At 35.7% G+C, this 57,671-nt stretch carries 55 protein-coding genes and 1 tRNA gene (2 of these 56 cut by a window edge); 41 read left to right on the forward strand and 15 right to left on the reverse strand.

The features are described 5' to 3' along the window. The 7 genes from lat to C1631_RS01570 all read left to right on the forward strand — a co-directional run. Positions 1-939 carry the 3' portion of an L-lysine 6-transaminase gene (gene lat / locus C1631_RS01540; protein WP_109709973.1) on the forward strand. The gene continues 387 nt to the left of window position 1, outside the view, so 939 of the gene's 1,326 nt are visible here — the last part of the coding sequence; its start codon lies off the left edge, out of view; the stop codon is at positions 937-939. A 62-nt stretch (positions 940-1,001) separates the two neighbouring features. Beyond that, on the forward strand, positions 1,002-1,232 hold the full coding sequence (locus tag C1631_RS01545) for a DUF2007 domain-containing protein (protein ID WP_109709974.1): 231 nt from the start codon (positions 1,002-1,004) through the stop codon (positions 1,230-1,232). 208 nt (positions 1,233-1,440) lie between these two features. Continuing rightward, complete coding sequence (locus C1631_RS01550) at positions 1,441-1,953, forward strand: GNAT family N-acetyltransferase (RefSeq protein ID WP_109709976.1); 513 nt, start codon at positions 1,441-1,443, stop codon at positions 1,951-1,953. A 117-nt stretch (positions 1,954-2,070) separates the two neighbouring features. Continuing rightward, positions 2,071-2,526 (forward strand): P-loop NTPase family protein, encoded by a 456-nt coding sequence (locus C1631_RS01555; RefSeq protein WP_109709978.1) that lies wholly within the window; start codon positions 2,071-2,073, stop codon positions 2,524-2,526. A gap of 1 nt (position 2,527) precedes the next feature. Continuing rightward, complete coding sequence (locus C1631_RS01560; protein WP_109709979.1) at positions 2,528-3,715, forward strand: efflux RND transporter periplasmic adaptor subunit; 1,188 nt, start codon at positions 2,528-2,530, stop codon at positions 3,713-3,715. Further along, entirely contained in the window at positions 3,715-6,861 is a 3,147-nt protein-coding gene (locus tag C1631_RS01565; RefSeq protein WP_109709981.1) for an efflux RND transporter permease subunit, read from the forward strand. Before C1631_RS01560 ends, C1631_RS01565 begins: the two co-directional genes overlap by 1 nt. A gap of 79 nt (positions 6,862-6,940) precedes the next feature. Continuing rightward, positions 6,941-8,356 carry an efflux transporter outer membrane subunit gene (locus tag C1631_RS01570; RefSeq protein WP_109709982.1) on the forward strand — a complete coding sequence of 472 codons (1,416 nt, stop codon included), beginning with the start codon at positions 6,941-6,943 and terminating at the stop codon, positions 8,354-8,356. A 271-nt stretch (positions 8,357-8,627) separates the two neighbouring features. Here C1631_RS01570 and C1631_RS01575 read toward each other — a convergent pair whose 3' ends face one another. Then, positions 8,628-9,515, reverse strand: a complete 888-nt coding sequence (locus C1631_RS01575) for a C1 family peptidase (protein WP_165828216.1) — start codon at positions 9,513-9,515, stop codon at positions 8,628-8,630. A gap of 497 nt (positions 9,516-10,012) precedes the next feature. Here C1631_RS01575 and C1631_RS01580 point away from each other — a divergent pair, with 497 nt between their 5' ends. The 3 genes from C1631_RS01580 (at position 10,013) to C1631_RS23915 (ending at position 11,358) form a co-directional block, all read left to right on the forward strand. Then, positions 10,013-10,501, forward strand: coding sequence for a GNAT family N-acetyltransferase (locus tag C1631_RS01580; protein WP_109709986.1), 489 nt, complete (start codon positions 10,013-10,015; stop codon positions 10,499-10,501). Between the two features lies 1 nt (position 10,502). Beyond that, the gene (locus C1631_RS01585) at positions 10,503-10,982 is read left to right on the forward strand and encodes a winged helix DNA-binding protein (RefSeq protein WP_109709987.1); all 480 of its coding nucleotides are present in this window, start codon (positions 10,503-10,505) and stop codon (positions 10,980-10,982) included. Between the two features lie 223 nt (positions 10,983-11,205). After that, positions 11,206-11,358, forward strand: coding sequence for a hypothetical protein (locus tag C1631_RS23915; protein ID WP_165828217.1), 153 nt, complete (start codon positions 11,206-11,208; stop codon positions 11,356-11,358). A 114-nt stretch (positions 11,359-11,472) separates the two neighbouring features. Here the strand turns inward: C1631_RS23915 and C1631_RS01590 are convergent, their stop codons facing one another. From C1631_RS01590 to C1631_RS01600, 3 genes are all read right to left on the reverse strand, one after another. Next, on the reverse strand, positions 11,473-11,982 hold the full coding sequence (locus tag C1631_RS01590) for a hypothetical protein (protein WP_123966556.1): 510 nt from the start codon (positions 11,980-11,982) through the stop codon (positions 11,473-11,475). A 268-nt stretch (positions 11,983-12,250) separates the two neighbouring features. Continuing rightward, positions 12,251-12,958: a hypothetical protein gene (locus C1631_RS01595; protein ID WP_103249819.1), complete on the reverse strand. Its 708-nt coding sequence runs from the start codon at positions 12,956-12,958 to the stop codon at positions 12,251-12,253. 175 nt (positions 12,959-13,133) lie between these two features. Next, on the reverse strand, positions 13,134-15,743 hold the full coding sequence (locus C1631_RS01600) for a TonB-dependent receptor (RefSeq protein ID WP_109709989.1): 2,610 nt from the start codon (positions 15,741-15,743) through the stop codon (positions 13,134-13,136). Between the two features lie 398 nt (positions 15,744-16,141). Here C1631_RS01600 and C1631_RS01605 point away from each other — a divergent pair. From C1631_RS01605 to C1631_RS01625, 5 genes are all read left to right on the forward strand, one after another. Then, positions 16,142-16,215: transfer RNA gene (locus C1631_RS01605), tRNA-Ala, on the forward strand. A 376-nt stretch (positions 16,216-16,591) separates the two neighbouring features. Further along, positions 16,592-16,840, forward strand: coding sequence for a hypothetical protein (locus C1631_RS01610; protein ID WP_109709991.1), 249 nt, complete (start codon positions 16,592-16,594; stop codon positions 16,838-16,840). Positions 16,841-17,001: 161 nt separating this feature from the next. Beyond that, positions 17,002-17,541 (forward strand): hypothetical protein, encoded by a 540-nt coding sequence (locus C1631_RS01615; protein WP_109709993.1) that lies wholly within the window; start codon positions 17,002-17,004, stop codon positions 17,539-17,541. A 77-nt stretch (positions 17,542-17,618) separates the two neighbouring features. Next, the gene (locus C1631_RS01620) at positions 17,619-18,416 is read left to right on the forward strand and encodes a putative phage abortive infection protein (RefSeq protein ID WP_109709995.1); all 798 of its coding nucleotides are present in this window, start codon (positions 17,619-17,621) and stop codon (positions 18,414-18,416) included. A 77-nt stretch (positions 18,417-18,493) separates the two neighbouring features. Continuing rightward, positions 18,494-19,042, forward strand: a complete 549-nt coding sequence (locus tag C1631_RS01625; protein WP_103249991.1) for a hypothetical protein — start codon at positions 18,494-18,496, stop codon at positions 19,040-19,042. Between the two features lie 29 nt (positions 19,043-19,071). Here the strand turns inward: C1631_RS01625 and C1631_RS01630 are convergent, their stop codons facing one another. Continuing rightward, on the reverse strand, positions 19,072-19,257 hold the full coding sequence (locus C1631_RS01630) for a hypothetical protein (protein WP_103249992.1): 186 nt from the start codon (positions 19,255-19,257) through the stop codon (positions 19,072-19,074). 515 nt (positions 19,258-19,772) lie between these two features. On the opposite strand from C1631_RS01630, the gene C1631_RS01635 reads away from it, so the two are divergent. Then, the gene (locus C1631_RS01635) at positions 19,773-20,153 is read left to right on the forward strand and encodes a hypothetical protein (protein WP_123966558.1); all 381 of its coding nucleotides are present in this window, start codon (positions 19,773-19,775) and stop codon (positions 20,151-20,153) included. A gap of 34 nt (positions 20,154-20,187) precedes the next feature. On the opposite strand, the gene C1631_RS24480 is transcribed toward C1631_RS01635, so the two are convergent. From C1631_RS24480 to C1631_RS23840, 6 genes are all read right to left on the reverse strand, one after another. Beyond that, complete coding sequence (locus C1631_RS24480) at positions 20,188-20,316, reverse strand: hypothetical protein (RefSeq protein WP_262510192.1); 129 nt, start codon at positions 20,314-20,316, stop codon at positions 20,188-20,190. Positions 20,317-20,486: 170 nt separating this feature from the next. After that, a complete protein-coding gene (locus tag C1631_RS01640; RefSeq protein WP_109709999.1) occupies positions 20,487-21,308 on the reverse strand; it encodes a trypsin-like peptidase domain-containing protein in 822 nt (273 codons plus the stop codon). 619 nt (positions 21,309-21,927) lie between these two features. After that, positions 21,928-22,089, reverse strand: a complete 162-nt coding sequence (locus tag C1631_RS23920; protein ID WP_165828218.1) for a hypothetical protein — start codon at positions 22,087-22,089, stop codon at positions 21,928-21,930. Between the two features lie 352 nt (positions 22,090-22,441). Further along, positions 22,442-23,290, reverse strand: coding sequence for a sialate O-acetylesterase (locus C1631_RS01650; RefSeq protein ID WP_103249413.1), 849 nt, complete (start codon positions 23,288-23,290; stop codon positions 22,442-22,444). A 4-nt stretch (positions 23,291-23,294) separates the two neighbouring features. Further along, complete coding sequence (locus C1631_RS01655) at positions 23,295-23,858, reverse strand: TetR/AcrR family transcriptional regulator (protein WP_103249412.1); 564 nt, start codon at positions 23,856-23,858, stop codon at positions 23,295-23,297. Positions 23,859-24,048: 190 nt separating this feature from the next. Further along, a complete protein-coding gene (locus C1631_RS23840; protein WP_123966560.1) occupies positions 24,049-24,228 on the reverse strand; it encodes a YodC family protein in 180 nt (59 codons plus the stop codon). A 191-nt stretch (positions 24,229-24,419) separates the two neighbouring features. On the opposite strand from C1631_RS23840, the gene C1631_RS01665 reads away from it, so the two are divergent. Beyond that, the gene (locus C1631_RS01665) at positions 24,420-24,791 is read left to right on the forward strand and encodes a DoxX family protein (protein ID WP_103249410.1); all 372 of its coding nucleotides are present in this window, start codon (positions 24,420-24,422) and stop codon (positions 24,789-24,791) included. A gap of 46 nt (positions 24,792-24,837) precedes the next feature. Here the strand turns inward: C1631_RS01665 and C1631_RS01670 are convergent, their stop codons facing one another. Continuing rightward, on the reverse strand, positions 24,838-25,203 hold the full coding sequence (locus C1631_RS01670) for a winged helix-turn-helix transcriptional regulator (protein WP_109710000.1): 366 nt from the start codon (positions 25,201-25,203) through the stop codon (positions 24,838-24,840). 266 nt (positions 25,204-25,469) lie between these two features. Further along, positions 25,470-26,153 carry a hypothetical protein gene (locus C1631_RS01675; protein WP_109710002.1) on the reverse strand — a complete coding sequence of 228 codons (684 nt, stop codon included), beginning with the start codon at positions 26,151-26,153 and terminating at the stop codon, positions 25,470-25,472. 393 nt (positions 26,154-26,546) lie between these two features. Here C1631_RS01675 and C1631_RS01680 point away from each other — a divergent pair, with 393 nt between their 5' ends. Further along, entirely contained in the window at positions 26,547-26,924 is a 378-nt protein-coding gene (locus C1631_RS01680; protein WP_103249901.1) for a hypothetical protein, read from the forward strand. Positions 26,925-26,959: 35 nt separating this feature from the next. Here the strand turns inward: C1631_RS01680 and C1631_RS01685 are convergent, their stop codons facing one another. Continuing rightward, entirely contained in the window at positions 26,960-27,592 is a 633-nt protein-coding gene (locus C1631_RS01685) for a hypothetical protein (protein WP_109710004.1), read from the reverse strand. Positions 27,593-27,744: 152 nt separating this feature from the next. Here C1631_RS01685 and C1631_RS01690 point away from each other — a divergent pair, with 152 nt between their 5' ends. The 3 genes from C1631_RS01690 to C1631_RS01700 all read left to right on the forward strand — a co-directional run bounded on the left by C1631_RS01690 (position 27,745) and on the right by C1631_RS01700 (position 29,149). Beyond that, entirely contained in the window at positions 27,745-28,317 is a 573-nt protein-coding gene (locus tag C1631_RS01690) for a C40 family peptidase (protein WP_109710006.1), read from the forward strand. 16 nt (positions 28,318-28,333) lie between these two features. Next, positions 28,334-28,660, forward strand: coding sequence for a LytR/AlgR family response regulator transcription factor (locus tag C1631_RS01695; protein WP_103250153.1), 327 nt, complete (start codon positions 28,334-28,336; stop codon positions 28,658-28,660). 108 nt (positions 28,661-28,768) lie between these two features. Beyond that, entirely contained in the window at positions 28,769-29,149 is a 381-nt protein-coding gene (locus tag C1631_RS01700) for a DUF2255 family protein (protein WP_165828219.1), read from the forward strand. 128 nt (positions 29,150-29,277) lie between these two features. Here the strand turns inward: C1631_RS01700 and C1631_RS01705 are convergent, their stop codons facing one another. Continuing rightward, positions 29,278-30,465, reverse strand: a complete 1,188-nt coding sequence (locus tag C1631_RS01705) for an MFS transporter (RefSeq protein WP_103249599.1) — start codon at positions 30,463-30,465, stop codon at positions 29,278-29,280. An 88-nt stretch (positions 30,466-30,553) separates the two neighbouring features. Here C1631_RS01705 and C1631_RS01710 point away from each other — a divergent pair, with 88 nt between their 5' ends. The 20 genes from C1631_RS01710 to C1631_RS01805 form a co-directional block, all read left to right on the forward strand. Then, positions 30,554-31,402 carry an AraC family transcriptional regulator gene (locus tag C1631_RS01710; protein WP_103249600.1) on the forward strand — a complete coding sequence of 283 codons (849 nt, stop codon included), beginning with the start codon at positions 30,554-30,556 and terminating at the stop codon, positions 31,400-31,402. Between the two features lie 230 nt (positions 31,403-31,632). After that, positions 31,633-32,244 (forward strand): methyltransferase family protein, encoded by a 612-nt coding sequence (locus C1631_RS01715; protein WP_109710010.1) that lies wholly within the window; start codon positions 31,633-31,635, stop codon positions 32,242-32,244. An 83-nt stretch (positions 32,245-32,327) separates the two neighbouring features. Then, positions 32,328-33,140 (forward strand): 2,3,4,5-tetrahydropyridine-2,6-dicarboxylate N-succinyltransferase, encoded by an 813-nt coding sequence (locus tag C1631_RS01720; protein ID WP_109710011.1) that lies wholly within the window; start codon positions 32,328-32,330, stop codon positions 33,138-33,140. Positions 33,141-33,170: 30 nt separating this feature from the next. After that, the gene (locus tag C1631_RS01725) at positions 33,171-34,340 is read left to right on the forward strand and encodes a glycosyltransferase family 87 protein (RefSeq protein WP_109710013.1); all 1,170 of its coding nucleotides are present in this window, start codon (positions 33,171-33,173) and stop codon (positions 34,338-34,340) included. A 3-nt stretch (positions 34,341-34,343) separates the two neighbouring features. Further along, complete coding sequence (locus C1631_RS01730) at positions 34,344-35,273, forward strand: glycosyltransferase family 2 protein (protein ID WP_109710015.1); 930 nt, start codon at positions 34,344-34,346, stop codon at positions 35,271-35,273. Continuing rightward, on the forward strand, positions 35,274-36,050 hold the full coding sequence (locus tag C1631_RS01735) for a polysaccharide deacetylase family protein (protein ID WP_109710017.1): 777 nt from the start codon (positions 35,274-35,276) through the stop codon (positions 36,048-36,050). Next, positions 36,047-37,144, forward strand: coding sequence for a glycosyltransferase family 4 protein (locus C1631_RS01740; protein WP_109710019.1), 1,098 nt, complete (start codon positions 36,047-36,049; stop codon positions 37,142-37,144). The genes C1631_RS01735 and C1631_RS01740 overlap by 4 nt, the downstream gene beginning before the upstream one ends. Before the next feature lie 248 nt (positions 37,145-37,392). Next, positions 37,393-38,250, forward strand: a complete 858-nt coding sequence (gene hisG, locus C1631_RS01745; protein WP_109710021.1) for an ATP phosphoribosyltransferase — start codon at positions 37,393-37,395, stop codon at positions 38,248-38,250. An 83-nt stretch (positions 38,251-38,333) separates the two neighbouring features. Further along, a complete protein-coding gene (gene hisD / locus C1631_RS01750) occupies positions 38,334-39,611 on the forward strand; it encodes a histidinol dehydrogenase (RefSeq protein ID WP_103249774.1) in 1,278 nt (425 codons plus the stop codon). Position 39,612: 1 nt separating this feature from the next. Further along, positions 39,613-40,644: a histidinol-phosphate transaminase gene (gene hisC / locus C1631_RS01755; RefSeq protein ID WP_109710022.1), complete on the forward strand. Its 1,032-nt coding sequence runs from the start codon at positions 39,613-39,615 to the stop codon at positions 40,642-40,644. 7 nt (positions 40,645-40,651) lie between these two features. Next, complete coding sequence (gene hisB / locus C1631_RS01760) at positions 40,652-41,746, forward strand: bifunctional histidinol-phosphatase/imidazoleglycerol-phosphate dehydratase HisB (RefSeq protein ID WP_109710024.1); 1,095 nt, start codon at positions 40,652-40,654, stop codon at positions 41,744-41,746. A gap of 2 nt (positions 41,747-41,748) precedes the next feature. After that, positions 41,749-42,327 carry an imidazole glycerol phosphate synthase subunit HisH gene (gene hisH, locus C1631_RS01765; protein WP_109710026.1) on the forward strand — a complete coding sequence of 193 codons (579 nt, stop codon included), beginning with the start codon at positions 41,749-41,751 and terminating at the stop codon, positions 42,325-42,327. Next, the gene (gene hisA / locus C1631_RS01770; RefSeq protein WP_109711415.1) at positions 42,327-43,049 is read left to right on the forward strand and encodes a 1-(5-phosphoribosyl)-5-[(5-phosphoribosylamino)methylideneamino]imidazole-4-carboxamide isomerase; all 723 of its coding nucleotides are present in this window, start codon (positions 42,327-42,329) and stop codon (positions 43,047-43,049) included. The genes hisH and hisA overlap by 1 nt, the downstream gene beginning before the upstream one ends. Then, entirely contained in the window at positions 43,042-43,794 is a 753-nt protein-coding gene (gene hisF, locus C1631_RS01775) for an imidazole glycerol phosphate synthase subunit HisF (RefSeq protein ID WP_109710028.1), read from the forward strand. The genes hisA and hisF overlap by 8 nt, the downstream gene beginning before the upstream one ends. Then, positions 43,791-44,378 carry a bifunctional phosphoribosyl-AMP cyclohydrolase/phosphoribosyl-ATP diphosphatase HisIE gene (hisIE, locus tag C1631_RS01780; RefSeq protein WP_109710030.1) on the forward strand — a complete coding sequence of 196 codons (588 nt, stop codon included), beginning with the start codon at positions 43,791-43,793 and terminating at the stop codon, positions 44,376-44,378. The genes hisF and hisIE overlap by 4 nt, the downstream gene beginning before the upstream one ends. Before the next feature lie 362 nt (positions 44,379-44,740). Continuing rightward, positions 44,741-44,893 (forward strand): hypothetical protein, encoded by a 153-nt coding sequence (locus C1631_RS23925; protein ID WP_165828220.1) that lies wholly within the window; start codon positions 44,741-44,743, stop codon positions 44,891-44,893. 91 nt (positions 44,894-44,984) lie between these two features. After that, entirely contained in the window at positions 44,985-51,899 is a 6,915-nt protein-coding gene (locus C1631_RS01790) for a hypothetical protein (RefSeq protein WP_109710032.1), read from the forward strand. A gap of 5 nt (positions 51,900-51,904) precedes the next feature. Continuing rightward, positions 51,905-56,587, forward strand: a complete 4,683-nt coding sequence (locus C1631_RS01795; RefSeq protein ID WP_123966562.1) for a hypothetical protein — start codon at positions 51,905-51,907, stop codon at positions 56,585-56,587. A 12-nt stretch (positions 56,588-56,599) separates the two neighbouring features. Continuing rightward, positions 56,600-57,178, forward strand: a complete 579-nt coding sequence (locus C1631_RS01800; protein ID WP_103249310.1) for a hypothetical protein — start codon at positions 56,600-56,602, stop codon at positions 57,176-57,178. 23 nt (positions 57,179-57,201) lie between these two features. Then, positions 57,202-57,671: the 5' portion of a hypothetical protein gene (locus C1631_RS01805; protein WP_109710036.1), read on the forward strand. 97 nt of this gene lie beyond the right edge of the window; the window shows 470 of its 567 coding nt (coding positions 1-470); it begins with the start codon at positions 57,202-57,204; its stop codon lies off the right edge, out of view.

The following is a 57,671-nucleotide window of genomic DNA, read 5'->3' on the forward strand; positions in this document are numbered from 1 at the left end:
GACTGGAAGACCCGCAAAAACTTTGAAAAAGGACTTCAGACTGAAGCTGGAATCTGTATTCACTTCAAACAAGCTTTCCATGGAAGAAGTGGTTATACTTTAAGTTTAACCAATACTTCAGATCCCAGAAAGTATCAATATTTCCCAATGTTTAACTGGCCAAGAATCTTAAATCCAAAATTAACTTTCCCAATTACAGAAGCAAATCTGGAGGAAACAATCAAAAATGAAAATCTGGCTTTAGTACAAATTGAAGAAGCTATTTTGATGAACCCTGATAAAGTGGCTTGTATCATCATTGAGCCGATTCAGGCAGAAGGAGGAGATAACCATTTCAGAGATGAATTCTTACTGGGATTGAGAAGAATCTGTGATGACAATGAAATCTTACTTATTTTCGACGAAGTTCAAACCGGTATCGGAATCACAGGAAAAATGTGGGCATTCCAGCATTTTACTGCAAAACCGGACATCATCTCCTTTGGTAAAAAAGCACAGGTTTGTGGAGTATTGGCCAATAAAGAGAAATTTGATCAAATTTCAAATAATGTTTTCAGAGAAAGCTCAAGGATCAACTCTACATTCGGAGGAAACTTTATCGATATGCTTCGTTTCCAGTTGGTAATGGAAGTAATTGAAAAAGAAAACCTTGTGGAAAATGCAAGAGTTGTAGGTGATTTCCTTTTGGAAAGCTTAAAAGGCCTTGCTGAAAAATATCCTGAGAAAATTTCTAATGCCAGAGGAAGAGGACTAATGTGTGCTGTAGATCTGCCATCAGCGGCACAAAGAAACCACTTAATGAATGAGTTATTCAATGATGGATTAATCATTTTGCCTTGTGGTGATCAGTCTTTACGCTTCAGACCACATTTGAATGTAACCCAGGAAGAAATTCAATTGGCACTGGATAAAATTGAAAATAACATTAATAAAATTTAAAACTAAAGATTTGTAATTATCCAAAAAACATTGTATATTTAGATACTCAAACAATATAGGATATGGAAAGAAGCACGAGAGTATCAGTTTTTGAAAGCGATAAACCTTCAGAAATTCAGTTGGTTAAATCTAAATTGGATGATGCACAAATTACAAATTCAGTTGAAAATAGTTATCTTACATTTACCACAACGCCAACGGCTACTTCTTTGAAAGTAATGGTAGATCTGGATGATGAGAAAAAAGCATTCGAAATAATTGATGCTTTTCTCCAACAAAATGAAAATCAATAAAACAATTTCATAATTTTAAATTTTACTACTTCGAACCGAAAATTAATTAAAATTAATTTTCGGTTTTTTGATTGGTAAAAATAACCGTTAAATTATTAAAGATTAAATAATTAAATGATTGAATAGATTTTCAAAGAAAAGTTTTAAGTTTATATTGGCGGCTTTTGCTTTAACCTTTGATGTTTTTTCAATCTAAATCTAACAGACAATGAATTCAGAAATTAAACTAAGAAAAGCGGAGATTGAAGATAGAGACATTATTTGGGAAATTCTTCAGCAATCAATTGAAAGGAGAAAGCAGGACGGAAGCACACAATGGCAAAATGGATATCCTAATTCCGGAACTGTAGAAAGTGACATTACTAAAGGGTTTGGTTATGTCCTTACGGTAGATGGAGAAATAGGGGTGTATGCAGCTTTAATTTTAAATGATGAGCCTGCTTACAGTAAAATAGAAGGAGCCTGGTTAAGTGATGGTGAATTTGTTGTTGTTCACAGAGTTGCAGTGGATGGAAAATTTGCCGGACAGGGGATGGTGAAAAAGTTGTTTGATCATATTGAGGATTTCACAAGGTCTCACGGGATTCAAAGCGTAAAAGTAGATACCAACCATGACAATATTGCCATGTTGAAAATTCTCGAAGGGAAAGGGTATTCCTATTGCGGAGAAGTACTTTTAAGAGACGGCATGAGGAAAGCTTTTGAAAAGATTATAATTTAAGCAAAAAGTTAAATCCATTTTAATTGAATTTTTAGAACAGCCTGTATTTATAAACTCTATCAGGTTTGTTCGTTTAGTTCTGAACTAATTTCTACTTTTGCTCAAAATTTTTATATTATGCACCAAAGTATAGAAATTGATGAAAAAATTTTTCAGGATGCCGTAAAATTCTATGGCTCCGTGTTTAGCTTACCCCCTTTAGCTTCAAAAATCTATTCCTACCTTCTTTTTGACTATGAGAAAGTAGGAATTACTTTTGATGAGTTTGTTGAAGTGCTTGCGGCGAGCAAAAGTTCTGTGTCTACAAGCATTTCACTGCTATTAAAGGCTCAGCTCATCGTAGATCATAATAAGATGGATGAGCGGAAACGCTATTTTTTTATCAATGACGAATACAAGAAAATTCGATTCGAAAAAATTGTCCAGAAGATGAAGGACGAATTAAAACTATTAGATGATTTAAACAATTTTAAAAAAAATAACGACGATGGTTACAATGAAAGAATAGACAATTACAAAACGCTCTTAAACAAAAACATACAAAATATTCAGGAATCTCTTAATAAACTATAAAATGAATAATAAGCTAGTTATACTTTCTATTGCAGCGTTTTCTTTAACTGCCTGCAAAAAAGAAGCTCCGAAACAAGATGGCGCCAAGCCATTTCCTGTTGTTTCTGTGGAGTCAAAAAATATAGTGGGATATCAGACTTTTCCAGCTACCATTCAGGGTAGGGTAAATAATGATGTCCGTGCAAAAATACAGGGATATATCACACAGTTATTAGTTGACGAAGGACAATATGTCACCAAAGGGCAACCATTATTCCGTCTGGAAACTAATATTCTTAATGAAAATGCCGCTGCATCCAAAGCAGGAATCGGAGCTGCTGAATCAACGATTGCTGCAGCGCAGGCTTCAGTAAATGCTGCCCAGCTTGAAGTGAACAAGCTTAAACCGCTGGTACAGAAAAATATCATCAGTAACGTACAGTTGCAAACGGCTCAGGCCAATTTGGCTCAGACTCAGGCTCAGCTGCAACAGGCACACGCAGCAAAAAGGCAGGCAGAAGCCAATTATAAAGGAGTAGAAGCTAATATTGAATATTCTATTATCCGTGCTCCTATTTCAGGGGTAGTCGGAAGACTTCCGTTAAAAGTCGGAAGTTTGGTGGGACCGTCTGATCAGACTCCTTTGACCACCATCTCTGATACTTCTCAGATCTTTGCCTACTTTGCAATGAATGAGAAAGAATATTTTAATTTCCTTGAAAAAGCTCCAGGTGCTTCGATGCCTGAGAAAATTAAAAATCTTCCAATGGTTGAACTTCAACTGGCGAATGGAAGTTTATATCCTGAAAAAGGAAGGATTGAGGCCATTACAGGTCAAATTGATCCTACAACCGGGACAGTACAATTCAGAGTTGGGTTCTCCAATGCTCAGAAACTGCTAAGCAACGGTAACAGCGGAACCATCAGATTCCCTCAACGGTATGATAATGTGCTTGTCGTTCCTGAAAGTGCGACGTATGAGCAACAAGGTATTGTGTATGTCTACAAAATAGAAAAAGGAGATACTGCAAGAAATGTTGTGGTTAATGTCATAGACAGAATCGACAATATGGCTCTTATCAAATCAGGAGTTGATAAAGGAGAAAGGGTTATTGCAGCTGGTATCGGAGGCTTGAAGCCAGGAACAGCCGTAAAACCGAAACCGATCAAAATGGATAGTCTTGTTCAATCAATAAAACCGAAATTCTAATGATAAAAAACTTTATTAACAGACCGGTTTTATCTACCGTAATCTCAATTTTGATTGTGATTCTCGGTATACTAGGGCTGATCTCGTTGCCGGTTACCCAGTATCCGGATATCGCACCACCTACCGTAAGTGTTTCTGCCAATTACACAGGAGCGAATGCAGAGACGGTGATGAAAAGTGTAGTAGTACCTTTGGAAGAACAGATCAATGGGGTAGAAGGAATGGATTATATCACTTCTTCTGCAGGAAATGACGGTTCTGCCCAGATCCAGGTGTTCTTCAAACAAGGGATTGATCCCGATATTGCTGCGGTAAACGTACAAAACCGTGTGGCCAGAGCTACACCACTTTTGCCGTCAGAAGTGACAAGATCGGGAGTTGTTACACAGAAACAGCAGACCAGTGCCTTGATGTATATGTCTTTCTATTCTGAAAATAAAGATCTTGATGACGTATATCTTCAAAACTTTTTGAATATCAACATTATTCCCAACCTGAAAAGGGTAAATGGTGTTGGGGATGCCAACGTTTTCGGAGGTAAAAACTACTCCATGAGAATCTGGCTGGATCCGGCAAAAATGGCTGCTTACAGTGTAACTCCTACAGATGTTACCAATGCCATCAACGAGCAGAGTAGAGAAGCTGCTGCTGGTTCTATTGGTCAGAACAGCGGAAGCTCTTTTGAATATATCATCAAGTATGTAGGTAAATTCAACGATAAAGAGCAGTACGACAATATCATTATTAAATCTCTTGCAAACGGGCAAAATCTGATGCTGAAAGATGTTGCCAAAGTAGAACTGGCAGGCCAGTCTTATACGGGAATCGGGGAGAATGGGAACAATCCTTCCATCAGTATGGGGATCTTCCAGACTCCGGGTTCCAACGCACAGGAGATTATTAAAAATATCAAAACATATCTGAAATCGGCGGAAAGTACTTTCCCTAAAGGAGTTAAATATACTTTTAACTTTGATACCAACGAATTCCTTGAAGCTTCTATTGAAAAGGTAGTACATACCCTTATCGAAGCCTTCATATTGGTATTTATTGTGGTATATATTTTCCTTCAGGATTTCAGATCCACTCTGATCCCTGCCATTGCGGTTCCGGTATCTATTGTAGGGGCGTTTTTCTTCCTGAATCTATTCGGATACTCATTAAACCTGTTAACATTATTTGCCTTGGTACTGGCGATTGGTATTGTAGTGGATGACGCGATTGTCGTCGTCGAGGCCGTACACGCCAAGATGGAGCATGGTATTTCTGATGCTAAGAAAGCAACGGTAGAAGCGATGGATGAGATTACAGGAGCTATTATTTCAATTACTTTGGTAATGGCAGCAGTATTTATTCCGGTTACTTTTATTACTGGTCCTACAGGGGTATTCTACCAACAGTTTGGGATTACGCTGATCATAGCAATCATCATTTCTGCAATTAACGCTTTAACGTTGAGTCCTGTGTTATGTTCATTGTTCCTGAAACCTCACGAAGCGCATCATGCAGAGTATAAGAACTTAAATGTGCTACAGAAGTTTTTCTATAAGTTTAATATTGCTTTTAAAACAACAACTGAACGTTACGGAAGGGGATTTGTATTCCTGTTAAGACATAAATGGGTAACCCTGGTTATTTTTGCGGTTACCGGAGGTATTCTATTCTGGGCAAGCAGCAGTATGAAGAAAGGATTTGTGCCTACTGAAGATAGAGGGATTATCTTTACCGATGTACAACTTCCTCCGGGAGCTTCTATGGAAAGAACGTATAATGCTTTGAAAACACTTCAGGCTAAAGCATTGAAAGTTCCGGGAGTACAAAATGTTACGATTTCTACAGGTAGAGGATTTTTATCCGGAAACGGAAGTAATAATGGTCTTGCCTTCGTTAAACTGAAGCCATTTGAAGAAAGGAAAAAAGATGGCCAGACCTCTGAAGATATTACCAAAAAGCTATTTGGAATTGTAGGATCTGTACCTGATGCCAAAGTGGTATTCTTTCAACCACCAAGTGTACCGGGATTTGGTAACAGTGCTGGTTTTGAAATGGTATTGCTTGATAAATCAGGTGGAGAATATGCTGATCTGGATAATAAAACCAATGAGTTTATCGGTAAGCTCATGCAGAGACCTGAAATTCAATTTGCCCAAACTTCATTCAATACAAAATATCCTCAGTACCAGATGGAAATTAACGTTCCTCTAAGTAAACAACTTGGAGTTTCTGTAAATGATATTCTGGCTACCATGCAAGGGTATATCGGGGGTATTTATACCGCCGACTTTACCAAGTATGGAAAACAGTTCAGAGTGATGGTTCAGGCACTTCCTGAAAACAGAAAGAACATCGAAAATCTGAATGAACTCTATATAAGAACAGGTTCCGGTATCATGTCTCCTATTTCACAGTTTGTGACATTGAAAAAAGCGTATGGGCCACAATCTGTAAGCCGTTATAACCTGTTTACTTCAGTGAAAGTGACAGGAGCCAACTCTGATGGATACAGTTCCGGAGATGCTATTGCTGCGGTACAACAGGTGGCAGATGAAACCCTGAATCAAAATTATGCAGTAGAATTTACCGGATTGACCAGGGAAGAATTAAATTCAGGATCTCAGACGCTTCTGATTTTCGGATTAAGTTTGATCTTCGTTTACTTTATCCTTTCAGCACAGTATGAAAGTTATATCCTTCCGCTGATCGTTGTTATTTCTCTTCCTCTTGGGGTGATGGGAGCTTATTTCGGACAGAAGATTATGGGCTTGGAAAATAATATTTACTTCCAGATTGCTCTGATTATGCTTGTTGGACTACTGGCGAAAAATGCAATCCTTATTGTCGAATTTGCTGTTCAGCGAAGACATCATGGGGAGACGATTGTCATGTCTGCCATCAATGCAGCTAAAGCCAGGGTGAGACCGATTCTGATGACCTCATTCGCCTTTATCTTCGGTCTATTGCCGTTAGTTCTTGCAAGTGGAATTGGAGCTGTGGGTAACAGATCTATTGCAACGGGTGCAGCAATCGGACTATTGATAGGAACTGTTTTAGGACTATTTGTAATTCCGGTATTGTACGTAATCTTTGAAACGTTACAGGAAAAGATCAAACCTATCAAAAAAGAAGAGATCAATTTAGCAGAATAAAAATTAATGATTCGGACTGTAGAAGTCAGGTCTGAAAACTGACTTCTGCTTTCCGGATGCTAACTTTCAATTTTAACTAATGAAGAGTTTATTACACATCATAAAAGGAATAACTTTCTCCGTCTTCATATTGGGAGCCATCTCATCCTGTATGGCCCGAAAAGAATATGAAAGACCAAAGAATGTTGTTGACGAAAAGCTTTACCGTACTGATAACCTGCCTTCAGACAGTACAAGTATCGCTAATATCTCCTGGAAAGAAATTTTCACAGATCCGATCCTTCAGGGACATATTTCCAAAGCTTTGGAAAATAATCTGGATATCAGAATCGCTTTGGAGAGCATTAATTCTGCGGAAGCGTACCTGAAACAGAGCAAAGCGGCTTATCAGCCTACACTTTCTATCGGCCCAAACTATACTTTCCAGACCCAGTCTATCAATACTCAGTTTGGACAGATCATCGGGGAAAGACGATATGTAAACCAATTTGATATTACCGCCAGTCTGGGTTGGGAAGCAGATATCTGGGGTAAACTGAGAGCACAGGAAAAAGCTCAGCTGGCAACGTATTTAGGAACTGTTGCGGCGCATAAAGCGGTGAAAAGCAGTCTTGTCTCTTCCATTGCTTCTGCGTATTATCAGTTATTAACTTTCGATGCTCAGAAGAGAATCATTTCAGAAACGATTGCAGTTCGTGAAAAAAACTTAGAGACAACTAAGGCGTTAAAAATTTCAGGAACGGTGACAGAAGTAGCGGTACAACAGAGTGAAGCACTTGTTTTCAATGCAAAATCTTTACTGATCGATATTGATACGCAGATTCAATTGCTTGAAAATACGATGAGCCTTTTAATGGGCCAGCCTTCACAAACAATTGCAAGGTCTACCTTAGAAAGTCAGAATATTCCGATTGATTTAAAATTAGGATATCCCACTCAATTACTGGCTAACCGTCCTGATGTAATGAGAGCAGAATTTAACCTGATGAATGCTTTTGAATTGACTAACGCGGCGAAAGCTCAGTTTTATCCTACTTTAAAGCTGACGGGAACAGGAGGGGTACAATCTGTGGATATTGATCACCTTTTCAGTGTGAATTCATTATTTGCCAATGTGGTAGCAGGATTGGCACAGCCTATTCTGAATAAGAGAACGATCAAGACGAACTATGATGTGAGCCTTGCTAATCAGGAGACTGCTTATTTGAATTTCAGAAAAACAGTTCTTACCGCAGGGAAAGAGGTTTCTGACGCCATCAGAGTATTTTCGGTACAGGATTCATTTATTGAATTGAAAGAAAAGGAACTCGGCGCCTACAAAAAGTCTGTTGACTACTCTCAGGAGTTGGTTAACTACGGAATGGCCAATTATCTTGAAGTTCTCAATGCCAGTGTGAACTCATTGAATGCTGAGCTTAATATTTCCAATGCGAGATATAGCAAAATGAAGGCTGCCGTTGAGCTGTATCAGGCTCTCGGTGGAGGCTGGAAATAAACAGTAACTTCAGTAAATATTATAAACGTGTGTCAGGAATGGCACACGTTTTTTTTGGAATAAGTTTGATACTGGAAGCAAGAAGTTTAACAAAAGGCTAGAGTATTACTCTTTTTATTCTTGTAAAATGTATGATCAGGTTTCCACATAGTGAATGTCAGATACACCTTCCATTCTCCAGTTCCCGGTTTCCATTCTCTTGTTTAAAAAAAAGACAATAAAAAATGGCCGGAATGTATTCCGGCCACGACTAATTTTTATAATTCATTTTTTATTCAACATAGGCTACATAAGATTCATTGATCGCTCCTTTTGTTGTCTTAGCAAAGAAGGCATAATCTATCCAGAAGAATCCATTGTCACCCCATGTTTTACCCCAGGAATTTTGTACTTTAAAAGCCTGTTTTGAATCATCGTAACCCACCACGCAAATTGCATGACCTCCTCTTACAGTACCGGAATGGCTTTTCCATATCCAATTGCTTGCTGAACTTAAACTATCAAAGCTTCCATCTACCGTAATTGCAATAACGATCGGTAAATTCATGCTTAAAAGTGTCTTTACATTATTGATATTGGTTTTATCTACAGTGGCCCAGGTTGTAAATTTATGTGTACTTGCAGCGCTTTTTTGAGCAGCATTTGGTTGTGTGGAGCACTCAGCATCTGTATATGGCATTTCATTCCAGCTGCAGACTCCTTGGTTTTTTATTAAATTTAATCCACTGGATACATAAGTTCCATTAGGGCATCCACTTATTTTTACTTGATTATATACATATTCAGGGCTTCTTGGACTGGTTACTCCTTTAAAATTATACTCCAGAATACTGGCAGCAGCATAAGCTGTAGCAAAAGCAACACATGAGCCTTCCTGTCCCTGATTTTCTATTTGAGGAGTGTTGGGAATAATATAACTTGATGGAAGAGAGGCTACCACAAGATTAGCCGATTTGCCTTTTAATTTCTTTGATAATGCTTCTACATCAACTTTAGTAAACGAGTTATAGGTGTTATCATCTACCAGTACTGCTCCTAATGAATGCCTTGCTTGATTTTCCTGTTTAGGTTGCTGAGTATTTTGCTCTTCTTCATTTCTGTTACATGAAGAAAGAGACAGCATTCCAAATGCGATAACGAATAATTTTAGATTTTTCATAAATGTGTTGTTTTGATTTAATAATCCAAATATATAAATTATTCTCATTGAATTGTACTATATTTTATTAATTTTATAGCGTTTTAATTTTTTATTGCGATTTCATCAATTTATTAATTATTTTAAATTGTCATAATTAATATTATTCATTATTTTGTGATTTTTTTTGAAAAACAAAAAATGCTTTTTTTTATGTATTGCTTACAACTGAATTAAAGTTTATGATAAAATGCAGAAACCGTCACCCATCTTAATGTTGTTTTTTGGAAAATACTAAGGTATGTGAGATTTTTCAAAATAGGGCCGCCCGTCAAAAATTGTCAATTTTCTAACTTTATTTTATGATAGACGTATTGGTTTATCGGCTTAGTATTGAGAATTGAGCTTGAAAAGCAAGGGGTTTTTACGTAAAGAATGTGTTAAATTCTTTTAAAAATAAAAATCAATTTGTATATATGTATTTAACTACGTAGTTTTATACCTTAAAATAAAAATCTATGAAACTGGAGATTCAACCTATAGGTAATGCGTATTCAGAGCAGGCCATTGATCTGATTCTGACGATTCAGCAGAAGGAATTTAATATTCCGATTACAATACAGGATCAACCTGATCTTTTACAGATTGAAAGCTTTTATCAGGAAGCAGGAGGGAATTTCTGGGGGGCTTTTATCGATGGGGAACTGGTAGGCTCTATAGCTTTGGTAAAATTTGAGGAAAGAGCAGGAGCAGTCAGAAAGATGTTTGTTAAAAAAGAATTCAGAGGAAGAGAATTTAATATTGCACAGATTTTATTGGAAATTTTAATTTCATTCTGTCGGGAAAATAATATTCATGATATTTATTTGGGAACCATCAATGTATTGAAAGCAGCCCAGCGTTTTTATGAGCGAAATGAATTTTCAAAAATTGAAAAAGAAACACTTCCTGCAAAATTTCCGTTAATGAGTGCCGATGATATTTTTTACCATATAAAGATCAACTGATATGAATGTAATCAACGAAGCAGGAATTCTTGCAATATCCACGAGGTTACATCGGCTCAGTGAGCAGTTGAGAAAAGATGGTGCTTTGATTTATAAAGCATTTGGAATTGATTTTGAACTTAAATGGTTTCCCGTAATTTTTACGATTTATCAAAAAAAAATTGCAAGTGTGGTAGAGATTGCCAATGAAATTGGTTATACCCATCCTTCAACAATAACCCTCCTCAAAGAGCTGGAAAAATTGAAACTGATCCAATGGGAAAAAGATAAACATGATGAACGTAAAAGGATGTTTATGCTGACGTCAAAAGGAAATGAGCTTATCAATAAGATGAAGCCGGTTTGGGAACTGATGTCACAGGTATTGGGGAATATTGCTGATAATAACAACAATTTGCTGGCAGCTATTAACGAGGCTGAGGAAAAACTTGCGAGTCAGTCTTTTTATCAGAGAGCGTTGCAGCTTAAAAATTCAAGATAAATATCTGTACAGATTAATACATCTGCAAAAGATATAGTCATCTTCTGGAATAAGATAGCAGGCAGATTATTGGTTACAGAGTAGGGTGTCTGGCATAGCATATTGTTTTGAAATATATCAAAACATTGTGATATTTACAGTTGATTATTCCTATATTTACAAAGTAATTTTCGCTAAATTATTAGTAACAATACTTCATTATTAACATCAAATCAACGAAATCATGAACACAAAAAAAATGACACTGAAAAATGTACAAAAGCTAGAAAGGGACCAGCTAAAATTAATCAAGGGAGGAACATTATGTTGTCCAAATGGAAATGGGGTTGACGAAACATGTTATATTGTAGAGTGGTGGCAATCTTGTAAAAAGTAACAGATTATTTCATTGCTGAAAACTTTTTGTGGGACCGTTATATTCTCATTTAATGAGTAGTTTTCTATAAATGATCAGGAACGGGAGCTGTACTCTTTGGAGTATGGCTCCTATTTATAAATCACTCTCAATAATATCAATTGTTTTTGGAAAATTGCCTGATTTTTGTAAGGCTTGTTTCTCTTCTTCCGTGAGCTCAGATGTTCCAAGAGCAATGTCTTCCCAGGCTTGTTTGTCTTGTCGTTTAAGTGCTAATTCAATAGATTCAATTTTAAGTTTTTTATCAAGTCCCCATATTCTTAAATCCATTTGTTGGCCTTCTTTGATTTTGCCATCTATAATTTGTCCGATGAAGAAAAGTTTTCTTCCGGTAACCTGAAAAACACTGTTAATTTTAAAGTGAGCAACTATTAAATGATGCCAACTATAACCACAATATCTGCATTGTTTGGCGTAAGGAGTACGGGCAAGTTTATCACATTTTGGGCAGTTGTTGAAAAAAACTTTTTTGGAAAATTCATTCATGATTCGTCTGGCTATATTGAGCTCAAATTCTTCATAGCCATTGCTGAGAAAATGAGCTATTTTAGGATCGGTGCTTATCCAACCCTTTTCTATCATCATATTTCTCAGATATGGACTATCAGAACTTTTACAAGTATAAATATGATAATTCAAAGCCAGCTTTTCGTCTTCAGTCATAAGGTTTCGGAAATATCTTATGATATAATGTACTGTTTCTATATCTACTTTTGTAGCCAACTTTCAGTTTTTTATTTTGGCTAATATATGGTTTATTTTTTTTGAATAGTTTATTTTAAGATCAGAAAAACTACCCATAGTGGCAGGTTAACTTGATGTATGATTATACTAAAATTTTATTGGAGTGTACTTACAAATCTTTTAAACTCTCTTTTTTCTTTTCTTCAATAATTTTTTGATATTTATTTCGTTCGTTATAATTCTCGTCTTTTGCAATCGTATAAATATTATTATCCAAAAGATATAGTGATGTTATTACTCTCTCTTCACAATCACTGCTATGCCCATCCATAAGCATATATGTCATAGTAAAGTTTCTGCTTTTATTGATCCATGTTCTTGTATATATAGATGATGGTAATTCCATAGAACGTCCTCCCGTTCTGCATTTATCAGTGCTTTCCTGTTTTTTTAATTCTCCTTTCCCAAATTTTATTTCCAGATCGTCAAGAAGTTTTGTCTGAGGCCGGCTAATGCTTATTTTATATAATATTGATTTATAAAAAGAAAGTGTAATTCTATCACTTTTATACCTGTCATTTAAATTGTAATTATTTAAAGAATAAACAGCTATGTTAGTAGAATAACTTGCTTCAGTAGGGCTTTTGTAAGTTTCCTCTTTGTTAGCATTCAATCTTTTAATATGTAATGTGTATTCGGTTTGTAACTCACAATTATAATTATCACAATCTTCTACGGTAATTTTATTTTTTGTAGCAATAGAATCTATTTGTGTTTCTTTGAATTTACCCAATTTAAAGAGACCTAAACCTTCAACTTCTTGGGAAAATAAGGTAGATCCTGTGGTTATGAGTAGGTAAATGAACATTTTCTTCATGGCTGGTTTTATTTTTTATAAGATGTAATGATGAGTTATATTTTCCAGCAAAAATAAAAATACTTAACCATTGCTGTTTGCGGAATCCCGTAATGAAAGAGTGGCAGATATATTTAAAAAAAAGAACCCGCCAATAGCGGCGGGTTCACTTCATTCATTATTTAAATGATATTGTTTAGAATCTTAAAGTTGCTGCAACAGACCAGGTTCTTCCAAAACCAAGGAATCCTGTATTGGCGTCAGCTACCCCCTGATATACTCTGCCAGCTTCCTGGTAGGTTTTTCCTGCATCGGGGCCATTGGCGATTTTATCACCGGCGAAGATGTTTGAGCTCAATTCAGAAATATAATATTTGTTGAACAAGTTGTAAACGTTAGCTCTCAATGTCAGTGATTTTTTCTGATCGATCACGAATTTGTAGCTTGCTCCTACGTCAAACAGATGATAACTTGGCAATTTTACAATCCCTTTTTCTCTGGCTGCTTCAGTAAGGAAGTTGATAGGGTTGAATTGTGCATACAGCTTATCATAGTATTCCCAGTTGGCATCAATACTGAAAGCTTTGGTTACGTTATAATCAAATCCAAGACTTGCCGTTGTTTGTGCTGCATCTCCCACTTTCAGATCTTTAATATTGATCATTCCTGTCGCTCCTGATATTTCCTGGTTGGTCTGAACATCAAGGATGTTGAAGTTTGCATTTCCTTTGTACTTCCAGTTACCTAACGACAACATTCCTCTCAATCTAAGGTTAGCAAAAGGTCTTGCTTTTGCCTCTAATTCAACTCCCTGGTGAACCTGGCCAACATTCAGAGCATTATAGAAGTAAGCATTTCCAAGCTGAAGCTGAGAGAATTTCGCAACATCCGCCGCAGTAGCATTGAATGTTCTTGAAATAAATCGGTCATCCCATTGCGTTCTGTATGCATTGATGTTCACATCTACATAACGGGATTTGAAACCATATCCAAGCTCTATAGAGAAGATTCTTTCGTTCTTTGCGTCGTTATAGATGTTTTGGTTTGATGGGAACAATGCATTGAATAATGGCTGTCTCGAAATAACTCCTGTATTAAAGAACACATTGTGATGCTCATCAATGTTGTAGTTAGCGCCTCCTTTTACAATATAACCTGTTTTGTGGTACCATTTGGTTTCCTGATTTCCGGGAGTATACAACATATAATCTTTTCTCTTATAGTATTGTTCGGAAACTGACCCCTGAACAGATGCGCTTAGTTTTTCACTGCTATATTCAACCATACCATATACACCAGCCCATTTTACTAAACCTTCATTGTGTATAGATACCTTTTGAGCATCACCAAGTTTAGCAAGGGGTTCAGGTTTTACGGTACGGTCAATATAATATCCCTTTGGAGCATTTGCTGTACCAGGAACAAATAATGCATCTGATCCTAACATATCAGTAACAATATCATAAAGAGCTCCTTTGTAAGTCTTAAGATCGATACCTCCGTTAAAAGTCCAGTTATTCTTTTTGTAATTAAGGTCTGCAATTACTCCGTACCAGTCATGAGCATTAATACTTTGTTTTCTTACGATACCATTGGTTCCGTTCAGAGTGGCTACATTGCGTCCGTTATAATCATTAGGAGAGCCTGCAGGTGCAATAAAGGTACCTTTCTGGAAATTGTTTCCATTGTAATCGGTTACCATACCTCCCTGGTTATAACGGGAAATCATATCCCAGTTAATTGTACCGTCTCCGCCCTGGCCATAATTCATGAAATTCATAGTTTGCCCGTTAGCGTTTTTAATAGAACCGTTAAGTCCGGTACCACCGCCACCGCGTCCCCATGAACCGTAAACCACTGTGGATAATTTCAGGTTGTCATTAATATTCCAGTCCCAGTTCAATGAAGCAATAGGCTTATGGTAGAAGTTAGGAGCTAAATTGAATTGAGAACCATTCAACATTCCTGTTTGTGGATTGTATCTTCTTCCATACGTTTCAAATTGTTGTAACGTTGCTACATTAGCTCCGGTTGCAGAAGACCTTCTTGTATCGTGTACTTGTGGTGCTCCCGTTGCGATGAAGTTGAAAGCGTGTTTTTCATTCGGCTTAAATCCTGTAGAGAAAAACCATGAATAACCTTCACCCTTTGTTCCGTTAATGTAACCGTCACCTTGCCAGCGGGAAAGCAATACTGTGGTTCCCCACTTATTTTTTAACCCTGAAGAGTACATTGCAGATAATCTGGAGTAGTTGTCGTTACCGGCTTCTGCCTTGATCATTGCTTTCTGCTCAGAATCAGTAGCTTTGGTTACAATATTGATCGTTCCCCCTACAGAAGGAACTACAAATTTAGAAGCTCCCAAACCTCTCTGAATCTGGATGTTGCTGGCAATATCAGCCAATCCTGTCCAGTTTGACCAGTAAACGGTACCTCCCTGCATGTCATTAACCGGTTGCCCGTTGATGATCACTGCAATATTGGCTCCATCGAAACCTCTCATGTTGATTCTACTGTCTCCGAAACCACCACCTACTTTAGTGACATACACAGATGGAGTAGACTTCATGATTTCAGGAAATTCTCTGTTTCCCAGTTTCTCCTGAATTTCCGCAGCCTTGATTGTGGAAACTGCAACAGGAGTTTTTCTTTCTTTGGCTGTTTGAGATAGGTTTCTACCCACCAACATCACCTCATCAATAGATTTAGATTTTTCTAAAGAATCCTTCGTACTCTGCCCGTAGTACAGGGCTGCCGTAGGCAATACAAGCGCTATAAGAAGACGCTTTTTAAAAATAATGCTCATGAAATAAACTAGCGTGTTTAAGTTTTAAGGCTGCAAAGATGACTATTTATTTTTGAATTGAGTATTAAATCTTGAAGAAGTGACTTCATAAAAGTGAAATATGAAGAGGTTTGCTCTTTATTTTGATAATATGATAGGAATATAGTTTTTTAATTTACAGCTTGTTACAGATATAGGTGATTGTGGGAGAGAAATTTATTTAGAGAGATTATAATTAAAGTTTTGTTTGACTTGATAGAAATATGATAATTGCTTATGCCTGTTATGAGTGATTTTTTTTCTTTTAAAAATGGCTTTACAATACTCGAGTCCTTAAATTGCTGATATTTTAGCATAAAAACTGAGAAAAAATTTGCAGATATCATTTAAATACTTACTTTTGTACCGCTTTAAAGAAGGGGGGATTGGCGCAGTTGGCTAGCGCGTTTGACTGGCAGTCAAAAGGTCACGGGTTCGAATCCCGTATTCTCCACAAAAAAAGAGCTGTAATTTGTTTTACAGCTCTTTTTTGTTTACTATGTAGTTGATAGTAAGATTATTAAATTTACAAATAATAATTCATTATTATATTTTACGCTTTACAATCTTACTACAGTAAACTTCTGTTTCGTCTTTTGTATTTAGTTTTAAATCTAATGCTTGACTTTTGATTCTTTTAAAACTAACTCATTTGCTTGCAAGCTTAATCTGCCTTTCTACTTCTTCCTGATTTCTATAGAGTAAATATACTGCTTAAAAAGAAAAGGCAAAATCAATGTTTTTCTCTATAGCTATGGCAACTGCCTCACCTGAAGATAATAGACAAGATGAGTGTCTATGTGCCGGCATTGAAGGGTAGAATGTCAATTATGAAGTCATTCTTTCAGCTAATGAATACATCCTTCCGGAATAGTGATCTGGACGCAGAGCTGGTTATAATTCCTTACATTATAAACAACGAAGTTAAGTTCAATGAAATGCTAATGTCAGTTAACGGAAATCAACTATTCAGCCAGAAAGCAACAATGGAGAAAGCCGGGATTAAGGACGTTGACAAGATGCAAGAGGAAATTAAGAAAGAAATACCTGTGCCACCTAAGCCAACCGATCTCCAATAACAACGGTTATTTAAGATATAGTTCTTAAATTCGCAGAAGGTTTGTAAGTGGTTCTTCTGCTTGCTTCAGTAGAAAATGAGTAAAGTGATTGCGTTAATTTGTGATCACTTTTTTATTTAAATTCCTTAATTTTACTAAATAATCTAACAAAATGAACACAAATGACACAAAAAAATATTGAAAAATTCACTAAGATTAAAGATAAGTATTTCGCAAAATTAGAGAAACTCGGAATCAAATCTTTGAAATTGAATACAGATTTTCAAGTCTTAAAATTGGATGTTAATAATATAGACGGACTTAAAAATTTTATTTGGAGAAAGTTTAATTCTATTGTGAAAGAAAATGACAGAGATTTTAACAAACTGCAGCATATTTACTTTGAAATGGAGCAATTTCTTAAGAATGAACAGAAGGGTAAAGACAGCACTTATGTGAGAGCTTTATTTTTTGAAGCACTAATTAAATATAACAAGGAAATATCAAAAGGAGTTTTGCTTGAAGTAGTAATAATAGGTAAAAACAATCCGAATATTTGTGATGTTTGTAAAAATGATAATGGTAAAACATTTAATTTCGACTACGCTTTAAATAACCATATTTTACCCCACAAGGATTGTATGTGCAAAAGTGGCTGTATATGTAATATGGGCATCTCAAGCAAAAGAGATTCACATGGTAAACTTATTTATTTAGATTAGAATTTAAGTCCATTTTTAAACGGAGCCTTCTCTTTGAGAGGGCTTTTTGTTATATTTGTGGAAAACTAAAATAATCTATGAGAGAGAATAATAGTGGGAATATTCCTTTTTATACAGCCTTGGCTGTAATATTTATTTTTACTATTCTAGGACTTACTTACTTGATGCAAAACTCTAGTGAATATGATGATAGAGGCACATTTGGGGATATGTTCGGATTTGCTAATGCAATGTTTACAGGTTTATCTGTAATTGGATTATTAGTTACTATTTTACTACAAAGGAAGGATCTGAATATACAACGTGAAGAACTTAAAAAGCAGACAAGTTCTATATATATTCAAAATTTTGAAAATACATTTTTTCAAATGATTAATATATTCCATAAAGTCATTGAAGATATTGTTCTTATTAATGGAACTAATAAAATAACTGGTAAGGCTGCAATTAATAGTATACATTCTGAATTGCAAATATCTGCTCAAGAATATGTGTCTAGGAAAGAGAAGTCAATATATGTAGATTATTCAAGAACACATTTTGACATTACGGGTGATGAGATAAGGAAATTAATAAAAAACAGGTTTGAAATAAATAAAAATCAGCTCTCTCATTATTTTAGAACTTTTTTTACTATTGTAGAAATGATTGATGCAAATCCAGTTATAAATAAAAGGATTTACATTAATATTCTTACCTCACAACTTACGCGGACTGAAATAATGATGTTGTTATACTTTGGTGTTAATACACAAAATGAAAAGTATAGAATGCTTATTGAGAAGTATTCTTTACTAAAAGATATAGATAAGGAAAAAATGATTTTCTCAAGTATGATGGGATCATTCAGTAATAGTGCATATAATGAGATGTAAATAATTTATAAAAAAAGAAAGATTTACAGTTTTCTCTTTGAGAGGTTTTCTTTTTATATTTGCTTCAAATTAAAACCATGTTAGTACTAAATTTGACTACTCAAGAAATGACTTTCTTAACAGATATAAGCAAAACAGTAATTCCTTTATTTGCTGCTTTGGGTGGTGCAATGGCGGGCTCCTATCTTACATATAGATTTCAAAGGAAAGACAAGATTAGAGATCATTTATTTACACATAAAGTCAAATTCTACTCTACCTTAGCAGAATGCATTGTGGGTGTTAAGAGAGACATAGAGGATAAAAGAGGTAAAATCAGAGTTAAAAGAGAAGAAGAAGCTAAAACCATAACAGCTATTTGGGATGATTTTAGAAAGGTCTGCGATGAGCAAACGTTATTTTTAAGCGATCAGACAAAGCGTGATTTATTGATCTTAGAGGGAATTATATTTGAAGCTTTCAATATGGAAATAGAGAGAATCATAGATGTAGATAACTTTACAGATGAGCAAATGATTCATGTTTGCGGAAAAGTAATCGAGGATTGTGAAGATTTTATCAAGAAATTACAAGATGAAATAGGCGTAAATGCTGTAAATACAAAACTAAATATCAGAAAATTTTGAAAACAGCCCCTTAATTGGGGCTTTAATTTTTAAGGCATATGAAGTTTGAGCTTTGCTCTGTTTTTGTAATGATGCCATTGATTAATCATAAATTCCGCTAGTTCTATTTTCTCCTCAACTGTTAATTCTTCATTCTCGTACTCTTCATCATAAATATGAAACACTCCATCTGAGCCTTCAGAAATTTCCAGATTAAGATTTATTCCTAAATCCATTATTACAGTTTGCTTCTCTGCCGGAATTAAATATTACTTTGTTGTCAACTATTTTCATGTTGTTTTATTTCAAAGTTAACTCTTTTCCTTTAAGTGCGAAGAAAAGGTTTTGACGTTAAAATTCTTCAATTTGTTTTAAAAAATGATCTGCTTCCTCTTTTGTATTCGGCTGAAGTTGTTACTTAAAAACAAGTCCATTCTTCGGAGATGAACCCGTTATTGTTTTATCCTTGTGGACCATCAAAGAGTTACAAATATTCTCTTTAAGTTCTTTCTGGTAGTTGGTACAGAAAGTAGTTCCGTTTGCTTCGCGGATAGTCTCTTTTTGATATCCGTTTCGGATGGATTATTTTCGTTGGTTCATAAAGGAGCAGGCGAGGATGTAATCAGAACCTGATTCACCACAAAATACATTACAGCTAGTGGAAAAACTTTAAATGGATTGATCTGAAGAAGAAAAGCTGAGGCTGATTTGTTCTTTGCGAAATAGATCTATATTTTTGCAGAAAAACATGTTGCCAGAAATTACAGCCAATTTAATTGCAGGATATGCAGCGCTTTTATCAACATTTCTAGGTTTTCGCGAAATATGGAAATTGAGACCCAGATTTTCTACTTCATGCTATTCAATAGGTGATCCTGAACAGGAAGATGTTATTACTCTTTACAATAAATCTAATAAACCCGTTGTGATAAATTATTTTTCAATAGAAAAAAACGGTAAAGAAATTGAATTGAGAAATCCGGCGGATTTTTTCATAATTACAATTAAGCCCCAGGAAGTTTATAACATTAGAATTGAAGGGGCGTATAAGTTTCAGTGGAAAGGAGAAATTTTTCTGAAATTACACTTAATGGGTAGGAAAAAACCTAAAAGAATTAAACTAGATTACTAAAATAATCGTTCCCCACTGTTAGGTGAGGAATTTTTTAGTCAATTTTATCAAAGTTATTTGTATAATAACTCTCTGCTTGGTTAGAAGCTTCAAATTCACCCATATTTTGGGATATTAAAGCATCTTTATAAGTTTTTTCTTTCAATTTTTTCTCTGCTATCACATAGATTTTTTTTAAATTATCTATTAATAAGTGCCTGTTTTGTTCGGTAAAAGGGTACGTTTGGGATACATGTTAGTGTTTATGAAATAATTAATATGAAATGGATATGCATAAAGAAGCAGTCTTTGATTTCAGAATAAATTATTATTAACAAATAAAAGAAGTGGTTATTATTCTTTTTTCGGAGGTGTATATTTAAGAATCTCAAAAACTTTATCCATACTTACCGCAATTGAGTATCCAGAGTTACTTACATGGGTATTTAATAGACCACTTTTGGTATTGATCCACTGTTCTTCGAAAGGTATAAATTCGCTCATGACACCAATAATCATATGAGTCCTTCTACCATCTAAATGATTTTCAATTTGTACAATCGGTCCTCCGCTGTTGCCAAAGTACGATGGACAATCCAAAACAATAGTTTTTGTCGGTTTATTTAATCCTGCGACAATTCCTTTTCTGAGAAGTGGCTTTGAATAATTAAACTGTGGTCTACCCTGTAGACCTAATGAACTTGGGTATCCATATAAGATAATGTCGTTCGATATGAGAACTTCATTAAATAATGCTACCGCATTTGGATTAACAGAAACTGTGTTTCCTGTAGACGTTTCACGAACAATGGTAACTCCATCATTTAAATTGAACATATGGCTATTGGTTTCGACATTAAATTGTGTGATTTCAAATATTTCTATAGTCGCAACATCTGATGTAGGATGTACAATGATTTTGCCATTTTTTGCTAAGGTTTCGAAGTCCAACCTGTATTGTTTTAATTCATCTGAATTTATGTCACTACTTTGACAAGAAATAGTAGCGATTTTACCTTTTGTTTTTATAGTTTTATTGTCAAAAATAACGTGCTTGGCAGTTATTAAATAGATTTTGTTATTTATTTGATTGAGAAAAAAGCCCGAACCTGTATACTTATTATCAATATTTATAAATACAGGATAGGCCAAATTATTATCAGGAATATTTCGCATAAAATAGTTTTTACTCGAATATACAAATAGATTCTTGAATCATTTTACGGTTTCCCGTAGTATTATGACTACAGTAAGTCCGTGAAATCCCGATTAGTATAATTAGGAATATTATTATGATTTGCAGGAACATTAATCCCGGATAAAATTTTATGGCCTAAATAGAATAATAAGTGAATTGAGTCTTTAGGAATATGGAGTTGTAAATGATAAGAATTAATTATTTCATATTTCCACTTATATAATAGACAGTGATTCATCATTTCTTGCAAATTATTATTTAAAAGAGCAAGTGTTACTGTAACTTCATTATTATTTAATTCTTGGTGAATTGGCTCCATTGCTAGTATTAGTATATTTTTATTGGATTAACAAGCAATATGCCATAATAAAAGCTTTTGAAACTATGTGGTATTTAAAAATAACATTGGAAATTCTACCTCCTAAATTCTTGGGAGGTTATTTATAAAATATACCACATCACTAGGAGGTGAAATTTATTTATGTACCTTTAAATGTTCGATTTATTTTAAAGTCGGATTATATGTATTCTGCCTCCTATCGCCGTGGGAGGTTTTTTATACCACAAAACGTTTGATTTCTTTAACAGTGATCTTATTTATTCTTCATTTTTCGGTTTGAAATTTCTCCCTACTCCTTGTCGAAGGAAAGTAATTTTTCCTTGCACTTTTTTCGCTTTTTCAAGAATTTCTAAGGCTTTTATTCGCTCGTTAACTTTGCCTGCATGGGTTATATTGTCCTGAATATCATTTTTTTTCATATATCAATTTAGTGATTTTATTTGACAAAAACAAATCTTCCGTCTTTACTGTATTTCAAACACTAAATGTTTATCTGAGGTTAAAATTTTTGTTTCGTTTCCTGCCTCCACAATAGTTAGTAAATATCTGTTGGAGTCATTATAATTATTTTGTTTATGTCTGTTTATTCAAGTAATGAATTTGCATGCTCAAACACAAATTATATAGGGGCCTTTTATGGGAAGATTCAATATGGATCTGTCTACAGGATATACCACAGGAGAGTATTGTTTCTTTTTGCATATGTTCCTGAAATCTGTGAAAGAGCTTATCTCATTCTTGGATACTATTGGATACCCCTTGTTTAATATTTTATCCCTGATTCAAAGCCGTTAAATGATCGAGATAGTCTTTACTTTCAATAATGCCAAGCGCAAATTCGTGTTCCAGCAATTTGATTTTTTCTGTTTTTGTATAGGGGCGGTTGTAGATTTTGGCCAATACACCTTCTTCATCATTGAGAGGAACAGGAATATGCTGTAAATCCCGGAAAGCCTTATAATATCTGACTCCGAGTATTCTTTGTGACAAGGCATTGAAATGAATATGATCAGGATTGGGTGTCAGCCCTTTTGCGGTAACGAAATAGCAGTTTTTAGTGGTCTGGGCGAAATCTTCCAAGTCCTTATTAATCAAAGGGTAGGAGGTGAAATAGGGTCCAAAGATTCCATCAGCCAGATAATCTCCTAGACCACCTATGATAAGAGGGACTTCCTGAATATGTAATTCCTTACGGAGCACATCAATGATCACTGAAAGCTTTTCCTGGTATTGGTTTGCTTTTTCCGGGGAGCAATCGCTTTCTCCCTGATGCCATAAGATACCCTTGATTGTACTGGTTCGTTGTGCCAGTCTGGATTGGGAGATGGCGTTTTCAAACAGAGCTCCGGTAACTGCCCAATCATCGAGGCTGGTTCCTCCGTCAGCACATGGAATCAATCCTATTTCATGTTGTGGATTATCCATTCTCCAGGAAGCTGCAAATGAAGCAGCCAATCCTACACCCGCACTTGGACGATCGAAATTAATAGGTTCGGACATGATTTGCCATAGCCCGTTTCTTTGCATTTTAATATGTTCGTCAAAGATAGGAGGGACTTCTTTAGTATAGCCACGTCCAGCCATATTTGACTGACCTATCATTAAAAAGGAATCTATCATTTTTTTATCTGTTTATCGGGATGCCTATACCTCTGCTGAATGAGTGCCAGGCCAGTTTTTTTATATCATTTGGAGCAATATCTCCGGATCTGAAAGCTGTAAGGGTTGCATTAATTACATTAGTGAAAAGGATTCTGATCCATGGTAATGGGAATTGATCATCAATTATTTTTTCTTTTTGTAATTGTTGTATAGCGGTGAATAACTGACTTCTTACCTGATGATATTCTGGATGATCCAGATTCTTCTCGTTTGATGTTATAGATTGGTTTTCATTGAGTTTCATCAAGAATGAATACTTTGTTCCGTTATCAATACCGGCGTATAATAAATGTTCTAATTGTACTAAGGGATCCTTGGTGCTGCTAAAAACTTTGATGGCAGCATATTCCCATGTCTGCATCATATTCTTATTGCAAGCTTCCAGCAATTCATTCCGGTTTTTAAAATACCGGTGCAGCGTTCTGCGATTAATCTCACAACGGGCCGCAATGTCTTCCAGGGTAGCCGAAAAGTTTTCATTTAAGACGGAGATAGCATGATCAATAATTTTTTGTTGTGTACTCATTCTTGTTTTGTTGTCACAAATATAAGTAAAATGTCTCAATTATGTGACAATCATTTTAAACCTTCAAAGTTGGAGTAATAAATGCTTCCACTCTGTAAAGTCAGTGATTATAAGAAAAAAACAGAACCACCTCAATGTGAAGTGGTTCTGTTTTATAATGTTGCTCTTTTAATAAGTTTCATACTATTTTTTACTTGTCTCTGTTGTATTTTACCAATGTATCTTTATGAAAGTGACCCACTTGCAAAAGCTCCTGTGAAAACCACAAGCATTCGAAATAGCCCTGACCCTTGTCTGAAATAGCATTGATAGTCATGATGGTCCTTGCATCTGATTTTAAATAAACGGTGTCTCCTATTTGTAATTCCATGATTTTTGTGATTAAGTTATTCTCAAATATAATAAAATACAATGGTATTTCAAGCCGGTTCATTAGCAGATATACTGAAGCTTTTGTAGTAATTATTTGTTTTTTAGGCTCTTGCAATAAATCTCTTTTCCTACAATTTTGTAAGTAAACAGGAAAAAGTACTTTTTTTAGGAAATTTGTAAAAAAAAGAAATGGAAATTATTAAAACCGTTATTTACTGGATAGGGTATGCATTTTATTTATATGTTTTTGGATATGCTTCTTTGTATAAAGTATTTCAAAAAAGTTCCATGATGCAAAGCATGAAATCATTGGGATTTAATACAACATGGACAATTCTGATTGGTGTATTGGAACTGTTAGGAGTCATAATGCTGGTGTTGGGATTGTTTAAGCCTCAGTTTAGAAATATTGCTGTAGTGTATTTGTTTCCTTTTGCTGTAGGTGCCTTTACCAGTCATATGGCTCATAATGAATATCATCACTATTACAATTCTCTGTGGATGTGTATTATTTCTGTGGTATTGCTGGTGCTGGACAAAAATTTTAAAATTATTGTTTAAAAGATATGAATAAGGCTATATCAATTGTATATAGTCTTATTTTTTATTAAGTTTCTTCTTCTTTAGCTTGCTGATTTCCCCAGTTTTTCATTGAATCCAGTATTTCTTTTAGAGAGTTTCCTTTTTCAGTAAGGCTATACTCAACTTTAGGAGGGAATCCACCATACTCAACTCTTTCTATCAAATGATCATTTTCAAGTTCTTTTAATTTTGCGCTGAGTACCCGCTCGGAAATCCCGGTAAGCTTTTCCTTAAGTTCGGAATAGCGTAATTTCTGACCATCAAGAAGATTGGCCATAATATTAATTTTCCATCTTGCTCCAATCATTGCTAATGTAACGGATAATCCACAATTATTCTTTAAGTATATTTCATTGTGATGATTGGTAGAATTTTCTTTTCGGGTAAACATAGTGGTTGCCTGATTATATTGAAATGATAACCAAATGTACAAAAGAAACCAGAATTTGGAGTGTTGTAATCGTATTCGTTATCAAATTATGATTATACTCATAATCTATGGAATGATTGTTTTATACTTTTATTCTAAGTTTTTCATTTATCCCAATAGTTTTTAGCCTCCTTTCGGGGGCTTTTTTATTTTCATATGGATAGTGTATAAAAAAATCCGCCTCAATGTTGGTTGTGGCGGATTTTTAGTAATTAAATTGGAGAATTTTACAAGCTTTTAGAACGGGCAACTCCAATAAGATATACTAAATGGGCAAACATACTTCGTTTTACGGACTCTACTTTTATGCTTCCCGTAGTTTGGTTGATTGTAGTAACGATATCGGTATTGCACTGTCCTGAAAAGGATCCGCTTCCCAGATAATTAGAGGTATTAGCGCTAGGGTAAGATATTCTTGGATAATCCGGCGGAACCTGATTGGCCACAGGAGCTGTCCCGAAAAATCCCTTATCATCAATATAACGTGCAGTCCATGTTCCCAGAAACTGGCCATTACCCGTATTAATGCTTTGTCCAACAATGATTTGGGTGTCTACAGCATTGGTGAAACCAGCGCAAGAACTGTAATGATTTAAAGAAACGGTGCATGAAGAAGCATTATCTGAAGGCTGAAAGCATTGTCCCTCATAAATTGTAGATCTTTGTTCCGTCGCAGACATTGAAGTATTTAATATAGCTTTTGGTGAGAAAATTTCTTCCGGTGAAATTAGTGTAAGAACCCCCTGAGCATCTGCGGAAACAATTTTTTTATCAGGGTTGGCAAGATTTCTTACTCTTGCCGACCCATTAATATCTATTGTATTGGTGGGGTTACTGGTGTTGATTCCTACTTGAGCATTCATGAAATTGCAAAAAGTAAGAACAACCAAAAAAGAAGTGGTTGTTTTCATGTTATAAATTGATTGTGTTTGAATTTTTCACTAAGATAAGAAATATCTTTGATTTGGTATGAATATCATAATAAAAAGTATTTGGTAGAGCAGTATTAAGGCAATATTTAATATTTGTGAATATTTTTTTATTTACTATCAAGGTATTCCATCAAAATTTCAAGATCATGAATTTGTTTGAAAAATATTTGTATTTTAGCCGGAATATGTTTGTTTTTAATAAAGATATTAGTCACTGGTTAAAATTCAGATAATCTGAATGAAAAAATTAGTAGATTTGCACGGAACAAAAAAAAATAAATATTAAGCTCTGTGATCTGGTGATGAGATTTTTTCGAAACACCCTGTCAATAGAGGATAACAGGATTTTAGGTTATAAAACTACTGAAAACTATGAAGAAAATTTTTTTACTTTTATTAACGGCATTTTTATTTATCGGTTGTAGCTCTGACGATGAAACAATTTACGATTACGTAGGAACATGGTCAGGTACTTTTGAAGGTGGTGATAAAGGAGTGTGGAACTTTGTTGTGGATAACACCGGTAAAGTAGTAGGAACAATGCATTCCGAAACCACTACTGATAACTATAGTATTTCCGGTAGTTTAAGTAGTTCAGGGGACCTGAACGGTACAGTTGGTCTTCCGGCAAAAGGCGAATTCAAAGGAAAACTGAGTATTGATAAAACAAATAAAAAAGGAAATGGTAGCTGGTCCAATACACTTCCAACTCCTGCACAATACGGAACCTGGAAAGGAGAAAAGAAATAAAAAATAAAAAGTCTGCAGATCGCAGACTTTTTTATTTAGATAAATCCCATATGGGTAATTTCATTATTTTTCTTCAGCACAACAAAATACAATAGAAAATCATCTTTTGTAAACTGTTTTTTAAAAGGCGCTTCCGGTTGTGATAAGAAAACCTTTTCTTCAGTATGCTCTGCGATGTAGCTTTCAGAATCCAGCTTAATGGTAATAATGGTGGCTTCATCAGCCTTATTATTTTCATTGAGATATAACCTTTGCCCTTTAATTTTAACCTCTGTTGAAAGATTTTCTATCTCTCCCAGTTGAAATCCTGTAAGAATATTTTTCCCTTCGATTGTTTTTAATCCATTCTCAACGGTTCGTTTTCCTCTTTCCGAAACCGTATCCAAATCTTTTATTTCGGTCATTACCCGCGCAAACTTCTGGTAGAGGAGGGGGTCGCCTGCTGCTTTAATATAAAAATCCAGACTATTTCTGATAATCTTTCCTATTTTTGAACAGTGTCCAAACTCAGAACTATTCTGCCTTACTTTTTCATAAGACGCATTCTTTTTAAAAGCCGTTTTATTGAACCCGCTTTTCTTCCGAACCACATTTTTTCCGTTCAGATTATAAAAAACCAGATCTCCAACAGCACCTTTAATTTTAATTAGACTTTCATACGTTGCCATAATGCAAAATTGAACTCAAATATAGCAATAAATAAATGAATTCAAAATTTTAACATATATTTATAATATAGTTGTAGTATAGTTATAATATAATTAAAATATAAAATGTATATTTGTATACAATTGGTTAATTAGATTAAAATCAGATGACTATGGTATCGGGATTATTTGAAAATACATTGAGAATAAAGCAGCTGTCTGTTTTACTGATTGCTTCTGCTTTTGTGGTTTCCTGCGGGAGTTCGAAAAAAGTTTCTTCCTCAAAAAAAACGAACACTAAAACAGTGGTAAAATCTGAAAATCTCAGAAAACTGGATTCTAAATTTGACGGAAAAGTTTCAAGATCTATTACTGATGTTTTAAAAGATGCTGAAAAATATCTGGGAACCCCTTACAGATTTGGAGGGAATACCTCTTCAGGTTTTGACTGTTCAGGATTTACGGTAAAAGTCTTCGAAGAAAATGATTTCAACCTTCCAAGAAGATCTTCCGATCAGGCTGTAGCCGGACAAAATATTGATATCAGAGATGTAAAGCCCGGCGATTTATTATTTTTTGCTACAGCAGGAGGAAGTAGGGTCTCCCATGTGGGCATTGTTCATGATATTGGAGCAGATGGAGAAGTGAAATTTATCCATGCTTCGACTTCAAAAGGCGTGGTTATTTCTTCATTAAACGAAAAATATTGGAATAAAGCCTACCTTCATGCACAAAGAGTTTTGTAATATAAATGATATGTCAATGGAGAACCGGAATTTTGCTTTTATCAAAACAGATAAAAAGCTGGTTAAGGTTTTTTACCATGAAATAAACATCATTAGAGGATTGGGAAACTATGTGGAAATTCTCACTACAGACAATAAAAGATATATTTACTACAGAACGCTTAAAGACCTTATTGAAAATCTGCCGGAAGAGTTTATGCGGGTCCATCATTCATACATTGTCAATCTTACGACGATTGATTCCTTTGAAGACAATCACCTTGTTTGTGGAGATCTGAAAATTACCGTAGCCAAAAGTTACAAAGAATGCCTTACGACTGCTCTTGGTAAAATGATGCTTTAAAAACAAATAGCATCAATGCAATATCTATGTACATCATAAATTCGGCAGAGTACATAAAAAAGTTTTTATTCATTATATCTTATGATAGATTTGCCAAAAACTTATACAATGGATATAGATAAAGCTTTGCTTTTTATTAAAAACAATAATCTTATCGGCATCCGAGCGGGATCAGAAAGAACCGATTTTCTTGAAATATGGATGGTAATTGTTCAGAACAGAATTTTTGCACGGTCATGGGGGCTTGCTGAAAGAAGCTGGTACACTACTTTTTTGAAAAATCCGGTAGGACAAATTAAATGTGCAGATGCGATATATGCTATCAATGCAGGTATTCCGGAAGATATAAATCTGCTTACTGAGGAGATTAATCAGGCGTATCTTACAAAATATAATGTGGGACAGAATCGTAAATATGCAATGGGAATCATTGAAGAAAAGCACATTGAAAAAACGATGGAATTTATTATTTGTGATATAATTTCATAATTAACATTCGGAGTCAATAACATTACACAATGATTCTGATATTTAAAATGGACTTCAGTCTTTTTACTAATAAAAAAGCAACCCTTCTTTTGAGATGGGTTGCTTTTCTTTTACAATAAAATTATGAATTAGGTTTGCTCACAAGCTGTTGTTGCAAACTCATTTTGTTCTTCTTTTTCATCCACAGCAATATTCTTAGGGAAAGAAAAAAAGCTCAGAAAGAATGTAATGGTAAGAAGCAAAACACTCACTGAGAGCACATATTGTACTCCATAATATGCGCTGACGATTCCTCCGAGAAATGCACCTAATGAAATTCCGATGTTAAAAGATGAAGTGAGTAGGCTATTGACAAACTCCAGTGCATGATGAGGAATAGTTTGTGTCGTTCTGATATTTGAAACTAAAAATCCCCCCGTGTGAATCATTCCCCATAAAGAAACAATAATAATCATAGGAATAAAAAGACCTCCCAGGAAGTAGGCCAGAATTTGTACGGTAATTAACAGGAGTAGAAACAGTCTGGTTGTCAGTTGTACATTTTTGCTTAAAGCAAGCCCCATAAGCCAGTTGCCAAGAGTTCCCATACCCCCGAAAAGGAGAAGCATAATGCTGATTTGTGCCCCACTCATTCGGGTGATTTCCTCAAGGTATGCAGTAAGATAAGTATAGCTGGAAAACATGGCTGCCAATGTACCAATAGTAGAAATAAGATTGATCCATAAAAAAGGATTTTTCAATACAATAAGCTGGTTCTGTCCCGATTTTTCTTTTTCTGCAGGGAGAGAGGGTATAAACAACAATAATCCTACAAACGCAATGAAACTAATGGCACTGCTCAGGAAAAATGAAGCCTTCCAGTTATGAAAGAGATCAGCAGCATACGTAGTCATCGGAATGCCAAGAACAGTAGCAAGACTAAGTCCCAGCATTACAGTGGATACCCCTTTTGCTCCTTTTTCTTTGAATGCAATGGCAATAGAAATGTTCCAGAAAAGCGGATGTAATATAGCAGGTAATATACGGGCAATCATCAGCATCGTAAAATTCGTGGAAAAAGCAGATATCAGATTTGAAAGTACAAATATGCTCATCACAAGACATAGAAGGAACTTGCGGTTGATCCTGGATGTGAATGAAGTGATAAAAGGGGAAGAGACAGCTACAGTTATGGCAAATGCACTCAGCAACCATCCGGCCGTATCTAATGATACTCCGAATTGTCGGCTGATTGTTGGTAAAATACCAACTACCCCGAATTCAGTGGTAATAATACCAAAAGCGCCCAAAGCAAGGACGTAAATCGATCTTTTCATTAATGTAAGAAATTTTGATGTAGCAAATTTGAACAGAAAAATTGTAAAAAATCAGTATATTTCAATGATAAATAAGTAATTTTACCGTATGAAAAGAGAGAACATCGACCAATTGGTAAAAGTTGAATATCATCAGGCTGAAAACTGTCCCTTAAAAGACATTCAATTTTCTTTTTTTCAGATTGTATATGTTATCTCAGGAAAAGGAGCCTTTACCATAAATAATAATCTTGCTTCCTACAGTAAAGGTAGCCTGATATTGCTGACACCTAATGATCAGCATTATTTGGAAATTGAAGAAAAGACTGAGCTTTTGCTCGTAAAGTTCAGTGAACGCTATGTAAAAGATTATAAATGGAACAATATTAATTCGATAGGATGTTTATTATATGGTGCCTCTTATCTTTCCGGTTGTATTCTACAGAATAAATCTGATGTTGTCCTGGTGGATTCCATTGTTGCTTCACTTCTCCATGAGATTAATCATCCGGATATTTATCAGGAAGAACTGACTTTGCATTATGTGAATGCATTGATTGTTATTGCAGCAAGAAATATTTCAAAACTACGGGCTGAGAATATAGGCTCCAATACGGATAAAAGAATCGTAGAGATTATTGACTATATCCAGGGAAATATCCACGACCCGGGACTCTTGAAAGTCTCTGTAATCTCTCAAAAATTTGGACTTTCCGAAACCTATCTTGGAAGTTATTTTAAAAATCATTCCGGAGAAACGATTACCCATTATATTTTGAATTACAAATTGAGATTGATTGAGCACCGGCTTCTTTTCAGTGATATGAGAATCAATGAGATTGTTACGGAGTTTGGCTTTTCGGATGAAAGCCATCTGAACAAATTTTTTAAAAAACAGCATCAAATGAGTCTGACGGAATTTAAAAGAAATAAAGGACTTTCCAAATCAAAAGTTTAGATGGGAACTGTAATTTCATTAGACTGTTATATTCAATAGGGGCGGGTTTTAACCTGTCCCATACTCTATAATTTTAGCCAAGACTTTATTGCGGGAAGGTGTTTAAACCGCTCATAAAGTTTATCCTTAATCAGGCTGAAGCGTTTAAAACTTTTGAGTTTTATACAGTATATATAATGCAATAGTATTGCACGCCTGAATTGCTCAAATTTGTCAGAAACTATTTTACTATGACAGACTTTATCAGGCTTTTTATTCCTTCATATTTTGTATTGTTTTTTGTAATTACATTTCTGGGGGTCAGTCTAAATGTAGCCCGAAGAATAGGAAAAAATCCAGGTGTTTTTCCTAAAGATGATTCAGCATATGCTTTTATCGGAAGGTACTTTAAAATTATTCTTTTGGCATTATTTATTTATACCATTTTAATTGCATGGATTCCTGATCAGATTAGACAGAGCTTTACGATTGAATTTTTGACTGTTCAGGCGATACAATATGGCGGAATTGTTTTAATGATTTTGGCATTGATATGGACAGTTACCGCTCAGTTACAGATGAAAGATTCCTGGCGTATCGGCATTGATCATGAGATGAAAACAACGCTTATTACCCATGGACTATTCAGGGTTTCAAGAAACCCTATATTTTTAGGAATGACAGTAAGTCTTCTTGGCTTTTTTCTGGTTTTTCCTACTTTAATTGCATTGATCTTTTTGCTAACAGGAAGTCTTTTGATGCAGATTCAGATAAGACTGGAAGAAGAATATTTATTACAAATTCATGGGCAAATTTACCTGACTTACAAAAAGAGGGTTGCACGTATGTTGAACCTTTATTAAAAGCATCATGTGAAAAACAGTTTTGCTGAACTTTTTTGTATCTTTGGCCGGTATAATTTTTCAAACTAATTTAAATAAGAAACATGTCATTACAACAAACTATTGAAAACATTTGGGATAATAGAGACCTATTACAAAATGAAGACAGCCAGAAAGCGATTAGAGAGGTAATTTCTTTACTAGATTCCGGAGAACTTCGTGTAGCTCAACCTACGGAAAGCGGATGGCAGGTAAATGAATGGGTGAAAAAAGCAGTCGTAATGTATTTCCCGATTCAGAAGATGGAAACGATTGAAGTAGGTCCGTTTGAATTTCATGACAAGATTCCTTTAAAGAAAAATTATGCAGAGAAAGGGGTAAGAGTGGTTCCTCACGCGATTGCAAGACAAGGCTCTTTTGTCGCTTCAGGGGTAATTATGATGCCTTCTTACGTAAACATCGGGGCTTACGTAGATTCAGGAACTATGGTAGATACATGGGCTACAGTAGGAAGTTGTGCACAAATCGGTAAAAATGTTCACTTAAGTGGTGGTGTTGGAATCGGTGGAGTATTAGAGCCTTTACAGGCAGCACCGGTTATTATTGAGGATGATTGTTTCATCGGTTCAAGATGTATCGTGGTTGAAGGAGTACACGTAGAAAAAGAAGCGGTACTGGGAGCCAACGTAGTATTGACTGCCTCTACAAAAATTATTGACGTCACAGGAAGTGAGCCTGTCGAAATTAAAGGAAGAGTTCCTGCGCGTTCTGTAGTCATTCCGGGAAGCTATACTAAACAATATCCTGCGGGAGAATATCAGGTTCCATGTGCTTTGATCATTGGTCAGAGAAAAGAATCTACAGATAAAAAAACATCTCTGAATGATGCATTGAGAGAAAATAATGTTGCTGTTTAAGATCAATTTTTAAACTAATACCACACAATTTTGAAAGAGAAATTTCTTAAAATAGTGCTAAACCCCAAATATATATTTGGGGTTTATCTTATTGTAGCCATTGCTACGGCGCTTTCTAAATTCTCAAGAGGATATCAGGCTATTAATAATTATCTGATTTTCAAAGGAGTATTTTTCAACACTCTTGATCAGAAAAATCTGTACTTACAATATCCCGAACAATATTCCGACATGAATCATTACGGAATTTTCTTTAGTTTATTGATCGCCCCTTTTGCTATTATGCCTGACTGGATGGGAATTGCTTTATGGAATGTTGCCAATACCGGGATTTTCCTGTACGCAATTCATAAACTTCCGTTTTCAGATCCTAAAAAAGCTCTTTTTGCATTATTATGTCTGCAGGAATACATTACCGCAGCGGTGAGCTTACAGTTTAATGTAGCTTTGGTAGGGCTTCTGATGCTATCAGCCATATACATTTATGAAAGAAAAGAAGTGCAGTCGGCAACGGCAATTGTTGTGGGTATTTTTGTGAAACTCTATGGTATTGTAGGTTTGTCCCAGTTCTTCTTTATTAAAAATAAGATAAAGTTTATTCTGGCAGGAATTGTGGTTGCTATACTATGTCTTTGTATTCCAATGATATATTCAAGTCCGCAATTTGTGATTCAGAGCTATTCAGACTGGGCAACATCTTTGATCTCAAAAAATAATGATAACCAGGTACTGGGAAATATGCAGGACATTTCTTTAATGGGGTTTGTAAGAAGAATTTTGGGAGATGCTACCATTTCTAATCTTACCTTCTTAGCCTTTGGAGTTCCTTTATTTGCATTACCTTACCTTAGAATCAGGCAGTATAAAAACTATGCGTTTCAATTGATGATTCTGGCTTCTACATTGCTGTTTTTGGTTTTGTTTAGCTCCGGTTCAGAATCACCAACGTATATTATTGCGGTAGCAGGAGTGATGATTTGGTTTACCTTGCAAAAGGAAAAAACACCTTTCATTATAGGTTTGCTGGTCTTCGTGATTATTCTTACCTGCTTTTCTCCTTCCGATTTATTTCCGAAATTTATCAAGCAGAATTATATCATTAAATATTCTCTGAAAGCCGTACCTTGTATTATTGTTTGGTTAAGAGTTATTTATGAATTAATGACTAAGGATTTTGATAAGGACTATACTTTAAATTAATGTATGAAGAAAATTTCTATTGTCATACCCGCTCATAATGAAGAAGGTAACGTTGCCTTAGTTCATGAAAAAATAAAACAAGTTTTTTCAGGGCTGGAGCATTATAATTTTGAAATCATCTTTGTCAACGATGGAAGTAGAGATAATACTCAGGAAAAGCTGGAACAATTGTCTCAACAATATGAAGAAGTAAAGTTTATTGAATTTTCCAGAAATTTTGGCCACCAGCCAGCCGTGAAAGCAGGAATGGACAATGCATTTGGAAATGCGGTCATCTCAATGGATGGTGACCTGCAACACCCTCCGGAACTTATTCCTGAAATGATTAAAAAATGGGAAGAAGGGTATGATATTGTGTATACGGTAAGGACTTATCCCAAGCAAATTTCCTATTTTAAAAGGAAAACGTCAGATGTGTTCTATAAACTGTTGTCCAGTCTTTCAGATGTTAACCTTACCAAAGGAGGAGGATCCGATTTCAGATTGATGGATGCTAATGCTGTACAGGCGATGAGAGACTTCAAAGAGGATGATTTATTCCTAAGAGGTCTTACAAGCTGGATGGGGTATAAACAAACAGGAATCGACTTTATTGCTGGTGAAAGGATGGCTGGTGAAAGCAGCTACAATCTTAAAAAAATGCTCAAATTTGCTTTTACCGGGATTACCGCCTTTAGTGTGAAACCTCTTTATTTAGCAGCCTATCTGGGCTTTTTATTCTCAATATTTTCAGTGATAGGATATGCCGGATATGTTGTTTATGCCTTTGTGGTTGGCACTGAAATATCAGGTTGGGCATCATTAATTATGACAATCGTATTCTTTGGTGGTCTCCAATTGATTATTCTGGGAATTATCGGCATTTATTTAGGAAAAATCTTTAAACAGGTAAAAGAAAGACCTAATTATATTATAAAAAACAAAAATTTTTAAATGGTTTTATTAAGTTTTGATATCGAGGAGTTCGACATGCCTTTAGAATATAAGGGAGAGATCTCTTTTGATAAACAAATCTCTATATCTCAGCACGGGCTTGAACATATTTTAAATATTCTGAAAAAACATCAGGCAAAAGCTACCTTTTTTTCGACAGTGGTTTTTGCTGAAAACAGTAAGCATCTCATTGAAAGATTGCTGAGTGAAGGGCATGAACTGGCCTCTCATACCTGGTTTCATTCCGAATTTGAGGACAAACACCTTAAAGAATCAAGACAAAGGCTTGAAGACTTGTTCTCCACAAAAGTCACCGGATTAAGAATGCCGAGAATGATGCCTGTGGATGAAAAAGAAGTGGAAAAAGCAGGATATGCTTACAACTCATCTATCAATCCTACATTTTTGCCGGGTCGATATAACAATTTGAAGGTATCCAGAACTTATTTTAAAGAAGGAAATGTGATGCAGGTACCGGCTTCCGTGTCGCCCAATTTCAGAATTCCTTTATTTTGGCTGAGCTTTCATAATTTTCCTTTGTCATTGTATAAAAAACTGGCAGCCGATACCCTGAAAAAGGATAAATATCTGAACATTTATTTTCATCCCTGGGAATTTGCAGAAATCAAGGACGAAGCCTTTAAACTTCCCGGTTTCACGGTTAAAAATTCCGGAAAAGACATGGTGGATAGATTTGATGCCTTTGTAGGATGGCTTAAAGATAAAGGCCATACTTTTGGTACCTTTCAGGAATTTCAAAAACAGATACACTCATGAAGATTGCTTTTGACGCAAAACGTTTTTTCCATAATACGTCCGGTTTGGGCAATTATTCCAGAGATCTGGTAAGAATTCTTTCTCAGTATGAACCGGATAATGAATATCTTTTACTCAATAAAAATAAATCTGAACGTGGGAAAGATATTCTTGACCGTTCGAATGTCAAATTTGTTGAGACCTCAAAAGGAAATTTTTCCCGTCAGTTTAAAATGGGGAAAGATGCTCAGAAACTGGGAGCAGATATCTACCATGGTTTATCAGGAGAACTTCCTTTAAAATGGGATAAAACACCGATCAAAAAGGTAGTAACCATTCATGATCTGATCTTTGTCCGTTATCCGGAATATTATTCGTTTTTTGACAGGAAAATACATTTCTGGAAATTTAAAAAAGCAGCGGAGACAGCAGATAAAATCATTGCGATTTCAGAACAGACCAAGCGAGATGTTATCGAGTTTTTAAAAGTTCCTGAAACTAAAATTGAAGTTATTTATCAGGGGTGTCACAAAGCATTTAAAGAACAGCAGTCTCAGGAATTTATTCAGGGAACGAAAGATAAATTTCGTCTGCCGGAGAGGTTCATTCTAAATGTGGGAACCATTGAAGACCGTAAGAACTTATTGAATATTGTCAGAGCGATCCATGAAACCAACATCCCACTGGTAGTGGTAGGACGAAAAACCAAATACTATCAGAAAATCGCTGCTTTTCTGAAAAAAAATAAAATGGAAAATCAGGTAATATTCCTGGAAGGCGTTTCCATGGATGAGCTGGCTGTGCTATACAAACGGGCAGATATTTTTGTCTATCCAAGCTTCTTTGAAGGCTTTGGAATTCCCGTTATAGAAGCACTTTTTTCCAAAACAGTTGTGGTGACAAGCAATACAAGCTGTCTGCCTGAAGCCGGAGGAAAAGACTCTGTATATATTGATCCGAATAATTATCTTGACCTTAGGGCGAAAATACAATTTCTCTGGGAAAATGAATCCGAAAGAAAACGCCGTGAAGAAAAGGGTTTCACGTTTGTTCAGAAGTTTAACGATGAGCCGATTGCCAAAGAGCTGATAAATTTTTATCAAAAAATTATCTGAAAAAACTTTGCAGTTTAAAAATAAACCCTACATTTGTACCACAATTCAATACAATGAAACCAACTTTTTTAGCATTACATCATTATCATCATCATCTCTGTTAGGCGGAATTGATTGATATATGTTTGTGCTAAAATCAAAAATATTTAAAACCGTCTGAGTAAATAGGCGGTTTTTTTGTTTCCTGAATTCTCCTCAGAAATTTCAACAGATCAGTTTTTATTTACTCGGACCCCAAAGAAAACGAAATGAGTAAATTAAAAATTGCGATTCAGAAAAGCGGCCGGTTGTACGAAGATTCCTTACAACTTCTTAAAGACTGCGGAATCTATGTCAACAACGGAAAAGACCAGCTTAAAGTTACTATAGATAATTTTCCCATGGAAATTATGTACCTCAGGAATTCAGATATCCCACAATACCTGGAAGATGGTGTGGTGGATGTGGCCATTGTCGGGGAAAATCTTCTGATAGAAAAACAGAAAAATATTCAAATTGTACAGCAGCTGGGTTTTTCCAAATGCCGTGTTTCCCTTGCGGTGCCCAAAGACATTGAAACTGATGATCCTTTCTATTTTCAAGGAAAAAAAATTGCCACTTCTTACCCTAATACCCTTAAAAGATTTTTAGAAAAAAAAGGAATACAATCTGACATTCACGTGATTTCAGGGTCTGTAGAAATTGCACCCAATATTGGTCTGGCAGAAGGTATTTGTGATATTGTAAGCTCCGGAAGTACCTTATTTAAAAACGGACTGAGAGAAACAGTTACCCTACTGAAATCTGAAGCTGTACTAGCGCAAACGCCACAATTATCAGACGAAAAGATAAGGATTCTTGAAAAGTTCTTGTTCAGAATCCGGGCTGTTTTAAAAGCAAAAAAATCGAAATATATTCTGATGAACGTTCCCAACGATAAAATCCAGAAAGTAGCAGATGTTTTGCCTGTACTGAAAAGTCCCACTGTAATTCCTTTGGCAGAGGAAGGATGGAGTAGTATCCATTCGGTAATTGATGAAGAAAGATTCTGGGATGTAATAGACGAGCTGAAAGAAAATGGAGCTCAGGATATTCTGATCATTCCCATTGATAAGATGGTTATTTAAAAATAACAGAATGTTAATATTTTGATAATCATTGTTTTGAAATAATAATTTACTTTTTACCATCTACCCAAAAAATAAGAGAAATGAAAATCTACAGATACCCTTCCAGAGATATATGGACAGATCTAGTGCAACGTCCCGTTTTAGAACAGAAGGAAATTTCAGCACTTATAGCTGAAATATTTGATGAAGTTGACAGAAATGGTGACCAGGCTTTAATAGGGTTCAACCGAAAATTTGATCAGGCAGAAACAGAAACGGTTATTGTTGCTGAAGCTGAGATTAAAGACGCGGAAAATCGTATTAATAATGATTTGAAGCTTGCCATTCAGCAGGCGAAAGAAAATATTTCAAAGTTCCATGCTTCACAAAATCCGGAAATTCAAAAAATAGAAACAACAAAAGGAGTAGTTTGCTGGAGAGAAAACCGACCTGTGGAGAAGGTCGGAATTTATATTCCAGGAGGCACCGCTCCTTTATTTTCAACGGTTCTGATGCTTGCTATTCCTGCCAATCTGGCTGGATGTAAAGAAATTGTTCTATGTACACCACCGGATAAAAGTGGAAATATCAACTCTGCCATTTTGTATGCAGCTAAGCTTTGTGGAATTTCTAAAATCTTTAAAACAGGTGGGGCACAGGCAATTGCTGCTATGACGATAGGAACTGAAAGTGTTCCGAAAGTCTATAAAATTTTTGGTCCCGGAAATCAGTTTGTCGTTGCTGCTAAAGAATATGCACAACAATATGGGGTGGCCATAGATATGCCTGCAGGGCCAAGTGAAGTTCTTGTCATCGCAGATGAACAGTCGATCCCGGAATTTTGTGCAGCAGATCTGTTGTCACAGGCAGAACATGGAAGTGACAGCCAGGTTGTTTTCCTGACAACAGATCTTAAAGTATTTAATGAGACTATACAGGCTGTTGAGCAACAGGTCAAAGACTTACCGAGAAATGAGATGGCGAGTAAGGCATTAGAAAAAAGTTCTTTTGTTTTAATTGATTCTCTTGAAGCGGCAGTTGAATTCAGTAACCTCTATGCACCGGAACACCTTATTCTGGCTATCAGTGAGCTGGAAAAATACATCCCGATGATCAAGAATGCAGGCTCGGTTTTTCTGGGAAATTATTCCTGCGAAAGTGCGGGAGATTATGCCAGTGGAACCAATCATACACTTCCAACGAATGCCTATGCCAGAAATTATAGCGGGGTTTCTCTGGATAGCTTTGTGAAAAAAATAACATTTCAGCACCTGTCAAAAGAAGGATTACAAAATTTAGGAAAAACAATAGAAATCATGGCTGAAGCTGAAGGTCTTCTTGCCCATAAAAATGCAGTATCAATACGATTAAAAAAATAAAATGGAAAACAATACAATTAATATCAAAGCTTTAGTACGGGAAAATATATTGAAATTACAACCCTACATAAGCTTCAGGGATCATAATGAATTTGATAAACCGGTTCTGCTGGATGCCAATGAGAGCCCCTTCGGAGAATTTAACCGTTATCCGGATTCTACACAGAAGAAGCTTAAAAATAAATTAGCAGGTCTTAAAAATGTTTTTCCGTCACAAATAGCAATAGGAAATGGAAGTGACGAACTGATCGACCTCATCATTAAAGTTTTTTGTGAGCCTAAAAAAGATTCTATCATGATGATGAACCCTTCCTTTGCAATGTATGGGTTTTATGCAGCAATCAATGAAAATAAAGTGTTGAAGCTGAATTTGAATGAGAATTTTGAGATGGTAAAAGACGATTTCGTGAAGATGACCGGTGAAGAAACGATTAAAGTATTCTTTCTATGCTCACCAAATAATCCAACCGGAAACAGTATAAAGGATATCGAGTTTTACCTTCAGAATTGTAGCGGAATTGTGGTGGTTGATGAAGCGTATATTGAATTTTCAGGTAAAAAATCAAGCATTGAGCTTTTAAACAAATATCCTAATCTCATTGTTCTGCAGACATTTTCAAAAGCATGGGGTGCGGCAGGAGCAAGAGTAGGTATTGCGTATGCTTCTGAAGAAATTATAAGCCTGATCAATACAGTAAAGGCGCCTTACAATGTGAATGCATTAAGTCAGGAGCTGATTCTGAAAACTCTTGAAGAAGAAAACAGGTTAGAAAGCAACGTAGAAAATATTTTAGCAGAAAGAAAATGGCTGGCAGAACAGTTTCAGGATATTTCGTGTATTTCAAAGATATTTCCTACAGATGCCAACTTCTTTTTGGTTCAAATGACCAATGTGGATCAGGTATATGGAAAGATGCTGGAAGAGGAAATTTTAACCAGCAGAAGAGATCCTGCGATACCGGGGTGTATCCGGATTAATGTAGGAAATCGTAAGGAAAATGAAAAATTGATCAATCTTTTAAAAACAACATAAACCAGATATGAAAAAAGTATTATTTATAGATCGTGACGGGACGCTGATTATTGAACCCCCCGTTGATTTTCAGGTTGATTCATTGGAAAAACTTGAGTTTTATCCGGGGGTTTTCAGAAACCTTTCAAAAATAGCCACCGAACTGGATTATGAATTGGTGATGGTAACAAATCAGGATGGTCTTGGAACGGAAAGCTTTCCCTTTGAAGACTTTATTAAACCTCAGGAAAAAATGTTGAAAGCATTCAAAAATGAGGGGATTTTATTTAGTGATATTTTAATTGATAAAAGCTTTGAGCATGAAAATCTTCCCACCAGAAAACCGGGAACAGGAATGATGGCAAAGTATATGTATGGAAATTATGACCTTGAAAATTCATATGTAATTGGTGATCGAGGTAGTGATGTGCAACTTGCTGTAAATTTGGGGTCTAAGGCTATTTATCTTAATCAAAACTTAAATGCGAATGCCGCACTTTCTACCACAAGCTGGACTGATATTTACCAGTTCTTAAAATCGGGAATGCGAAAGGCCAAAGTATCCAGAAAGACGAACGAAACGGAAATAGAAATTGAGGTCAATATCGATGGAAGCGGAAAGTCAGAAATTTCTACGGGGCTTCATTTTTTTGACCACATGTTGGATCAGATTGCGAGACACGGAAATATGGATCTCAATATTCATGTGAAGGGAGATCTTGCCGTGGATGAGCATCACACGATAGAAGATACAGCTATTGTTCTGGGCGAAGCAATTGTAAAGGCGTTAGGAAAGAAAAAAGGAATTGAAAGATACGGTTTCCTTCTCCCGATGGATGATTGCCTCGCACAAGTGGGTATAGACTTCGGAGGCAGACCATGGCTGGTTTGGGATGTTCAGTTTAAAAGAGAAAAAATTGGAGACGTTCCTGCAGAAATGTTTTTTCACTTCTTCAAATCGTTTACCGACTCTTCAAAATCCAACCTGAATATCAAAGCAGAAGGAGATAATGAACACCACAAGATAGAATCTGTTTTTAAAGCATTTGCCAAAGCGATTAAAATGGCGGTCAATCAGTCTGATGCCAATTATAGTTTACCATCAACCAAAGGAAGTTTATAAAGATGATTGCTATCATAAAATATAACGGTGGAAACGTAAATTCCGTTCAGAACGCTTTAAACCGGCTGGGAGTTGATTCTGTTATTACAGATGACCCTCAACAGATTATACAATCAGATAAAGTTATTTTTCCGGGTGTCGGTGAGGCTTCGTCCACGATGAAGCTTTTAAAGGAGAAAGGCCTGGATATTCTGATTCCCACTTTGACACAGCCTGTATTGGGAATATGTCTGGGAATGCAGCTGATGTGTAAGGAGAATGAAGAAGGGAATACTGAAGGAATGGGAATTTTTGATTGCAAGGTTAAAAGATTTCCTCCAAAAGGGCTGGTTCCCCATATGGGCTGGAATACCATTTCAGGACAGGATTTGTCTTTATTTGAAGGACTTGAAGCCGGAAGTGATGTCTATTTTGTTCACAGTTATTATTGTGAATTATCGGATTATACAACTTCGGTGTGTGATTATATTCTGCCATTCAGTGCTTCGCTGCAGAAAAATAATTTTTATGCAGTACAGTTTCACCCTGAAAAATCAGGAGGAATTGGCAGTCAGATTTTAAATAATTTTATAAAACTATGATGAAAATTATTCCGGCTATTGATATTATCGACGGGAAGTGCGTACGCTTGTCAAAAGGAGATTATAGCACTAAAAAGATCTATAATGAAAACCCCGTAGAAGTGGCAAAAGAGTTTGAAGACTTTGGGATAAAATTTCTGCACCTTGTAGATCTTGACGGGGCAAAATCAAAACATATTGTCAATCAGGAAGTATTGGAAGATATTGCCAGGTCGACATCGCTGCACATTGATTTTGGGGGAGGATTAAAGACGGAAGAAGATATACAAACGGCTTTCAATTCCGGTGCAAAGCAGATTACATTGGGAAGTATTGCAGTACAGGATCCTGAATTTTGCTTCAGAATGATTGAGCAATATGGCCCGGAGAAAATAATCCTCGGAGCCGATTGTGATAACCGAAAAATTAAAACTTCAGGCTGGCTGGAAGAAAGTGACCTGGATGTGATTGATTTTATTTTAAAGTACCGGGAAAAGGGAATCCAAAATGTAATTTGTACAGATATTGCCAGGGATGGTATGCTGAAAGGGCCTTCGACAGGGCTTTATATTGAAATTCTATATAAAACTTCTGTTCAGCTTGTTGCAAGTGGAGGCGTTTCAGGGATCAAAGACGTATATAAGATGAAAGATCTCGGTTGTTCCGGGACAATCATCGGAAAAGCAATTTATGAGGGTAAAATAAGCTTACAACAACTTCAGAATTTTATTGAAAATGCTTAAAAAAAGAATAATTCCGTGTCTGGATATAAAAGACGGGGCTACCGTGAAAGGAATCAATTTCGAAGGATTACGAAATGCCGGAGATCCTGTAGAACTGGCCAGAAAATATGAAAATGAAGGTGCTGATGAGCTGGTCTTTCTGGATATCACTGCCACGATTGAAAAAAGAAAAACGTTTGTAGAACTGGTGAAATCTATAGCCAAAGAACTGAGTATTCCATTCACGGTAGGAGGCGGAATTTCCACTATTGAAGATGTAAGAAAGCTTTTGGAAGCGGGTGCTGATAAAATCAGTATCAATTCATCTGCGGTAAAAAATCCACAGCTTATTTCAGATCTGGCCAAAGAATTTGGAAGCCAGTGTGTCGTGGTGGCTATTGATACCCGCCTGGTAGACCTATCGGATCTTGTTCACATCAAAGGAGGAAGGGAAGCCACTTCTCTGAATACCATTGAATGGGCACAACAGGCTGAAGCTTTGGGTGCAGGAGAAATTCTTTTAACTTCCATGGATGGTGACGGAACCAAAAAAGGATTTGATCTTCGGATTACCCAACTGGTAGCAGACAAAATAAGCATTCCTGTCATTGCTTCAGGTGGAGCGGGGTCGATAGCTGACTTCGTTCAAGTTTTTGATGAGACCAGAGCTACAGGGGCTTTGGCAGCCAGTATATTCCATTTTAATGAAATAGGAATCCAGAATTTAAAAGAACAATTGAAAAATCAAAAAATTGACATACGATGAAAATTAATTTTAATAAAGACAATGGTCTGGTTCCGGTGATTATTCAGGACAACACAACGCTTCAGGTTCTGATGCTGGGGTATATGAATGAGGAGGCTTTCAAGAAAACAGAACAGGAAGGAATCGTTACTTTTTTCAGCCGTTCCAAAAACAGACTCTGGACAAAAGGAGAAGAATCGGGTAATTTTTTAACGGTAAAAAGTATTGACATCGATTGTGACCAGGATACCATTTTAATCAAAGCAACTCCAACCAATGTAGTTTGTCACACCGGAAGTTTCAGCTGCTTTGGAGAGAAGGCTCCAAAAGGCTTTTTATACGAGCTGGAAGAAAAGATCTCTCAAAGAATTGATGATAAAACAGAAGGATCATATACCTATTCACTCTATCAGAGAGGAATCAATAAAGTGGCTCAGAAAGTGGGAGAGGAAGCTATAGAAGTGGTTATTGAAGCTAAAGATGACAATGCTGAGCTTTTTAAAAATGAGGCCGCTGATTTGATGTATCATTTTTTAATCCTGTTGAAAGCGAAAGGTTTCTCTTTGGAAGATATAGAAAAGGTTCTTCAGGAAAGAAATCATTAAAACCTTTGAATATTTCAAAGGTTTTTTTGTGTAAAATAAATAAAGTTAATGATTTTCAAATCTACTTTGGTCGCACATTATGATGATGAGTAAATTATTAAAATTTATTAAAAATTTATTAAAGATGTTGAATAAATCATTATCTTTAGTGAAAACAATAATTATGAGAAACCTGACTAATTTAATCCCATTGCAACGTTCTCCGGACGATAATTTCCTCAGTTTTTTTCTTACATCAGTTATAATAGAAGATAGAACAAGTTTTTTGGGATTTTGATAATAAAAATATTCCAGGCTTTTATTTACCTCACTGAACAACTGAGTTCTTTTCATATTACATGTGTTTTTATGACCTTCATCCATTGAAGCATAAAACAGAAATTGTAGTTCAGACTATATACAGCCAGCTTTTTGATGGCTGGAATCATCAGTTCTGTACAACAGAATGTTATTTGCCTGATCTGATTGATCTTTCTGATGGTTTTATCGATGAGTCATGGCAAAAGGATCGTTAAAATAATGAGTTCTGTTCATTCTTCATGTAGAATAGTTCCTTTTTTTAATGGCAATACTCAGTCAACACCTTAATTATAAAATTTTCTGATTATGTCTGATAAGAAAATACAACAATACTTATTGGCAAACCACCTGAAACCTCTTATTATCTTCAGATTTGATGATGAAGGGGCTTCAGAGTGTTTTGGCGTTTTTGTAGGAAGTAAAAAATCTCGATCTGCCGGAGATCAGGATTTTAATGATCTTGTCCTCCAAAATAGAGACGGACAGAGTTTCCGGTTGCTTAAATGGTATAACGAAACCCCTTTATGGATTCTTCCATTGATTGAAACCAAAGAAGGTTATGATCTGAATTACAATGAAAACATTGATTTTCCAAGTGTGGTAAAATCCGGTTTTATAAGTATAGTTGCTCATAAGAAACAGGACGGTGATCCTGACTGGAAAAAATATTCAGATCTAGCGATCAATACAAAGGTCAACTTCAGTCACTATCTGAATATTAAAACAAAAGGATTCAGCACCCATAATTTTTCTGAATATAAGATTATTGATGAAAAGCTTTCAAACGAGAGCATTAAAGTATGGTTTACTGAAGCAGATAAGATTGCAACGACTGACCGACTGATCATATTTAAGGGTATTGAATGTGAGATCGTCAATAAAAAGGGAAAAAAACTTGATTTTGATATCTGGTTAGGGATAAGAAATAAAGAAGATGACAAAGAGAAACAGAACAAAATCTTTTTATCCATTAATTCTGAAAATCGAAATGACAGCATTCAGGAAGCAGGTACAGATTGTCCAATCGTTTGGAAAAAAGGAGGACTTAGAGATGATAGTATTTTTCCCGATCTCAGAACTGATACCTTTTCTTTAAATAATAATAAACTGGCTCTGGATCATTATAGCTCCAATGAGAATGATCTTTCGTATAACTTATCACTTATTGACTACAAAGAAGCTTATCTTGATGTAGGTAATCATTATTCATGGTTTATTAAGGAAGGAGGTGAAGGAGGAAGTGGACAGTATTTGTATCCTTTTTTTAAATACATGACCAGTATTAATGATTCTATACTGAAGGGTTTTGTACTCAGCAGTTATAATCTGATTTATTTTTTCCAAATCAACAGATATCAGCAACAGAACTTTAGTAATACGGTGATCTCGTGGCTTACCGGGGCTGTTAAATATGAACTGTTAAATGAAACATTCAAAAAGGTTGCTTTCTCGCGGTCTATTGCCGATCGGGCAATGCAGGAGAGTCTCACTCCGGAAATTAAAAATTTCGAATTCTCCAATCTGAACCAGATTATCCTTGAGCACGCTGTTACCAATAAAAATGTCTCATTCACAGCTATAAGACGTTTGAACAATCCTGTGAAATTAGTAAAAAGTATAGAGGGACTTGATTCCTCAATCTCTAAAAATCACGATATATATCTTCCTAACTTTAAACAAAGTACAACAGACAGGAAACAGAGTATCCTTACAGAAGACCATAAAAAACTGAGTATTTCCAATGTAAATTTTATTGCGGATGATATTTTAAGAACCAATGACAACGGAACATTTTTCGCCTTCAGCATAGAAAAAAAAATTGCGGGAACTCAATTGTCTGGTTTTGTGAATGATGGTTCTTTTTCATTTGATTTAGATAGCAACGAAAGCATTCAGGGGAGAATGTATTTTTCTCTCCAGCTTCAGAAAGCACAAAAACCTTTGTATTTATGGGAATGGTATAAAGATCTGGAAAAGAAGGATACTATAGTTCCATGTTACTCTATTGAGGATTTTATATTACCCGTCAAAAATATAAGACCATTATCTACAGACCTTTCTGAACAGGAACGGTATATTGCAGATGATGATAACAGTTCGCTGGCAAGCACGGGTACCATTCGATCAATACCTCCACTCATTATTCCTGTGTCTGATTTTAAAAGTGATCAGAAATATTTTCTCTCATTAAGCGAAAACACCAATGTAGGACAGGATTTTAATTTTTCTGCAGAATTGCAGTGCACACATAATAAACCATCCCGGAATCCCGAACAAGGTAGCTTAGAAGTAGTCGTATTAGGGCATCAACCACAGACGGCAATGAAAATTAAAACTCCTTTTGGTTCTGTCCCTCAATATGACAATGGTAAATGGGTTGTGGCCAGAAAAAATAATTTATCTGCGGATGGAAGTATATGGGAGATCCTCAATAATACGGAAAATGAAGAGATCATTGTTACGCTTCCACCTCAGGTGATGGGTGAAGCTTTCCGTAAGACTGATAAAGATGGAAAATATTACAATAATGTTATTGCAGGAGAGCCTGTAGATGATCAGAAAGTACAGTTTAAATTCAGTCCACCGGCAGAGCTGCATATATCAAACGAACAACTGAATCGTCAGATGGTTACTGCACCATGGAATATACAGCATTTATTCGGGACTTATGGAGACTCTAATCCCGGATTAAGGTTGCTGAAAGCACAGTTTGAATTGCTCTATGGAATGAGCGCTGAATTTGAAAATAAGGAAGCTTTTATTGCAGAGCTTGAAAATAAATTAGGCCAGCTGGTAAAAGCTCCAAGAGGAAGAATTGTATGGGAGAGCAACAAGGATCAGACATATGCATTTAATAAAGCCTATTCTGTTTTTATTCAGACCTTACTGCTTTTTAATTCGCGATTGGCGATTTATGAAGTTTCTGCTCAGGATAAATTTCAGCCTGTAAAATTTACGAAAGGGATCAATTATTTTTTCAGAACAGACTATATCGAAGATCCTTCTATAGTTGAAGAGGTTGAAAGGAAAAAGCTTGCAAAGAGAAAAGGAGCAAAGCTAAAATGGCCTTTTATAGACAAAAACGGAAATCAGGTGGTCCCGGACTACCTCAAAGAAATTCATGAAAAGTATCACTCAGATAATGGACTGGCAGGAGGATTTCATTTTGGGTTTGAGTCATTGGCAATATACAACGAACTCTGGACCACAGGGTATAAAAAAGGTTCGTCCTCAGGTGAAATAGAAAATATCGCTTTTAGCTCACTGGGAGGTTATGGAAAACAGGTCGCCCGTTTTGCCAACGATAAATCTATCATTAAATCAACAACGACTCTGGGACGTACTCATTTTTATGCTGTGGAAAGAATCGGAAGAGTCGGAGTACTTTGGAATAAAGCTAAACATGTTATAGAATATGAACGAACTGTAGTTCCATCTGAACAGTTTTCGCATACAGAAAATACAGGTCGCGTTATTATGAGGAAGGTCCGTGAATTTGTAGAAATTTTGGAACCTGAAAGAAAGTATCCTGAATTCGGAGCAGATCCTGCTGACTCAGGTTCTGTTTTAGGAAGTCACTTTAAATCCATAAAGATTCCGGTATCATCAACCTGGGGGAGAGATATTGTACGGGATAATAAACCTGTTGGATGGGAAGTTCCGCTCTGGAAAAAAGATATAGATTTTACGATTTACCCGTTTCCACAGATTATGCTTGCTGCATTGCCTTCAAGAGAATCTCAACTAAAAGAAGTCTTGTATAACCTCGCTAACCCTGATGATCTTTATTTTTATACTGATGTGACGGAGACAACAACGGCTATTACAGATAGCTGGAAAAGTGAGGTGAATGTAGATTATACCTTGCAGCCGTTTGAAAATATTTATTTGGGTGCTTCGCCCTGTCTGGATTATAATGATCCTAAATTAATCAACACACAAATTCCTTCTCCTTTGGATGTTTTACCAGGTTTTGAAAGGTTTACTTTCAAAATATTACCTTCCGATATACCGATTTCTGCAAATGGTGCTTATAATAATGATTCCAATGTAGTAGGTAAATTGCGGACGGTTACCATGCAGAGGAAGCCTGCAGCTAAGGTGGATCAGAATGGAAAACCAATTGACGGATACATCACAGCTGAACAAATCGGTCATAGAACGAAATTTCATACATTTTTAAAGGAAAATGTGAATGGCTATACAAAAGGGATAATAGCCGCTTTGAAAAGTCCTGATTTAAAAATTGAGAGAGAAAAGGGAAAAGTCACTCAACAGATCAGAAAAGATATTATTGCCCATTTTTCTTCTATTAGTAATGGAATCCGTGTTGATTCTTTCAAAGACTTAACAGCTAACATTAATGCAAAACCTGAACTTAGATATTTAAATTGGCCACCCAATGATTACAATATTGATTCTTTTAATACCGCAAGAAGAGGCGACTGGGAAATTCCTACCGCAGCACTTTGGTTTCAATTAACCAAAGAACTGGATGCAGGGATAGGAGCTATCGACAAAAATTATACAGTACTGTTTAAAGAAGCCAAAAAAGAATTCGATCAGCTTATTCAGGAAAATCCGCTTTCAGACCTAAAAGAGACTATTCTGCAAAGAATTGAAGCTTTTGAAGCTAATATTACTGATCTGAAAAGCCATCTTGAGATAAACCTTAATCAGTTCAATGGGGTGCTGAGTTCAGAGGCTGATAAAATAAGGTTGTTTCTTGAGCATAATTACAGTAAAATTGACGAGGAATTGGCGGGCCACATCAATAAAGCTCAAAGCAGCATAGATGAAATTACTGACCCCGGAATCACTTTAGATAAATTTAGGACTGACATTCGTGATAAAATCCTTACCAATATCCAAAGCTTTATAAAGAAGTTAATTGAAAATATTAACATTAATAAAAACATTAAAGACCAGATCAATAATGAGATAACAACAATTATCAATAAAAAGCTAAAGGAAATATCAGACTATCTGTTTACATTGAAACCAGCAGATTTTAAGCTGGAAGAGGCAAAAAATGAGATAAAAAAATCATTACGGGACTCATCGACAGAGCTTAAAAGTGTATTATCTGATCTTAAAAAAGAGCTGGCCGATAAATTGGTCACTACTTCAGAATTATTTTCTGATGGTATAAAAGATATTACAAAAGGATTCGGAGAACTATTAGAGGCTGAATATATAAAAATCCTCAAAATGATTCAGGTTTTTAAAGATAAAATAAATAAACCTGAGGCCAGTCTCAAAGAATCTGTTAACCAGTTTTTTGAAGTAAATGCTGAAAATAAATTTGTAATGGTTCAGGAAATCCTGAATAACCTTATTCCTGAAATCCAAAAATTTCTGATTAAAGACTATCAGCTTAAAGCCAATCTTCCCGTTCCTCCGGTAGCTCATCTTTTTAACAAGCTAAATGACTGGATTAAGGAACAGATCAATGATTTGAAATCATTTCTCAACAAATTAAAAGAAAGTAGGGATCTCGCCGAACTTGAGAAAAAAATTGATGAACATTATGGATATCTTAAAAATATTTACACAGAGCTTAATGATTTAGAAGAAGCCATCAAAAAAGGAGATACCAACACGATCATTAAAAACGCCAATGAGCTGTCGCAGGCCATCAATAAGGATTTTGGGGAAGTAATCGGTGAGGTGACGAAAGGATATTATCAAGCCGTGGATCTAAGAAATAGTTATGCTGACCTCGATAAAGAGATTCAGAATACACTCTTTAATTATCGTTCGGTATTTGAAGACATCAAAGCTGTGGATCTCGGTTTCAACAGAAAGACGATTGAGCTTGTCTGCAATTTTAAAGAAAATATGGCGCCCCGGCTACTGCTTACTCCCGTAATGGGAAAACTTAAAAAAATGAATGAAGGACTGGACGCAATGGGGATCAGTATTCCCTATGCAGGACTTGAAGATAAGTTTGTAGCACCGCTTAAAGAATGGGGGACTCATTTTGCAAATTCTTTATCTCAGCAGTTTCCGATATCCAATCTGTTAAACGATATCGGAGGGATGAAATTTGACCATCTTTTTCCGTTTTTAAAATCAGATGATGCTTTTTTCAAAGCGGTTAAAATTACCCACGACCTAGATAAAGAAGCCATGAAAGCTTGGGTTAAGGCCGATGTGGATTACACTTTTACCGGTGACAATACCTTTATGACGATAGGCCCGGTAAAGGTAACAATGCTTAAAAATGCCAGAATCCTTGCACAGGCTAATGAGTCGATAGATATTGATAAAAACAGACAAAGTGAAAATACGGGTTCATTAAAAGCTACCTTTGAGATTTCTCTCTCAGGAACTCCATTAATGTTATTTAAAGAAACGGTAATCAGTTTCAGAAACGGCAAATACGATTTTGACCTCGACCCTGCCAGAATGGAGATGCCTGGCTTATTGAAACTACTTACTGACGCATCAAAAAAAATAGAAACCACAGCTCCGGCAAAAGGAGAGAAAAGTTCACCCTTCAAACTGGAAATTCTGAAAGTAAAACAGCAGATCGGTGGAAAAGATTTTGAATTACCCATAGGAGCAAGAGCAAGCTTAGACCTTCCACCTCTTTCGATTGGAGGAGGACCTACGTCGATCTCTAATTTATCTTTTGGAGGAAATTTTATCATGAAAGCAGTAGATGATTCTGATCAGAAGAATTTGAAGCTGGACTTTTTGGTAGGACTAGGTTTTTATCTTGGTAAGAAAGAACTTCCATTCAATTTTACGGCATTCATTCTTGGTGGAGGTGGATATATTGACTGTAATTTCCGCTATAAGCCATCAGAAAACAATTCAATACAGGTCGATTTCGTCATGAGTGTACACGCCAGTGCAGCTTTTGCTATAAGTGCAGGATGGATCAGCGGAGGAATTATAATACTGGCAGGCGTTGAGTTACAATATAAAAGTGGTGCCTCAGGAAGTACAAGAATCGAAATTTTTATTGCCATCATAGGAACTGTAGATATTCTCGGCTTAGTTTCCGTATACCTCAGTCTGCGCCTGGCAATCAATTATCTCAGTGATGGTAACGGAACCGTATTGTATGGAACGGGTACCGTCAGACTTAAAATTAAAATCTGTGCATTTGTTACGATACGGGTGAACAGATCTTATACGATGATTCTGAAAGGCGAATCCAAAAGCGTTAGCAACAGCCGGTCAGAAGAAATAGCAACCTCCTTAAACTAAACACCATGGCAGATATAACATTACAAATGTGTTTTGACAGTTCATTTATTGACTTCAATATGGAAGATGGGGGCACTTTTTTACATAAAGTATCCCTGCTGTCAGTAGGAAACTCCTATCATAAAGATAATATTACTGATGATCAGATTAAAAATAAGTTTACCGATCTGAGAAAATTCTTATTACCCTGGAATCATTCTGATGAGAAATATCCGCCGACCCATCTGAGAGCATGGATGGTGGTTGAGGACAAAACAAAGGGAAAAATTGCAGATCTCCAAAAAGTATTTGACTTTCCGATCAGCAACGTTGAAATCAATAATACTGTAACTGATCCTTTAAAAGAATATTATGAAAATCAATTGGAAGAACAGGTTCAGGATGGTGAAGTTGATTGTTTATTATATGAATTTAACCGGGAGATCGATATTGAAATCAATGAAGATTCTGAAATTCAAACTTCTCAGCATAAGAGAGGAAGGGTACAGGGAATGATTGCTCAAATGGCCCAAAAGCTGGCTCCTTATAATGAACAGCTCGGATTTTTATTTCTGTCAAATGAGAAAGACCTGGATGAGGAAAAAGTCAAAGAGTTTTATGAGAATGAAGGGGGTGAATTGGTTTTTTTTCCTGTTTCTCATGAAGAAGAATCGGCGTGGTATACAACCTCAAAACCGGAACCTATAAATGATTTCTTTAAGCTGATCTATAAAAAGGGAAACGAAACAGAAGGTATTCATATGACAAGATCTGTACTGACTCAGCCTACTAAAAAACCGGAATTAAAAGCTTCTGCCGGCAATATTACTTTAAGAGATGCCGGGAAGTTTATAGGTAAAGTAAAGATTGAGGTTGAACAGGACAATGACTGGAAATTAAATATAACAGATGAGCTGACAAACGTTTTGAATTTTATGGAAGTGTTTTGCCAAAATGCAACAATAAAAGAAACCATAAAGCAAGAAAAAGATATAAAGAATGTATTTGAGTACTTTTTGAGACCTTTTCTGGATTTAGATTCTATAGAAAAAAAACCTGATGGCACTCAAAGCAGTGAATACTGGATGAAGATTGAAAAATTAATCATTGATACTGTTATTGCTAAAAATCAAAATTACCAAACAATTGAAGAAGATACCCAGGAAGCAAAAGAAAAATGTGACCAATATTTTAAAATTATAGATAAAAACCTCAGTGATCAGGATCACTACCGGAGAATAGAATGGATAATAGAGGAACTTTTCTTTGAGGGGCAGAATATATTCAACTATACAATCTATAAGGACAATCCTGAATTATTTAAAAATACTATTGAAAAGCTGTATGCTGTACTTCTCAATAGCAGGAATCAGGCAAGTATAATCTCCGTGTTAGCAGGTTTAGATTTTTCGATGGTAAACCTTACTGACAATATAACGGGACTAAAAATTGAAAATGAAGCTTTAGTATATGAAGATGCCAATCCGAAAAATAGTAAGATCTTTCCTATCATTGAAATTTTGAATTTTGATATTTTCAGCCTCTTTAATTCTTATTTGCTTCATTACGGAAAAGTTGTGCCTGAAAGTAATCCCGCTCAGCCTCAGAAGTCACTTTTAGCCTACCTGATTAATGATAAATCATTTGATGATGCTGTTTTAAAAGATGAAATTGTAACAAAACTTACTGATTTGCTGATTACCGGGTCAGAAATACGTGAGACGAATCTACAGCTGATTTATTCTGAAAATAAGAAATTGACCAAACAGGTTACTGTAAATGAAATTGAGTTAAGAAATCTTCTTGGAAAAAGGATTAATTCGTTTGCAAAGTCGGAGGTAAGGCCTACATCAGATCAGGTTCCTGTCCGTATTCAGATCGGAACTCCAGGTCAGATAATTCCCGATATTACAGATGACTTATCAGATGAACTAAGCGGATATGTTGTGCTTAGTAAACGCAGCACAAACATCAATAACGAACAATTTGGAGATTGGAAATATCATAATTGGGCTAAGGTTAAAAGGCAGCTTAAAGAATCAGTAGACAGCAATCCGCTCGAGGCCTCATTTTTAATTCCCGGCCAGCTTGCAACAGAAAATGAAACCCAAAAAATATTTTTTGAGATCAGCAATGAAAAAGCTTCCCTTACAGCGACTCTGGAAGGTCTGAATAAAGGAATTAGTGAAGAAACAACCGGAAGCGGGAAAAACCATTCTCAATTGATGTATTTGTTAGATGGAGATAAAACCCACTATCCTTACGGCTTAATCTATGGGTATAACTACCAATTTGCAGCATTTGCCGTTCTCAACAGCGGAGTTCTGCCTGAAGATCTGAGGGATAATCCGGAGGTGTTGAATGTCTTTAAAGAAACCGGGATTCAATTAACTCATGAAGAAACAACTTCTTATCAATATCTCAGAACCAGGAATGTCTCTCCACCCAATCTCAGGTTGAATGAAGTACATCAATATCCAAAAGAACTGAATCCTCTGTATTTTGAATTGTTTCCTGAAGATCAGACAACGAGCAAACTGATTGTTGTCGGAGAAGGATTTAACGATGATTTTACCATTATTGCGGAAAAACCCCGAACCTCTTTTTGGGACTGTTATTCCTTTGTCAATAAAGGGAATATTCTTGCAGATATTGAGCCTTTTAAACTTTTTGACCCTAAAGAGGAACGCCTGCCGGTACAGCAAACACGTTTTATCGACTATATTGATCCTGCAGTAAGTAATACGTTATATATTGAAATTAAGGATCTGAATGGAGTAGCAGAACCTGTTTCTGCACAGTTTGATTATAATGGTAAAGCATATGGCATCAATGGACAGGAACTTAATTTAGAAAAATGCTCAAAAAAAATCACTGTACAATTCGATCCGAAGGCAAAGCACCTGATTTTTGATGAACCTAATGCGATAATCATTCTCAATCCCGGTTGTATTTATTCCATCAGAATATATAACCTGATCCCTATCAAATATTTTGATAAGGATGGAAGTGAACTTAGATTCCACAAATGCTTTGATAATGTATATGATTCTACAGAGATCATCCATGATAAAGAAGGTAATTCGTATTATAAGATAGCATTTGAAGAGCAGGTGATAGAGACCGCTGGTGTAGAAAATATTAGTGAGAATGCCCTTTGGGAAAATTTTGAAATTTCGGATAATTCCGCATGGCTGGACAGAATGTTTAAGAATGATCAGACTAAAGAAAGCTCAGTTAAAGCCATTATTAATACAGACATTAAATTCAGCCTCTTCAGCAGAGTAGAAGTACAACATCAGAAATGGGAATGGAACGGAAGACAGCTGAATACAGATATTACCCGGTTAAGAAATTCTTTAAATCCTGTAAAAGAAACAGAAACATCTCTTTATCATACGACTGAAGCCATGAGGTTTGAAGCCTGGGCACAGTCGGACAGACCGGATTATACCTCTGTAAAAACACAAAGCCGGATTTTTGCTTCCAAAAACAAGAATGCTAATGTGGTGCATGAATATAAAAATATAATTGACAACCATTCCATATACCTGAAATATAAAGTAGAAATTTTTAACCGATACGAATCATTACCTTCCAGGCGATATGCAACCAACTCTGTAAAAAGCAGTATTACAGTGGATAATGTAGATAACCCGTGGAAACGGCATATCACGCTTTCCAAAAGAAAAGAAGAATTACCAATACCATCCGTAAGATTCTATATTCCATTAACGAATTCCATTCATGAAGCTAATGATCACAGCAATCAGATGGCAGACATGATGTTGGTACTGGACGATGTCTGGTATAAAGAAGCAGGACTTGCTCAGAAGCTTACACTTGGAATTAAAACAACAGAAAATGCTTCGGATGGATTCTATCCGGAAGCGGGATATGACCCGACTCTGTCTGCAACAAAAACAGCAAAGGTGATACCTACGGATAAAGAAGGCTATTTGATAGTGGATGATAAGTATTTTACAGGCCCATTCGGTTTTACCTTTGATTTTAATGCATCCAATCCCAGAATTAATTCCAGTTCATTTATTATTTCAGGAAATGGCCTGAGTAATTATATCAACAAGGATGTGAAAGATGATGCATACTGGCCAATGTTTAAACTCAGTACAAGAAGCGAAATAATTCCCCAGCTCTATGATGAAGAATCAGGTGATGCAGCAGGACTGAATAGCAAGTGGAGCAGTCCGCAATGGGTTCAGTTTATGAAAGCTGTAGATTCATTTGTGCCGCAGAAATGGAGAGATAGTGTGAGAAAGAATAACTATCTGGAGCTGGGATCCCACCAATTAGAAGAACAGTTGAAAATTCCTCTTCTGAACCGATTTGGGGAGACTTTTGAAATATTCCATAACTGGTATTTAATATTTTCTACGGTAGAAAGCAATATTGGAGGACTTCCGGTTGAAAATTATTACAATACTTTCATCGTGAATGAAATTAATGAAACTCTGACCTCTTTTCAGTCTGTACACGAACCGGATAAGAAAATCCAGGATTTTAAAGAGGGATTTATAAGGATAATGGTTGTTCGTAAATCAGAAGATTATAATACATCCAAACCAGCCGAAGATATCTGGAAAGAAATATTTGGGGATAAAGATGAGAGTACAAAAAGAATAAAAGAAGATAATACACTGGCAATGCCTATTCTCAGTGAAAGAATACCTATAAAAATAATCACCTAAAAAAACAATATCATGACAGCAAAAGAAGAAATAATCAAAAATCTGACAGTATTGACAAACAATAGCTGCACGAGCAAAATAAGCTTTATTTACTATGACATTCTCCGGGAATGTGAAATTGAATTTCCGGCAGACTCATGGGCGCTGGCAAGGAGTAAGGGGTATACCTTTGATCAGGTTCTGCAAAATACAAATGAAAGAACTTTTAATTTATTACTCTGGATTTTGAGATATGATTTTGATGAAACCAACCATGCTATTTTTATTCAGAAAATAGTGTTGTCCAGTTTGTGGAGGCCAAGCAACAACGGAACTTCACCACATGAAGATGGAAGAGGATTGGATATTATCAAAATAAAGCCCAATATAGGAAAGGAAATTGTTTGTGCGAGTTCTACACCGTCTGAGCCCGGATTTCTTGTGAAAATTCGTACAGCAGCCTTTCAGAATAAACTGGCAAACCAGTATTTTTCTCCATGGATAATGTATTACTATAATAAAGAAGGAAAACTGATCGAAGAAGCCAACAGAGGGATTACTGAGAATGAAAGAATACACCTCACTCATGTTCATTTTACCATTGGAAAATAATAATAACATTAAAACTAACTCCTATGAATTCAAATAAAACAATCTTAACAGGAATCTTGTTTTTAGCAGCTGTTATGGCAAAAGCAGAAACAATACAAACAGTAAGAACTCCGATTTCACCGGGTGAAAAATGGCTGGCAATGACCCCTATTTTATTTTTCATCTTAGTTCTTTTCTTAGTTTTTATAAAGTTAAGAAAGGATAAAGTCTCATTTAAAGACCTTCTTCTGGATAAAGATGCAGAAGTAGAAATTGAAACCCAGAAAACCAATCAAATTGCAACACTGGTAAACACAATGCAAGCTGCAGAAAACCTAATGCCAGACGCTAAGGTACAAATTAATAAGATTGTTGAGGATATTGCCACTGGAAATGAAACTAAAAACAATAGCAGCATCAGTAGATTTCTGGCATTTATCAGCGGACTGGTATCTGTGGGACTGGCATCGGTGATTACTTCATTTTATATGTGGAACTTTTTTGACGATGGTAA

Source organism: Chryseobacterium phosphatilyticum (assembly GCF_002899825.2).
Classification (GTDB): Bacteria; Bacteroidota; Bacteroidia; order Flavobacteriales; family Weeksellaceae; genus Chryseobacterium; species Chryseobacterium phosphatilyticum.

Excerpts from the sequence above, each read along its gene's own strand:
- C1631_RS01545 (WP_109709974.1), top strand. The coding sequence starts at position 1,002 with ATGGAAAGAAGCACGAGAGTATCAGTTTTTGAAAGCGATAAACCTTCA.
- C1631_RS01550 (WP_109709976.1), top strand. The coding sequence starts at position 1,441 with ATGAATTCAGAAATTAAACTAAGAAAAGCGGAGATTGAAGATAGAGAC.
- C1631_RS01555 (WP_109709978.1), top strand. The coding sequence starts at position 2,071 with ATGCACCAAAGTATAGAAATTGATGAAAAAATTTTTCAGGATGCCGTA.
- C1631_RS01560 (WP_109709979.1), top strand. The coding sequence starts at position 2,528 with ATGAATAATAAGCTAGTTATACTTTCTATTGCAGCGTTTTCTTTAACT.
- C1631_RS01565 (WP_109709981.1), top strand. The coding sequence starts at position 3,715 with ATGATAAAAAACTTTATTAACAGACCGGTTTTATCTACCGTAATCTCA.
- C1631_RS01570 (WP_109709982.1), top strand. The coding sequence starts at position 6,941 with ATGAAGAGTTTATTACACATCATAAAAGGAATAACTTTCTCCGTCTTC.
- C1631_RS01575 (WP_165828216.1), bottom strand. The coding sequence starts at position 9,515 with ATGAAAAATCTAAAATTATTCGTTATCGCATTTGGAATGCTGTCTCTT.
- C1631_RS01580 (WP_109709986.1), top strand. The coding sequence starts at position 10,013 with ATGAAACTGGAGATTCAACCTATAGGTAATGCGTATTCAGAGCAGGCC.
- C1631_RS01585 (WP_109709987.1), top strand. The coding sequence starts at position 10,503 with ATGAATGTAATCAACGAAGCAGGAATTCTTGCAATATCCACGAGGTTA.
- C1631_RS23915 (WP_165828217.1), top strand. The coding sequence starts at position 11,206 with ATGAACACAAAAAAAATGACACTGAAAAATGTACAAAAGCTAGAAAGG.
- C1631_RS01590 (WP_123966556.1), bottom strand. The coding sequence starts at position 11,982 with ATGATGATAGAAAAGGGTTGGATAAGCACCGATCCTAAAATAGCTCAT.
- C1631_RS01595 (WP_103249819.1), bottom strand. The coding sequence starts at position 12,958 with ATGAAGAAAATGTTCATTTACCTACTCATAACCACAGGATCTACCTTA.
- C1631_RS01600 (WP_109709989.1), bottom strand. The coding sequence starts at position 15,743 with ATGAGCATTATTTTTAAAAAGCGTCTTCTTATAGCGCTTGTATTGCCT.
- C1631_RS01610 (WP_109709991.1), top strand. The coding sequence starts at position 16,592 with ATGAAGTCATTCTTTCAGCTAATGAATACATCCTTCCGGAATAGTGAT.
- C1631_RS01615 (WP_109709993.1), top strand. The coding sequence starts at position 17,002 with ATGACACAAAAAAATATTGAAAAATTCACTAAGATTAAAGATAAGTAT.
- C1631_RS01620 (WP_109709995.1), top strand. The coding sequence starts at position 17,619 with ATGAGAGAGAATAATAGTGGGAATATTCCTTTTTATACAGCCTTGGCT.
- C1631_RS01625 (WP_103249991.1), top strand. The coding sequence starts at position 18,494 with ATGTTAGTACTAAATTTGACTACTCAAGAAATGACTTTCTTAACAGAT.
- C1631_RS01630 (WP_103249992.1), bottom strand. The coding sequence starts at position 19,257 with ATGGATTTAGGAATAAATCTTAATCTGGAAATTTCTGAAGGCTCAGAT.
- C1631_RS01640 (WP_109709999.1), bottom strand. The coding sequence starts at position 21,308 with ATGCGAAATATTCCTGATAATAATTTGGCCTATCCTGTATTTATAAAT.
- C1631_RS23920 (WP_165828218.1), bottom strand. The coding sequence starts at position 22,089 with ATGAAAAAAAATGATATTCAGGACAATATAACCCATGCAGGCAAAGTT.
- C1631_RS01650 (WP_103249413.1), bottom strand. The coding sequence starts at position 23,290 with ATGATAGATTCCTTTTTAATGATAGGTCAGTCAAATATGGCTGGACGT.
- C1631_RS01655 (WP_103249412.1), bottom strand. The coding sequence starts at position 23,858 with ATGAGTACACAACAAAAAATTATTGATCATGCTATCTCCGTCTTAAAT.
- C1631_RS23840 (WP_123966560.1), bottom strand. The coding sequence starts at position 24,228 with ATGGAATTACAAATAGGAGACACCGTTTATTTAAAATCAGATGCAAGG.
- C1631_RS01665 (WP_103249410.1), top strand. The coding sequence starts at position 24,420 with ATGGAAATTATTAAAACCGTTATTTACTGGATAGGGTATGCATTTTAT.
- C1631_RS01670 (WP_109710000.1), bottom strand. The coding sequence starts at position 25,203 with ATGTTTACCCGAAAAGAAAATTCTACCAATCATCACAATGAAATATAC.
- C1631_RS01675 (WP_109710002.1), bottom strand. The coding sequence starts at position 26,153 with ATGAAAACAACCACTTCTTTTTTGGTTGTTCTTACTTTTTGCAATTTC.
- C1631_RS01680 (WP_103249901.1), top strand. The coding sequence starts at position 26,547 with ATGAAGAAAATTTTTTTACTTTTATTAACGGCATTTTTATTTATCGGT.
- C1631_RS01685 (WP_109710004.1), bottom strand. The coding sequence starts at position 27,592 with ATGGCAACGTATGAAAGTCTAATTAAAATTAAAGGTGCTGTTGGAGAT.
- C1631_RS01690 (WP_109710006.1), top strand. The coding sequence starts at position 27,745 with ATGGTATCGGGATTATTTGAAAATACATTGAGAATAAAGCAGCTGTCT.
- C1631_RS01695 (WP_103250153.1), top strand. The coding sequence starts at position 28,334 with ATGGAGAACCGGAATTTTGCTTTTATCAAAACAGATAAAAAGCTGGTT.
- C1631_RS01700 (WP_165828219.1), top strand. The coding sequence starts at position 28,769 with ATGGATATAGATAAAGCTTTGCTTTTTATTAAAAACAATAATCTTATC.
- C1631_RS01705 (WP_103249599.1), bottom strand. The coding sequence starts at position 30,465 with ATGAAAAGATCGATTTACGTCCTTGCTTTGGGCGCTTTTGGTATTATT.
- C1631_RS01710 (WP_103249600.1), top strand. The coding sequence starts at position 30,554 with ATGAAAAGAGAGAACATCGACCAATTGGTAAAAGTTGAATATCATCAG.
- C1631_RS01715 (WP_109710010.1), top strand. The coding sequence starts at position 31,633 with ATGACAGACTTTATCAGGCTTTTTATTCCTTCATATTTTGTATTGTTT.
- C1631_RS01720 (WP_109710011.1), top strand. The coding sequence starts at position 32,328 with ATGTCATTACAACAAACTATTGAAAACATTTGGGATAATAGAGACCTA.
- C1631_RS01730 (WP_109710015.1), top strand. The coding sequence starts at position 34,344 with ATGAAGAAAATTTCTATTGTCATACCCGCTCATAATGAAGAAGGTAAC.
- C1631_RS01735 (WP_109710017.1), top strand. The coding sequence starts at position 35,274 with ATGGTTTTATTAAGTTTTGATATCGAGGAGTTCGACATGCCTTTAGAA.
- C1631_RS01740 (WP_109710019.1), top strand. The coding sequence starts at position 36,047 with ATGAAGATTGCTTTTGACGCAAAACGTTTTTTCCATAATACGTCCGGT.
- hisG (WP_109710021.1), top strand. The coding sequence starts at position 37,393 with ATGAGTAAATTAAAAATTGCGATTCAGAAAAGCGGCCGGTTGTACGAA.
- hisD (WP_103249774.1), top strand. The coding sequence starts at position 38,334 with ATGAAAATCTACAGATACCCTTCCAGAGATATATGGACAGATCTAGTG.
- hisC (WP_109710022.1), top strand. The coding sequence starts at position 39,613 with ATGGAAAACAATACAATTAATATCAAAGCTTTAGTACGGGAAAATATA.
- hisB (WP_109710024.1), top strand. The coding sequence starts at position 40,652 with ATGAAAAAAGTATTATTTATAGATCGTGACGGGACGCTGATTATTGAA.
- hisH (WP_109710026.1), top strand. The coding sequence starts at position 41,749 with ATGATTGCTATCATAAAATATAACGGTGGAAACGTAAATTCCGTTCAG.
- hisA (WP_109711415.1), top strand. The coding sequence starts at position 42,327 with ATGAAAATTATTCCGGCTATTGATATTATCGACGGGAAGTGCGTACGC.
- hisF (WP_109710028.1), top strand. The coding sequence starts at position 43,042 with ATGCTTAAAAAAAGAATAATTCCGTGTCTGGATATAAAAGACGGGGCT.
- hisIE (WP_109710030.1), top strand. The coding sequence starts at position 43,791 with ATGAAAATTAATTTTAATAAAGACAATGGTCTGGTTCCGGTGATTATT.
- C1631_RS01790 (WP_109710032.1), top strand. The coding sequence starts at position 44,985 with ATGTCTGATAAGAAAATACAACAATACTTATTGGCAAACCACCTGAAA.
- C1631_RS01795 (WP_123966562.1), top strand. The coding sequence starts at position 51,905 with ATGGCAGATATAACATTACAAATGTGTTTTGACAGTTCATTTATTGAC.
- C1631_RS01800 (WP_103249310.1), top strand. The coding sequence starts at position 56,600 with ATGACAGCAAAAGAAGAAATAATCAAAAATCTGACAGTATTGACAAAC.